This is a genomic window from Streptomyces sp. NPDC002884 (assembly GCF_040295245.1).
GTDB lineage: Bacteria > Actinomycetota > Actinomycetes > Streptomycetales > Streptomycetaceae > Streptomyces.
In genome coordinates this window covers 342578-398903 of record NZ_JBEOVB010000006.1, presented here as the reverse complement: position 1 = coordinate 398903, position 56326 = coordinate 342578, and the positions used below count along the sequence as shown (strand labels likewise).

Annotated in this window: 50 protein-coding genes and 1 riboswitch (1 of these 51 only partly in view); of the genes, 12 read left to right on the top strand and 38 right to left on the bottom strand. The window is 72.0% G+C overall.

Annotated elements, in window-relative coordinates; translation table 11 throughout:
- Positions 1 to 344 carry the 3' portion of a TetR/AcrR family transcriptional regulator gene (locus ABT070_RS16390; RefSeq protein ID WP_351760483.1) on the top strand. The gene continues 277 nt to the left of window position 1, outside the view, so 344 of the gene's 621 nt are visible here — the last part of the coding sequence; its start codon lies beyond the left edge, outside the window; its stop codon occupies positions 342 to 344.
- A gap of 476 nt (positions 345 to 820) precedes the next feature.
- On the opposite strand, the gene ABT070_RS16385 is transcribed toward ABT070_RS16390, so the two are convergent.
- The 6 genes from ABT070_RS16385 to ABT070_RS16360 form a co-directional block, all read right to left on the bottom strand.
- Positions 821 to 1606 carry an SIMPL domain-containing protein gene (locus tag ABT070_RS16385; RefSeq protein ID WP_351760480.1) on the bottom strand — a complete coding sequence of 262 codons (786 nt, stop codon included), beginning with the start codon at positions 1604 to 1606 and terminating at the stop codon, positions 821 to 823.
- A 165-nt stretch (positions 1607 to 1771) separates the two neighbouring features.
- Positions 1772 to 2557, bottom strand: a complete 786-nt coding sequence (locus tag ABT070_RS16380; RefSeq protein ID WP_351760588.1) for an SGNH/GDSL hydrolase family protein — start codon at positions 2555 to 2557, stop codon at positions 1772 to 1774.
- A 126-nt stretch (positions 2558 to 2683) separates the two neighbouring features.
- Positions 2684 to 3391: a DUF6250 domain-containing protein gene (locus ABT070_RS16375; protein ID WP_351760477.1), complete on the bottom strand. Its 708-nt coding sequence runs from the start codon at positions 3389 to 3391 to the stop codon at positions 2684 to 2686.
- Between the two features lie 14 nt (positions 3392 to 3405).
- Positions 3406 to 5301 carry a rhamnogalacturonan lyase family protein gene (locus tag ABT070_RS16370; RefSeq protein ID WP_351760475.1) on the bottom strand — a complete coding sequence of 632 codons (1896 nt, stop codon included), beginning with the start codon at positions 5299 to 5301 and terminating at the stop codon, positions 3406 to 3408.
- Between the two features lie 234 nt (positions 5302 to 5535).
- Positions 5536 to 6501 (bottom strand): M23 family metallopeptidase, encoded by a 966-nt coding sequence (locus ABT070_RS16365; protein ID WP_351760472.1) that lies wholly within the window; start codon positions 6499 to 6501, stop codon positions 5536 to 5538.
- 4 nt (positions 6502 to 6505) lie between these two features.
- Positions 6506 to 6673: riboswitch (cyclic di-AMP (ydaO/yuaA leader) on the bottom strand.
- Positions 6674 to 6969: 296 nt separating this feature from the next.
- Entirely contained in the window at positions 6970 to 9045 is a 2076-nt protein-coding gene (locus ABT070_RS16360; protein ID WP_351760470.1) for an alpha-galactosidase, read from the bottom strand.
- 223 nt (positions 9046 to 9268) lie between these two features.
- Here ABT070_RS16360 and ABT070_RS16355 point away from each other — a divergent pair, with 223 nt between their 5' ends.
- Positions 9269 to 10066, top strand: a complete 798-nt coding sequence (locus tag ABT070_RS16355; protein WP_351760467.1) for a tyrosine-protein phosphatase — start codon at positions 9269 to 9271, stop codon at positions 10064 to 10066.
- 97 nt (positions 10067 to 10163) lie between these two features.
- Here ABT070_RS16355 and ABT070_RS16350 read toward each other — a convergent pair whose 3' ends face one another.
- The 20 genes from ABT070_RS16350 to ABT070_RS16255 all read right to left on the bottom strand — a co-directional run bounded on the left by ABT070_RS16350 (position 10164) and on the right by ABT070_RS16255 (position 31381).
- Positions 10164 to 10286: a DUF6126 family protein gene (locus ABT070_RS16350; RefSeq protein WP_351760465.1), complete on the bottom strand. Its 123-nt coding sequence runs from the start codon at positions 10284 to 10286 to the stop codon at positions 10164 to 10166.
- Positions 10283 to 10915, bottom strand: coding sequence for a helix-turn-helix domain-containing protein (locus ABT070_RS16345; protein WP_351760462.1), 633 nt, complete (start codon positions 10913 to 10915; stop codon positions 10283 to 10285). The genes ABT070_RS16350 and ABT070_RS16345 overlap by 4 nt, the downstream gene beginning before the upstream one ends.
- Before the next feature lie 151 nt (positions 10916 to 11066).
- Positions 11067 to 12452: an aspartate aminotransferase family protein gene (locus tag ABT070_RS16340; protein WP_351760460.1), complete on the bottom strand. Its 1386-nt coding sequence runs from the start codon at positions 12450 to 12452 to the stop codon at positions 11067 to 11069.
- The gene (dxs, locus tag ABT070_RS16335) at positions 12449 to 14371 is read right to left on the bottom strand and encodes a 1-deoxy-D-xylulose-5-phosphate synthase (RefSeq protein WP_351760457.1); all 1923 of its coding nucleotides are present in this window, start codon (positions 14369 to 14371) and stop codon (positions 12449 to 12451) included. The genes ABT070_RS16340 and dxs overlap by 4 nt, the downstream gene beginning before the upstream one ends.
- 26 nt (positions 14372 to 14397) lie before the next feature.
- On the bottom strand, positions 14398 to 15555 hold the full coding sequence (gene ispG, locus ABT070_RS16330) for a flavodoxin-dependent (E)-4-hydroxy-3-methylbut-2-enyl-diphosphate synthase (RefSeq protein WP_351760454.1): 1158 nt from the start codon (positions 15553 to 15555) through the stop codon (positions 14398 to 14400).
- Positions 15556 to 15559: 4 nt separating this feature from the next.
- Entirely contained in the window at positions 15560 to 16582 is a 1023-nt protein-coding gene (gene hpnH / locus ABT070_RS16325; protein WP_351760451.1) for an adenosyl-hopene transferase HpnH, read from the bottom strand.
- Positions 16583 to 16587: 5 nt separating this feature from the next.
- A complete protein-coding gene (locus ABT070_RS16320) occupies positions 16588 to 17229 on the bottom strand; it encodes a phosphorylase family protein (protein WP_351760448.1) in 642 nt (213 codons plus the stop codon).
- Positions 17229 to 19250: a squalene--hopene cyclase gene (gene shc, locus ABT070_RS16315; protein WP_351760446.1), complete on the bottom strand. Its 2022-nt coding sequence runs from the start codon at positions 19248 to 19250 to the stop codon at positions 17229 to 17231. The genes ABT070_RS16320 and shc overlap by 1 nt, the downstream gene beginning before the upstream one ends.
- Positions 19251 to 19367: 117 nt before the next feature.
- Positions 19368 to 20396 (bottom strand): polyprenyl synthetase family protein, encoded by a 1029-nt coding sequence (locus ABT070_RS16310; RefSeq protein WP_351760586.1) that lies wholly within the window; start codon positions 20394 to 20396, stop codon positions 19368 to 19370.
- A 110-nt stretch (positions 20397 to 20506) separates the two neighbouring features.
- Complete coding sequence (gene hpnE / locus ABT070_RS16305; RefSeq protein WP_351760443.1) at positions 20507 to 21928, bottom strand: hydroxysqualene dehydroxylase HpnE; 1422 nt, start codon at positions 21926 to 21928, stop codon at positions 20507 to 20509.
- On the bottom strand, positions 21925 to 22077 hold the full coding sequence (locus ABT070_RS16300; RefSeq protein ID WP_351760440.1) for a DUF6380 family protein: 153 nt from the start codon (positions 22075 to 22077) through the stop codon (positions 21925 to 21927). Before ABT070_RS16300 ends, hpnE begins: the two co-directional genes overlap by 4 nt.
- Positions 22077 to 23027 (bottom strand): presqualene diphosphate synthase HpnD, encoded by a 951-nt coding sequence (gene hpnD / locus ABT070_RS16295; RefSeq protein WP_351760438.1) that lies wholly within the window; start codon positions 23025 to 23027, stop codon positions 22077 to 22079. The genes ABT070_RS16300 and hpnD overlap by 1 nt, the downstream gene beginning before the upstream one ends.
- Complete coding sequence (hpnC, locus tag ABT070_RS16290) at positions 23024 to 23926, bottom strand: squalene synthase HpnC (protein ID WP_351760435.1); 903 nt, start codon at positions 23924 to 23926, stop codon at positions 23024 to 23026. Before hpnC ends, hpnD begins: the two co-directional genes overlap by 4 nt.
- A 360-nt stretch (positions 23927 to 24286) precedes the next feature.
- Positions 24287 to 25075, bottom strand: a complete 789-nt coding sequence (locus tag ABT070_RS16285; RefSeq protein ID WP_351760432.1) for an ABC transporter ATP-binding protein — start codon at positions 25073 to 25075, stop codon at positions 24287 to 24289.
- On the bottom strand, positions 25068 to 25997 hold the full coding sequence (locus tag ABT070_RS16280; RefSeq protein WP_351760430.1) for an ABC transporter permease: 930 nt from the start codon (positions 25995 to 25997) through the stop codon (positions 25068 to 25070). The genes ABT070_RS16285 and ABT070_RS16280 overlap by 8 nt, the downstream gene beginning before the upstream one ends.
- Before the next feature lie 100 nt (positions 25998 to 26097).
- Positions 26098 to 26982: a glycosyltransferase family 2 protein gene (locus ABT070_RS16275; RefSeq protein WP_351760427.1), complete on the bottom strand. Its 885-nt coding sequence runs from the start codon at positions 26980 to 26982 to the stop codon at positions 26098 to 26100.
- Positions 26979 to 27758, bottom strand: coding sequence for a CDP-alcohol phosphatidyltransferase family protein (locus ABT070_RS16270; RefSeq protein WP_351760424.1), 780 nt, complete (start codon positions 27756 to 27758; stop codon positions 26979 to 26981). Before ABT070_RS16270 ends, ABT070_RS16275 begins: the two co-directional genes overlap by 4 nt.
- Positions 27736 to 28797: an iron-containing alcohol dehydrogenase family protein gene (locus tag ABT070_RS16265; protein ID WP_351760421.1), complete on the bottom strand. Its 1062-nt coding sequence runs from the start codon at positions 28795 to 28797 to the stop codon at positions 27736 to 27738. The genes ABT070_RS16270 and ABT070_RS16265 overlap by 23 nt, the downstream gene beginning before the upstream one ends.
- Positions 28785 to 29537: a phosphocholine cytidylyltransferase family protein gene (locus ABT070_RS16260; RefSeq protein WP_351760418.1), complete on the bottom strand. Its 753-nt coding sequence runs from the start codon at positions 29535 to 29537 to the stop codon at positions 28785 to 28787. The genes ABT070_RS16265 and ABT070_RS16260 overlap by 13 nt, the downstream gene beginning before the upstream one ends.
- Complete coding sequence (locus ABT070_RS16255) at positions 29534 to 31381, bottom strand: DUF5941 domain-containing protein (RefSeq protein WP_351760415.1); 1848 nt, start codon at positions 31379 to 31381, stop codon at positions 29534 to 29536. The genes ABT070_RS16260 and ABT070_RS16255 overlap by 4 nt, the downstream gene beginning before the upstream one ends.
- A gap of 533 nt (positions 31382 to 31914) precedes the next feature.
- On the opposite strand from ABT070_RS16255, the gene ABT070_RS16250 reads away from it, so the two are divergent.
- Together ABT070_RS16250 and idi are read left to right on the top strand one after the other, a co-directional pair.
- Positions 31915 to 32856 (top strand): cation diffusion facilitator family transporter, encoded by a 942-nt coding sequence (locus ABT070_RS16250; RefSeq protein ID WP_351760412.1) that lies wholly within the window; start codon positions 31915 to 31917, stop codon positions 32854 to 32856.
- A 187-nt stretch (positions 32857 to 33043) separates the two neighbouring features.
- Positions 33044 to 33637, top strand: coding sequence for an isopentenyl-diphosphate Delta-isomerase (idi, locus tag ABT070_RS16245; RefSeq protein ID WP_351760409.1), 594 nt, complete (start codon positions 33044 to 33046; stop codon positions 33635 to 33637).
- Between the two features lie 3 nt (positions 33638 to 33640).
- Here the strand turns inward: idi and ABT070_RS16240 are convergent, their stop codons facing one another.
- Positions 33641 to 34159, bottom strand: coding sequence for an ATP-binding protein (locus ABT070_RS16240; protein ID WP_351760583.1), 519 nt, complete (start codon positions 34157 to 34159; stop codon positions 33641 to 33643).
- Positions 34160 to 34497: 338 nt separating this feature from the next.
- Here ABT070_RS16240 and ABT070_RS16235 point away from each other — a divergent pair, with 338 nt between their 5' ends.
- On the top strand, positions 34498 to 35247 hold the full coding sequence (locus ABT070_RS16235; protein ID WP_351760406.1) for an enoyl-CoA hydratase/isomerase family protein: 750 nt from the start codon (positions 34498 to 34500) through the stop codon (positions 35245 to 35247).
- Here ABT070_RS16235 and ABT070_RS16230 read toward each other — a convergent pair.
- Positions 35234 to 35869 carry a DJ-1/PfpI family protein gene (locus tag ABT070_RS16230; protein ID WP_351760403.1) on the bottom strand — a complete coding sequence of 212 codons (636 nt, stop codon included), beginning with the start codon at positions 35867 to 35869 and terminating at the stop codon, positions 35234 to 35236. The genes ABT070_RS16235 and ABT070_RS16230 overlap by 14 nt on opposite strands.
- A 28-nt stretch (positions 35870 to 35897) precedes the next feature.
- The gene (locus tag ABT070_RS16225; RefSeq protein WP_351760401.1) at positions 35898 to 36869 is read right to left on the bottom strand and encodes a GlxA family transcriptional regulator; all 972 of its coding nucleotides are present in this window, start codon (positions 36867 to 36869) and stop codon (positions 35898 to 35900) included.
- A gap of 154 nt (positions 36870 to 37023) precedes the next feature.
- Here ABT070_RS16225 and ABT070_RS16220 point away from each other — a divergent pair, with 154 nt between their 5' ends.
- Together ABT070_RS16220 and ABT070_RS16215 are read left to right on the top strand one after the other, a co-directional pair.
- A complete protein-coding gene (locus ABT070_RS16220; RefSeq protein WP_330347479.1) occupies positions 37024 to 37155 on the top strand; it encodes an LPFR motif small protein in 132 nt (43 codons plus the stop codon).
- A 96-nt stretch (positions 37156 to 37251) separates the two neighbouring features.
- Positions 37252 to 39663 (top strand): Tex family protein, encoded by a 2412-nt coding sequence (locus ABT070_RS16215; protein ID WP_351760398.1) that lies wholly within the window; start codon positions 37252 to 37254, stop codon positions 39661 to 39663.
- 76 nt (positions 39664 to 39739) lie between these two features.
- Here ABT070_RS16215 and ABT070_RS16210 read toward each other — a convergent pair whose 3' ends face one another.
- Positions 39740 to 41380 (bottom strand): ABC-F family ATP-binding cassette domain-containing protein, encoded by a 1641-nt coding sequence (locus ABT070_RS16210; protein WP_351760395.1) that lies wholly within the window; start codon positions 41378 to 41380, stop codon positions 39740 to 39742.
- 95 nt (positions 41381 to 41475) lie between these two features.
- Here ABT070_RS16210 and ABT070_RS16205 point away from each other — a divergent pair, with 95 nt between their 5' ends.
- Positions 41476 to 42438 carry an NAD(P)/FAD-dependent oxidoreductase gene (locus ABT070_RS16205; protein WP_351760392.1) on the top strand — a complete coding sequence of 321 codons (963 nt, stop codon included), beginning with the start codon at positions 41476 to 41478 and terminating at the stop codon, positions 42436 to 42438.
- A gap of 42 nt (positions 42439 to 42480) precedes the next feature.
- On the opposite strand, the gene ABT070_RS16200 is transcribed toward ABT070_RS16205, so the two are convergent.
- Positions 42481 to 44424, bottom strand: coding sequence for a Xaa-Pro dipeptidyl-peptidase (locus ABT070_RS16200; protein ID WP_351760391.1), 1944 nt, complete (start codon positions 44422 to 44424; stop codon positions 42481 to 42483).
- 201 nt (positions 44425 to 44625) lie between these two features.
- On the opposite strand from ABT070_RS16200, the gene ABT070_RS16195 reads away from it, so the two are divergent.
- On the top strand, positions 44626 to 46119 hold the full coding sequence (locus ABT070_RS16195) for a M1 family metallopeptidase (protein WP_351760388.1): 1494 nt from the start codon (positions 44626 to 44628) through the stop codon (positions 46117 to 46119).
- A gap of 96 nt (positions 46120 to 46215) precedes the next feature.
- On the opposite strand, the gene ABT070_RS16190 is transcribed toward ABT070_RS16195, so the two are convergent.
- Positions 46216 to 47205, bottom strand: a complete 990-nt coding sequence (locus ABT070_RS16190; RefSeq protein WP_351760385.1) for an adenosine kinase — start codon at positions 47203 to 47205, stop codon at positions 46216 to 46218.
- A 5-nt stretch (positions 47206 to 47210) separates the two neighbouring features.
- Positions 47211 to 47693, bottom strand: a complete 483-nt coding sequence (locus tag ABT070_RS16185) for a macro domain-containing protein (protein ID WP_351760382.1) — start codon at positions 47691 to 47693, stop codon at positions 47211 to 47213.
- Positions 47694 to 47992: 299 nt separating this feature from the next.
- On the opposite strand from ABT070_RS16185, the gene ABT070_RS16180 reads away from it, so the two are divergent.
- Entirely contained in the window at positions 47993 to 48724 is a 732-nt protein-coding gene (locus tag ABT070_RS16180; protein ID WP_351760379.1) for a MerR family transcriptional regulator, read from the top strand.
- A 12-nt stretch (positions 48725 to 48736) separates the two neighbouring features.
- On the opposite strand, the gene ABT070_RS16175 is transcribed toward ABT070_RS16180, so the two are convergent.
- From ABT070_RS16175 to ABT070_RS16165, 3 genes are read right to left on the bottom strand one after another with little or no spacing between them, the layout of a single operon-like run.
- Entirely contained in the window at positions 48737 to 50932 is a 2196-nt protein-coding gene (locus tag ABT070_RS16175) for a 3-hydroxyacyl-CoA dehydrogenase NAD-binding domain-containing protein (protein ID WP_351760376.1), read from the bottom strand.
- A 41-nt stretch (positions 50933 to 50973) separates the two neighbouring features.
- Positions 50974 to 52188 (bottom strand): acetyl-CoA C-acetyltransferase, encoded by a 1215-nt coding sequence (locus ABT070_RS16170; protein ID WP_351760373.1) that lies wholly within the window; start codon positions 52186 to 52188, stop codon positions 50974 to 50976.
- Positions 52189 to 52231: 43 nt separating this feature from the next.
- Positions 52232 to 53518, bottom strand: coding sequence for a CaiB/BaiF CoA transferase family protein (locus tag ABT070_RS16165; protein WP_351760370.1), 1287 nt, complete (start codon positions 53516 to 53518; stop codon positions 52232 to 52234).
- Between the two features lie 186 nt (positions 53519 to 53704).
- Here ABT070_RS16165 and ABT070_RS16160 point away from each other — a divergent pair, with 186 nt between their 5' ends.
- Complete coding sequence (locus tag ABT070_RS16160) at positions 53705 to 54877, top strand: saccharopine dehydrogenase family protein (RefSeq protein ID WP_351760369.1); 1173 nt, start codon at positions 53705 to 53707, stop codon at positions 54875 to 54877.
- A 25-nt stretch (positions 54878 to 54902) separates the two neighbouring features.
- Here the strand turns inward: ABT070_RS16160 and mmpA are convergent, their stop codons facing one another.
- Positions 54903 to 55049 carry a morphogenic membrane protein MmpA gene (gene mmpA, locus ABT070_RS16155; RefSeq protein WP_351760366.1) on the bottom strand — a complete coding sequence of 49 codons (147 nt, stop codon included), beginning with the start codon at positions 55047 to 55049 and terminating at the stop codon, positions 54903 to 54905.
- Between the two features lie 241 nt (positions 55050 to 55290).
- Between mmpA and ABT070_RS16150 the strand changes: the two genes are divergently transcribed.
- Positions 55291 to 55479, top strand: coding sequence for a hypothetical protein (locus ABT070_RS16150; protein WP_351760364.1), 189 nt, complete (start codon positions 55291 to 55293; stop codon positions 55477 to 55479).
- On the opposite strand, the gene ABT070_RS16145 is transcribed toward ABT070_RS16150, so the two are convergent.
- The gene (locus tag ABT070_RS16145; protein ID WP_351760361.1) at positions 55455 to 56150 is read right to left on the bottom strand and encodes an endonuclease V; all 696 of its coding nucleotides are present in this window, start codon (positions 56148 to 56150) and stop codon (positions 55455 to 55457) included. The two genes, ABT070_RS16150 and ABT070_RS16145, sit on opposite strands and share 25 nt — an antisense overlap.
- Positions 56151 to 56326: the final 176 nt, after the last annotated feature.

Here is a 56326-nt window from a genome sequence, read left to right as displayed (position 1 = left end):
GGTACGCGCCCACGGGACAGGCCAAGGGCTGGCGGCTGTGGATCGAGGGCTGGGCGGTGTCGCTGCGCGAGCCCGCGCTGCGGGACGTCGCCCGGGATCTCGACAGGGAGTGGAAGGCGGCGCTCGCCGAAGTGATCGCGGAGGGGGTGGCCGCGGGCGAGTTCCGGTGCCCGGACCCGGCCGGCACGGCCCTGCGCCTGACGGCCCTGCTCGACGGACTCGCCGTACAGCTGACGTCCTACGCGGGAACGGTGTCCCGGGCCCGGGCCCAGGAGTGGGTCGACGAGGCGCTGGCCCGGGAACTCGGCCTGGGCCCCGAGACGTTGAGCGCCCAGGAGCCCTGAGGAACCGGCCGGCTCCCCGAACCCGAACCGGGTCCGGGTCCGGGTCCGAACCCGGATCCCACCATGTCGGCCGGCCTGCCCGCCTGCCGACCTGCCCGCCTCCGAGCCGGCCCGTCCGGTACCCACCCGGCCGGTGGCCCGCCCGGCCTCGCCCCGGCCCGAAACGCACCCCGGTCCGTGGGCAGCGCCGGGCGGTGGCCCGCCCCCGACCGAGGCCCATACCGACCCGAGGCCCACCCCGACCCGAGGCTCGACCCATGCTGACGGCTCGACCCATTCCGACGGCTCGACCCGCCGGTGGCCCGGTCCGGGTCGGGCACCGCCGAGGCGGGCACCCCGGTGTCCGCGGCCGACGGTGCCGGACCGGGTCTCGGCCGGACCCGCGGTCCGGGCCGGCGGCAGACCCGCGGTCCGGGCCGGTGCCAGACCCGCGGTCCGGGCCGGTGCCAGACCCGCGGTCCGGGCCGGCGGGCGGCTCAGTCCAGCTCGTACACCGCCGTCACGGTCGCCGTCGCGCGGATCTCGCCGGGCGCGACGGGCATACCGCCGAGGCCGGCCCCAGGGGTGTCCGCGGCCGGCTGCGCCGGGCGCGGGGAGCTGGAGGCGTCCTCGCTGAGCGAGACGAGACGGCCCAGGCGGCGGCCGCTGAGGCGGGCGTACTGCTCGGCCTTGGCGTGGGCGTCGGCGTGCGCGGCCTCCCGCGCGCCGGCCCGCAGCGGGGCGGGGTCGGCGACGTCGAAGGCCACGAAGCCGATCCGCCCGGCGTCACCGGCGGCATCGGTGACCGCCTGCACGACCGCGCCGACCCTCGTCACCTCACGCACCTTGACGGAGAAGGACTGCGCGGCCTGGTAGCCCGTCAGACGGGCGGTGCCGCCCGTGTGGTCGTAGACGGCATCGAGGGAGACGCTCTCCGTTCGGATGTCCCGGTCGGCGACGCCCTGGGCGCGGACGGCTGCCAGCAGCGCGACGGCCGCCCTGTTCTGCGCGTCCAGCGCGGACTGCGAGGTCTTGGCGGAGGCCTCGACACCGGCGCCGACGACCGCGAGGTCGGGCGGTGCGCTCGCGCTGCCCTCGCCGGTCACCGTGACGGTGGCGGGGCTGTCCGGGGCGAGCGGGCGGGCCGTCGCGGCGGGGTGAGCGGGCCGGGCGGGCAGCGCGGCCGCCGTGGGCGCGGCGAGTGCCGTGACGCCCAGGGCGAGCAGGGAGACGAGGGCCGCGGCGACGGGCGTACGGGGAAAGGGCGTACCGGGAGAGGGCATGCGGGACCGGTCCTTGGAGGTGTCGGGCGGTGCCAGGTGCGGGTGCGGTCATCCCAGCACCCGTGCCCGGCACCGCCCGGGCACCACTCCCGTGCGATCACCTCACTGGTGGAGCGGCCGAACGCGCGTCGTGCACGGCCGGCCGCGTCCCGCCCGCCCGGTGCCTCAGGCCACGGCCGCTATCCGCATCCTGATGTCGTCCGGCGACAGCGTGCCCTTGGCGGTCACGTGGTCGCCCGAGGACTCCCCGCGCAGCCGGCGTCCGATCCACGGCACCAGGTACTCGCGCGCCCAGTGGACGTCGTCGCGCCGCACGTCCAGGGTGCCGCGCGGCGGGAGCAGCGGCCACGGCTGCTCCGGGTCGGCCGGTACCTCGAGGCCGAGGGCCTGCCCACCGCGCAGCGCCACGCGCGTGTGCCCCTCCGGGGAGAGGTGGAGCCGGTCGCCGTCCCAGGCCCTGCGGTCCTGGATGGACTTCAGGGACCACAGGTCGAGCACCGGACAGCCGTAGCGGTCGGCCACGGCACGGACGTGCCCGTTGTAGGTGGCGATCTTGCCGCGCAGGTGCTTGAGCACGGGGATGCCACGGGTGTCGAAGCCGGTCGTCACCAGCACGGTGCCGGCTGCGGCGGTCAGGGCCGAGATCGCGCGCTCGAAACGCTCGGCGACCTCGTCCGGGTCGGTACCGGGACGGAGGATGTCGTTGCCGCCCGCGCAGAAGGAGACCAGGTCCGGGGCGAGTTCCACCGCCCTGGGGAGTTGGTCCTCCATGATCTGGTCGAGCAGCTTCCCGCGGACCGCGAGGTTGGTGTAGTTGAAGTCGCCCTCGGGGCGCCGGTCGGCGAGGAGTACCGCGAAGCGGTCCGCCCAGCCGACGAACGCCCCGTCGGGGCCTGGGTCGCCGACGCCCTCGGTGAAGCTGTCCCCCACCGCCACGTACGACCCGATCACTGATCTGTCGTCACTCTTCGAATCGTCTGCCACAGCAGTTCATCATTCACCTTCGAATGTGACCTACGCGATCGTAGGAAGGGGTTGACGTGCGGTGAGATAAGACACCCTTAAAGAGTTTGCCAATCAGGGAATAAGGGACCACGCCCGGAAGTCGTTGATCCGGAAATGGCTCCAGGTGGTCCGGAAGGCGAAGTGCCCGCCCGTGTAGGGCTCCGGGTCGGTGTGGTCGAAGACGAGCCGGCCGTTGTTCCACCAGCGGACGACCGACCCGTCGGAGACGATGCGGACGTGGTTCGGCTCGTTCGCGACGAGCAGCGGCTCGGTGTAGTCGTAGATCAGGGGACGCACCCCCGCCTCGCCGACGTAGCGGCGCAGCCGGGTCGTGGTGTTGGTGTTGGCGCCGTAGCCGACGTAATACGTCTTCAGGTAGTCGTATTCGGCGAGAGCGCCGCCGCGCGGGGTGGCGAAGAGATCCTCCGGGGAGCGGACGTCGACGGCGTTCCAGAAGTTGTTGAGGTCGGAGACGCGGTCGTTGACCCCGCCCGCGGAGACGGGCGTGGCGACGTACTCGAGGACGTACGGCCCTTCGAGCGGCCGCTTGAACCAGATCGTCGCCCCGGCGGGTACGTCGACCTCCAGGGTCCCGCGGGAGGCGGTGACCGTTCCGCCCTTCTCCAGTTCGACGGCCCACTGGCGCAGGCCGTGACGGAAGTCGTCGTGGGCGATCAGGCGGCGGTGCCGGGGGCGGGCGCTCGCGGTGGCCGCCGGGGCGAGGGCGGCCAGCGCGGCGCCGGCGGCGAGGGCTCCGAATGCCCTGCGGGTGGTCGTCATGTCGGTCGGCTCCTTCAGTGGGCGGGGGTGGTGAGGTGCGGCGCGGGGACCCGGCGGGTCTCGGTGCCGAGGTAGTAGTCGGTGTACGTGGACTGGAGGTAGCCGCGCACGGTCCAGCCGAGGCGGTACGCGGGGTTCTGCGCGAGCGTGTAGACGCGGGTGCCGGTCGGCGCGGTGGTGGTGTAGAGGCGCAGCGCGGTGTGGTCGGAGGTCTCGGCGAGGATCTCCTCGCGCCAGTCGCCGAGGAGGTCGCCGTAGAAGGGGGTGGCGTTGCGGGCCCCGGAGACGACGCCGGCCGGGTCGAAGACCGTGGCGCTGCTCTCGGTCGCCGGGTCCCACTTCTCGACGCGGGTGAAGTCGAGCAGTTCTGACGCCTTGTCACCGTCCCACCAGATACGGAAGTTGACGCTGGGGGTGGTGGTGGAGACCTTGCCGTCCTGGACGTTGAAGACGCCCGCGCCGGGCCGGGTCACGTCGGCGGTGGACGTCCAGTACTCGTAGCCGCGGTGGTCCGGGTCGATGTCCGCGGCGTTCCCGCGGCCGGTGTCGAGGTCGGCGTCGCTCACCGGGCTCGTCGGGTGCGAGCCGGTCACCAGCCGCTCGCCGGTGTCGGCGTCGTAGTAGTACCAGGGGAACGCGGAGACGACGCCCAGCTCGGACTGCTGGATGGCGAAGCCCTCCAGGCCGGGCCGGTCGGGGTCGAGGTCGGCGATGTCGAAGCGGTCGCCGTGGATGGCCCCGTCGACGACGTAGCGCAGCGTGCCGTCGCTGTTGACGACGTAGTTGCCGTCGGCGATCTCGTCCCTGCCGTCCCCGTCGACGTCGACGGTGCGGATCTGGTGGAAGCTGGTCGCGCCGGTCGTCGGGTCCACGACGTACTTCCAACGGCGGGTGAGGTCCGTGCCGTCGAAGTCCCAGGTCTGGAAGAGGACCCGGAACGCGCCGCGCTTGGCCCCGACCCGGGTGACCGACTTGGTGACCAGGCTGGGGTGTTCGCCGTCGAGGTAGGCGACGCCGAAGTGGCCGCCGGAGGGGCCGTCGGCCACGAAGTCGTCGGGGACGGGCTGCCGGGTCCGCTCGGTGCCGGTCGCCCCGTCGATGACCGACACGAACTGGTTCGCGGGCGAGTCGGCGGTGACCTGGGCGCCGTCGGCGAAGGTGGTCCCGGCGGCGGTGTGCGCCAGCACCTCGGCACGGCCGTCGGAGTCGAGGTCGTAGACGGTGACGTTGTCGTCGTTGCGGTAGCCGCCGATCGCCGTGGACCCGCTGATCGCGGCGGGCGCCGGGTCGTTGGCGCCGTTCCCGCCGACCTGGGTGTAGGAGCCGGGGCCGAGGTCGACGCGCCACAGGCGCTCGCCGGTGAGCGTGTACGCCTCCAGCAGGTCCGGCCGGTCGCGGGTCCCGGACAGCCGGCTGACGACGAGCTCGTAGCGTCCGTCGCCGTCGAGGTCACCCGGCCAGGCGTGCTGCACGGTGTAGCCGTCGGCGCCGGCCAGCGGGATCTCGGCGTAGCCGTCGGTGAGGAGCAGGGCTGCCGCACTCGGCTTCTGCACGTGCCCGTCGACGACGGCGCGGACGGTGTACGTCCCCGTCCCCCGGCTGTCGTCCTGGTAGGTCGTCGATTTCCTTATCGGCTCCCGGTTCAGGCGGCGGCCGTTCTTGTACACGTTGAAGGCGATGGCGTCGCCGTACCGCGCGTATTCGGTGCCGAGCAGCCGCCAGCTGAGGAAGGTCCCCTCTCCCGAGGGGGTGGCGACCAGGCCGCGGTCGAGGTTCTCGACGATCCGGCGCGGGGCCGCGGTGGCGTGCCCGGCGGGCGCGGAGACGAGCCCGGCCAGCAGGGCCGCGACGGTGACGGCGGCCGCGGTGGCGGCGCCCTTGATGACGATGCGTCGGTCGACGCCGGACACAGGACCTCCGAGGAGCGGTAGAAAGCGCTTGCTCACTGACGGGGATCACTGTGTCCCCACTCTGTCCCACCTGTCGACGGTGCACGAAGGGCTGCCACAAGAACGCAATGGAACGATCATGAACGCGCAAACTCCCCCACCGGCGCCGCCCGGACACGGCGAAGGCCGGACCCGGGGATCGGGGTCCGGCCTTCGGCCGCGTGTCAGGCGGGAGGTCGTCGAGGTCGGAGGGGGTCAGCCGACCGAGACGCCGTGCGAGCGGAGATAGGCGATCGGGTCCACGTCGGAGCCGTAGTCCGGCGTGGTGCGGATCTCGAAGTGCAGGTGCGGGCCGGTCACGTTGCCGGTCGCACCGGAGAGGCCGACCTGCTGGCCCCCGGTCACGGTCTGGCCGGCCGAGACGGAGAGCTGGGACAGGTGGGCGTACTGGGCGTAGTAGCCGTCGGCGAGCTTGATGACGACCTGGTTGCCGTACGCGCCGCCCCAGCCCGCGGAGACGACGGTGCCCGCGCCCACGGCCTTGAGGGAGGTGCCGGTCGGGACGACGAAGTCGGTGCCGGTGTGGTAGCCGCTCGACCACATGCTGCCGGCCGTGTGGTAGGCGGTGCCGACGGTGGCGCCCGCCACCGGCAGCGTGTAACCGCTGGACGTACCGGTGCCGCTCTCGGCGGCCTGGGTGACCGTCTTCGAGGAGGACGAACCGGACGAAGAGGACGACGACTTGGTTCCGGACGCCTTCGACTTCGAAGAGGAGGACGAAGAGGACGAGGAGGAACCGGACGACGAGCCGGTGCCGCCGGTCTCGGAGGTCGCGGCCTTCTTGCCGATGGAGAGCTTCAGCCCGGGGTGGATCAGCGACGGGTCGCCGCCGACGGCCTGCCGGTTGTCCTGGTACAGCTTCTGCCAGCCGCCGCTGACGTTCTGGTCGTCGGCGATCTTCGAGAGATAGTCGCCGGACCGCACCGTGTAGGTCTTCGCCGTCGTGGAGGTGACCGTCTTCTGCGCCACCGGCACGGACTGCACGGCCTTTTCCGGCACGGCCTGGGAAGCCGACTGGGCGACGGACTGCGCGGGGGCCGCGTGAGCGCCGGCGGCACCTATGAGCGGAAGGGCGAGCGCGGCGCCGCCGGTTCCGGCGACGGCGATGGAGCGAGTGAAGCGCTGGGTCTTCGGACGGCGGTGCTTACCCTTCGCGGGCATGGCGAATTCCTCTCCGGCGCCTGCGAGGTGAGCTGTCGGGTGCGGACTGGAGATGCCCGGCCGCGCCGAGGCGCGGCTTAACCCCGAAGCCTGTTCCGGAGACCGGAACAGGCGGTTGTGCCTGTGGGTCCCCCGCTCCTGCCATAGACGGGTGAGTGAGCGGACTCCGGGCGGTGGCAGGATTCGGCGTCCGTCCGGATTGGTGTGGAACGTAAGCGACCGGGACGCACAGGGACAAGCAGAGGTTGTGCGGTCAACGCCTTTCTCTTGATCCCCTGTGCGAATCCCCCGTCACACTCCGTGAGTCAGAGGGTGCTTTTACCGCCAAGCACCCTTGAAAAGCATGCGAATTACGTGAACATGACGGACGACGTACGGTCACGGATATGACGCTGCTCACGTGACAGCTCTCCAGGTTCCTTTATTCCAGAGCGAGTTGGAACGAAGGATCCAATTCGGACAGAAACCTCAGATGCGACGCAGTCGGATAACCGTCGCATCAAGGTCGCCCCGCAGTCCGGTGCGCAGCCCGTGGTGCAGCAGCACCGCCCCTCGGTGGACTTCGCCCGTTTCGCGGCATTCGTACGCCGCTGTCGGGTCGAGTCCACGCAGCCGCAGCGCCGGAACGGGCTCGCCGAACCGCTGCGCCTGGAGCCAGGCGAGGACGACGCTCTCGTCGCCGCGCACATACTGGACGGCGCTCAGGCCGCCCGTCGGGGGCCGCAGCCGGTAGAGGTCGCCCTGCTGCACGAGCGGCCGGATCTCCTTGTAGAGGTCCACCCACCGGCGCGCCTCGGCGAGCTCTTCCTCGCTCCACTCGGAGAGGTCCCCGCCGACGCCGAGCACACCGGCCATGGCACTGACGAACCGGAAGCGCAGCGAGCTGACCCGGCCGTTGAGCTGGGTGTTGGGACTGTCGGTGACCCAGGCCGCCATGACCCGGGCGGGGTGGATCTGGCTGAAGCCGTGCTGGATGTCGAGCCGGTCGAGCGGATCGGTGTTGTCGGAGGTCCACACCTGGTCGGTACGGCTCATGATCCCGAGGTCGATACGTCCGCCACCGCCGGAACAGGACTCGAAGGCGACCCCGGGGTGAGCCGCCCGCAGCCGGTCCAGGAGCGCGTACAGGGCCTGGACGTGGTCGACCCAGAGGCGCTGCGGATAGGGGTCCTCCGGCCAGCCGGCATCGGTGAAGCAGCGGTTGAAGTCCCACTTCACATAGTCGACGGGCGCGCTGGAGAGGAGCCCGTGGAGCTGCTCCCAGAGGTACTCCTGGACGTCCTCGCGCGCGAGGTTCAGTACGAGCTGATTGCGGAACTCCGTCCGCTTTCGTCCCGATTGGAACTGCACCCAGTCGGGGTGGGCCCGGTACAGCTCGCTGTCCGGGTTGACCATCTCGGGCTCGACCCAGATGCCGAACTGCATGCCGAGGCCGTGCACGTAGTCGGCGAGGGGCTTCAGCCCGCCGGGGAACCGGTCGGGGTTGGGCTGCCAGTCGCCGAGCCCGGCGTGGTCGCCGGTGCGCGCGCCGAACCAGCCGTCGTCGACGACGAAGAGCTCCACGCCCATCGCGGCGGCCCGCCGGGCGAGCGCGCCCTGCTGCTCCTCGGAGATGTCGAAGTAGGTGGCCTCCCAGGAGTTGAACAGCACCGGCCGGTCCTGTTCGGCGTCCGGGACGACGTACGCGCGCTGGTAGGCGTGCCAGGTGCGGCTCGCCCCGCCGAAGCCGGCGTCGCTCCACAGGCCGGCGAAGACGGGTGTGGTGAAGGACTCCCCCGCGGCCAGCCGCAGCAGACCCGAGTCGTCGTACCCGGCGCCCCCGGTGATCTGCACGCGCGCGTCCGGGAGTTGGGCGACGGCGATCCGCCAGGAACCCGACCAGCCGAGGGCGCAGCCGTAGACCTCGCCGCGCTCCTCGGTCGCGTCGGTGTCCAGGGCGACCCAGGGCAGGTGCTGGTGTCCGGTGTGGCCGCGGCGGCTGCCGATGACCTGCTCCCCGTAGGTGAGGGGGGACCGGGTGAGCCGGGACTCCGCGGCCCAGCGGCCGTGCAGCTGCGACAGCCGCCAGTCGTCGCGCTCGGGCAGGGTCCAGGTGGCGGAGTCGGCGCGCAGCAGCTCCAGCGGCAGCTCGCCGTCGTTGCGCAGGGTCGTCCAGCGCTCGACGACATCGCCCCGCATCCGGTAGTGCAGGGTGACGGTCAGCCCGGCGTCCCGGAACCGCAGCCGCAGTTCGTCGCCGTCGGACTCGAAGGCCTCGTAGGACCACTCGGTGCCGCGTCGCTCGTCGGTGCGCACGGACAGGGCGGGCCGGACGAAGCGGGGGCCGCCCTCGACCGGGTACTCCTCCCGGCCGTCGAGCGGGGACTCGAAGGACGCCCCGCGCTCCGACGGCGGCAGACCGGCGAGCGCCTCGGCGTCCGCGAGCGCGATGCCCGGGCCCCAGTGCAGGTGGACCAGCTCGTCGCCCTCGGTGAGATGGAGGGCGTAGCTGCTCGTCGGCCCGGAAAGGAGCCAGGTGCGGCCGTTGTCGGCGATCTCGGGCATCAAACCCCCACTAATTCGAACAGGTGCGATCAAGCACCAACATCATCGAATGCGGTCGGCCTGCCGGGCAACTTTCGGCGGACAACTCTTCACCTGGTCAGACGTCCGGAGTACCGCCCTGTGGACAACCCGTTGCCCGGGGAATCCATGTCGTATCGTCGGGGAGATGTCCCGTCGGCCACCACGAGCCGCGCCGACGGAGACCGACAGGGAGGGAGCCCCCGTGACGCAGCAGATCCCGTCGACCGAGCCCGAGCTGGCCGCTGTGCGCAACTTCCGGGATGTGGGCGGTCTGCCGACCGTCGACGGCCGGCGGGTGCGGCACGGCGTGCTGTTCCGCAGCGGCCATCTCGCGCACGCGACCGACGAGGACGCCGCGTTCCTCTCCGGCCTGGGCCTGCACACGGTCTTCGACTTCCGCAACGCCGCGGACCAGAAGCTGGAGGGCCCGGACGTCGAACTGCCGGGCGTGCGCAATGTGAACCTGCCGCTGTCGGACCCGGCGGACGGCTCCGAGTTCTGGAAGATGGTGCGCGACGGCGAGATCGACCAGCTGCGCGGGATCCTCGGCGACGGCAAGGCCGCCGGCCGGATGATCGCCTCCTACCGCTCGATCATCAAGGAGCGGACGGCCGAGCACGCCCAGGTGCTGCACTCGCTCGCCGAGGACAGCGTCCCGGCCCTGATGCACTGCGCGGCGGGCAAGGACCGCGCGGGCCTGTCCATCGCGGTGACGCTGCTGGCCCTGGGCGTGGAGCGCGAGGCGATCCTCGCCGACTACCTGGAGTCCAACGCCAAGCACCGCCGCTACCGGGTCCGCCGCAGCGCCACCTCCGCCGAGGCCTACTCCCCCGAGGTCATGGAACTGCTCGGCCCCCTCTTCGACGCGCGCGCGGAGTACCTCGCGGCGGCCCTGGAGACCATCGAGGAGACCTGGGGCGGCGTCGACGCCTACCTGGAGGAGGGTCTCGGGCTCTCCCCCGAGACCCGTGAGCGACTCCGGGACCGGCTGCTCGACTGACACCGCGTCGGACACCGCGCCCGGTACCGCGTCGGACACCGCGCCCGGTACCGCGGCGCGTACCGCGCCCCGGAGGCCGCGCCGGTCACCGGGGGCTCTACTGGTTGGCTCCCACCTCGAACAGCAGCCACAGGAACCCCGCGAAGACGTGTCCCACCGCGATGTAGATGATCAGCCGGATCCAGAGGGAGCGAGGGAACTTCTCCTCGATGTCCTTCATGGCGTTTCTCCGATGTCCGAAGGGGTCGGGCCCAGGCACAGCGTGGCCGTGGGGCTCTGCAGCAAGGTGTGGACGAAGAGCAGCTCGACCCCGTCGTCGTCCTGCGCCGCGATGCGGTGCGGGGTCAGCGAGTCGAAGTGCGCGCTGTCACCGGGCCCGAGCAGCTCGGTGGTGTCCCCGAGGCGCAGCCGCAGCCGCCCGCGCAGGACGTGCAGCCACTCCTCCCCGGGGTGCACGCGCACGACGTCCCCCTGGGAGCCGTACGGCACCTGGACGCGCAGGGCCTGCATCCCGCGCCCGGAGGCGCCAGCCTGCCAGTACGTCCAGCCACCCGCGCGGGTCGGCTCCATGCCGGCGGCGCGGACGACGGCGTCCCGGTCGGCGGACGTCTCGCCGAGCAGCTCCGAGACCGTCGTACCGTAGACACGGGCGAGCGCGAGCAGCATCGGCAGCGAGGGCTGGCGCTGCCCGGTCTCCAGGCGGGAGAGATGGGCCGGTGACAACCCGGCGGCGCGGGCCGCGGCCTCCAGGGTGAGGGCGGCCCGGCGGCGCAGGGCGCGCAGCTGGGGGGCGACGGCGGGAAGAGCCCCGGCTGGTTCCGCCGGGGCCTCCGACTCGGGCGGGCTCATGGATCCATTGGACGCCAAATTTGCCTCTGCGGCAAATTTCTTGCCTCAGAGGCAAAAGCGCTCGGCAGCCCGGACAGCTTTCCCGGCCGCGTCCGAACGGGGAGACCAAGACCGGCCCGCACGCGTCCGAGCCGCCGCTCTCCCGCGCCGTTCAGCGGTTGGCGACCGCCTGCTTCACCAGCGTCCTGCCGAAGTCCCACATCAGCCCGCCGCCGCTGTGCGCGTCGTCCATCACGGCGGTGAAGGCGTCGACGAACCGGTCCACCTCCCGCTCGCCGACGATCAACGGCGGGATCAGCTTGATCACCTCCAGGTGGTCACCGGAGACCTGGGTGAGGATCCGGTGCCGCTGGAGCAGCGGCACCACCACCATCTGCGCGAACAGTCCCTTGCGGGCCGCCTGGAGCATGGCCCACCGGCTGCGCAGCTTCAGCGACCTGGGCTTCCCGAACTCGATCCCGATCATCAGGCCCCGGCCGCGGACGTCGGCGAGCAGCTCGTACTTGTCGACCAGCGCCGCCAGCCGGGACCTGAGCAGGTCGCCCGTGACCCGCGCGCCGGCCACGATCCGGTCGTTCTCCAGGACGGACAGCACCGCGAGTCCGGCCGCCATGGCCTGCGCGTTGGACCCGAAGCTCGCCGAGTGCACGAGCACCCGGTCCATCGACGAGTAGACCTTCTTGAAGATCCAGTCCTTGCCGAGCGTGGCGCCGACCGGCACATAGCCCCCGGAGAGCGCCTTGGCCACGCACACCAGGTCCGGCTCGACGCCCTGCTCGTGCTGGTAGGCGTAGAAGTCGCCGGTCCGGCCGAGCCCCGTCTGCACCTCGTCCGCGATCAGCAGCGCCTTGTGCCGGTGCAGCAGCTCCTGCGCGGCGCGCAGATAGCCTGGCGGCGCCTCGTGCACCCCCTTGCCCTGGATCGGCTCGACGATCAGGGCGGCGACGTCTCCCTTCTTGAGCTCGCCGGCCAGTGCGGCAAGGTCGCCGAGCGGGACCGCCGTGTCGGCCAGCAGGGGCGCGAACCCGTCCCGGAACCCCGACTCGCCGTTCACCGACAGCGAGCCCGTGGTGAGCCCGTGGAAGGCGTGGTCGCAGTACAGGACCCTCGGCCTGCCGGTGGCGTACCGGGCGAACTTCAGGGCCGTCTCCACGGCCTCGGTGCCGCTGTTGCCGAAGAACACCCGGTCCAGGTGCGGGCTGTGGGCGAGCAGTTTCTCGGCCAGCAGCCCGGGCAGCGGCTGGCAGTCGAAGCGGGTCAGGTCGGCCAGCCCGGCGTCGAGGACGTCGTGCAGCGCCTTGCGGACGACGGGGTGGTGGCGGCCCAGCCCCATCACCCCGAACCCGGCAAGCATGTCCAGGTAGTCGTTCCCGTCCGCGTCCCAGAAGTACGCGCCCTCACCGCGCTCGTAGACCTTGTCGAAGCCGATGGTGTGCAGCATCCGCGGCAGTTGGTGGTTGAGGTATCTGCCGTGCAGCTCGTAGCGCTCGGCTCCGCGCTCGGCCAGGAGGGCGCCGAGGTCGAACTCCGTGGTCATTCAGCTTTCTCCTTGACTGGGCCGGTCGCCGCGGCGTCGGCGGACCTGGCGTCCCCGGCGGCCAGGCTCGCGCTGATCCGGCCGGCCACCTCGACGGGGGTGAGGCCGATGTCGGCGAGCACCTCGCCGCGTTTGGCGTGCGCGAGGAACTGCTCCGGGATCCCGAACCGCCGTACGGGCACGTCGACCTCGGCGTCGCCCAGGGCCAGCGCCACCGCCGATCCGACGCCGGCGGCCCGGCTGTTGTCCTCGACGACGGCCACCAGCCGGTGCTCGGCGGCGAGGCCGGGCAGGGCCGGGTCGACGGGCTTCACCCAACGGGGGTCGACGACCGTGCAGGCGACGCCCCGGGCCTCCAGCAGCTCGGCGGCCTGCAGACACACCGGCGCCATGACGCCGACGGCCACCAGGAGCACCTGCGCGCGGTCGCCGCGGTGCAGCACGTCCATGCCGCCCACCCGGCCGACGGCCGGCACCTCCGGTCCGACCGACTCCTTCGGGAAGCGGACCACGGTCGGCGCGTCGTCCACCGCGACCGCCTCCCGCAGCTGCGCGCGCAGCTGCTCGGCGTCACGGGGGGCCGCGATGCGCAGTCCCGGGACGACCTGGAGCACGGACATGTCCCACATGCCGTTGTGCGACGCCCCGTCCACGCCGGTGACGCCGGCCCGGTCCAGCACGAACGTGACCCCGCAGCGGTGCAGGGCCACGTCCATCAGCAGCTGGTCGAAGGCCCGGTTGAGGAAGGTGGCGTAGACGGCGACGACGGGATGCACGCCGCCGGTCGCGAGCCCCGCCGCGCTCACGGTCGCGTGCTGTTCGGCTATGCCGACGTCCCACACCCGGTCCGGGAAGCGTTCGGCGAACCCGCCGAGCCCCACCGGATGCAGCATCGCCGCGGTGATGGCCACCACGTCGTCGCGTTCCTCGCCGATCCGCACGATCTCTTCCCCGAAGACGGACGTCCAGGACGGCCCGCCGGCGGGCGCGAGCGGCACGCAGGTGAGGGGGTCCATCGCGCCGACGGTGTGGAAGTGGTCCTCCTCGTGCGCGAGGGCGGGCTCGTAGCCGCGGCCCTTCTCGGTCAGACAGTGCACCAGCACCGGCCCGTGGAAGCGCTTGGCCCGCCGCAGCGCGGACTCGACGGCCTTGATGTCGTGCCCGTCGATCGGGCCGACGTACTTCAGGCCGAGGTCCTCGAACATGCCCTGCGGCGCGAACGCGTCCTTGAAGCCCTTCTTCGCGCCGTGCAGCGACTCGTAGAGCGTGTGGCCGACGACCGGGGTGCGCAGCAGTACGTCCTTCCCCCAGGCCAGCACCTTCTCGTAGCCGTCGGTCGTGCGCAGGGTCGCCAGGTGGTTGGCGAGTCCGCCGATGGTCGGCGCGTACGAGCGCTCGTTGTCGTTGACGACGATGATCAGCGGCCGGTCCTTGGCGGCCGCGATGTTGTTCAGCGCCTCCCAGGCCATGCCGCCGGTGAGCGCGCCGTCGCCGATGACCGCGACCACGTGGCCCTTCTCGCCCTGCACCTGGCGGGCCTTGGCAAGGCCGTCGGCCCAGCCGAGGGCGGTGGAGGCGTGGCTGTTCTCGATGACGTCGTGCTCGGACTCCTCGCGGGAGGGGTAGCCGGACAGGCCGCCCTTGCCGCGCAGTTTGGAGAAGTCCTGACGCCCGGTCAGAAGCTTGTGCACATAGCTCTGGTGGCCGGTATCCCACAGGACGCGGTCGACCGGCGACTCGAAGACCCGGTGGAGCGCGACGGTCAGTTCGACCACGCCCAGGTTCGGCCCCAGGTGTCCACCGGTCCTGGCGACCGCGTGCACCAGGAACTCCCTGATCTCTTCGGACAGTTCGCCGAGTTCCGCCTCGGACAGCGCCTTCAGGTCGCGTGGTTGCCGGATGTTCTCCAGGATCGTCACGTCGGGCCCCCTTCGGTCCGTGCTGTTCAACTCACGGTGACGGCCGGCTCCCCCGCCGCGACGCCGTCCTGTTCCATCTGTTCGGCCAGCTTCATGGCCTCCTCGATGAGGGTCTCCACGATCTTCGACTCGGGGACGGTCTTGATGACCTCGCCCTTCACGAAGATCTGGCCCTTGCCGTTGCCGGAGGCGACACCGAGGTCGGCCTCGCGGGCCTCACCCGGACCGTTGACGACGCAGCCCATGACGGCGACACGCAACGGGACCTCCATGCCCGTGAGACCCGCCGTGACCTCTTCGGCCAGCTTGTAGACATCGACCTGGGCCCGCCCGCAGGACGGGCAGGAGACGATCTCCAGACCGCGCTGCCTGAGGTTGAGGGACTCCAGGATCTGGTTGCCGACCTTGACCTCCTCGACCGGCGGCGCCGACAGGGAGACCCTGATCGTGTCGCCGATGCCCTGGGCGAGGAGCGCGCCGAAGGCGACCGCCGACTTGATCGTGCCCTGGAAGGCGGGACCCGCCTCGGTGACACCGAGGTGCAGGGGATAGTCGCTCTGGGCGGCGAGCTGCCGGTACGCCTCGATCATGATCACCGGATCGTTGTGCTTGACCGAGATCTTGATGTCGTGGAAACCGTGCTCCTCGAACAGGGAGGCCTCCCAGAGCGCGGACTCCACGAGAGCCTCCGGGGTCGCCCTGCCGTACTTCTGGAGCAGACGGCGGTCCAGCGAACCGGCGTTGACCCCGATACGGATCGGGGTGCCGTGCTCCTTCGCCGCCTTGGCGATCTCCTTGACCTTGTCGTCGAACTGCTTGATGTTGCCCGGGTTCACCCGGACCGCCGCACAGCCCGCCTCGATCGCCGCGAAGACGTACTTCGGCTGGAAATGAATGTCCGCGATCACCGGGATCTGCGACTTCCGGGCGATCGTCGCCAGGGCGTCCGCGTCGTCCTGGGTGGGACAGGCCACCCGCACGATCTGGCAACCCGACGCCGTCAGCTCGGCGATCTGCTGAAGCGTGGCACCGATGTCGGACGTGCGGGTCGTCGTCATCGACTGCACCGACACCGGGGCCCCGCCCCCGACCGCCACCGGACCGACCTGGATCCGCCGCGACTCACGTCGCGACGCCACCGGCCGGACCGGCATCCCGGGGACGCCCAGGGAGACGGCGGTCATGCCGTCACTCCCGGTTTCCGTTGACGGTCTCACGCATGGCGCGCAGGGACTCCTTCAGCGAGCCCATGGTGGCGAGGACGGCGGTGGGCTCGTAGCCGCAGTGCGCCATGCAGTTGGCGCAGCGCGGGTCCTTGCCCCGGCCGTACTTGTCCCAGTCCGTCTCCTCGATCAGTTCGCGGTACGTCGGCACGTACCCGTCGCTCATCAGGTAGCAGGGCCGCTGCCAGCCGAAGAGCGAGTAGTTGGGGATCGCCCAGGCCGTGCACGGGAAGTCGGCCTTGCCCTCGAGGAAGTCGAGGAACAGCGGCGAGTGGTTGAGCCGCCAGCGGCGCCGGTTGCCGCCCGAGAAGGCCTTCTTGAACAGCTCCCGGGTCTGCTCCACACCCAGGAAGTGCTCCTGGTCGGGAGCCTTCTCGTAGGCGTAGGCGGGCGAGATCATCATCTCGTCGACCTTGAGGTCGTCGTTGAGGTAGTTGAGCACCTCGATGATGGTCTGCGGGGTGTCGGTGTTGAAGAAGGTCGAGTTGGTGGTCACCCGGAAGCCGCGCCGCTTGGCCTCCTTGATGGCCTCCACGGCCTCGTCGAACACACCCTCCTTGGCCACCGACTCGTCGTGCCGCTCCCGCAGCCCGTCGATGTGCACGGCGAAGGCGAAGTAGGGGGAGGGCGTGAACTTCTCGATCTTCTTGCGCAGCAGCATGGCGTTGGTGCAGAGGAAGACGTACTTCCTCTTCGCCACCAACTGCCGCACGATCTCGTCGATCTGAGGGTGCATCAGGGGCTCACCGCCCGCGATGGACACCATCGGCGCACCGGACTCCAGCACCGCGCCCACGGCCTGGGCGACCGGCATGCGCTGCTTGAGCACTCCCGCCGGATGCTGGATCTTGCCGCAGCCCTCGCACTTGAGGTTGCAGGCGAAGAGGGGTTCCAACTCGACGATGAGCGGGAACTTCTCCCGCTTGCGGAGCTTCTGTTCGACCAGGTATGTAGCGACCTTGATGGACTGGCGCAGCGGCATGGCCATGTGGCTCACCTCCGGGGGAGCAGAACATTACGGTGCCATTCGAAAAAAGCAGGCAGGACCGAGCGAAGGACGCGGAAGGCAGATATTCCCCCGCGTACCGTGCCGATCCGGACGAGTTCATGTTCAGGAGCGTCCACGACCACCCGGACGGCCGCAACCGGGCGCGGCTCCGCACGCACGGCGCTCAGAAGCGTGGCCGCCGACTCCATGTCGAGGGCGATCGCGCCGGTCGCCAGCAGGTCGGCCCGCTCATGACCGCGAACGACGTGGTCGGACCCGGTGAGGGGGCCGGTGTGGACGGTGCGCCCGGGCAGGGTGCGCGCGAGCTCCTTGACGAGCAGTTCGGTGCCGACGCACGGGACACTGCCGCGCGGGTCGCGGGTCTCCTCGGCGACGACGAGGTCACCGGGGTGCATACCGGGGGCGAGGCCGGCGCAGAAGCCCGTGGCCAGTACGGCCGCCCCCTCGAACATCGGGTCGGCGAGGACGCGGGTGACGGAGCGCTCCGCCGCCTTCGGTCCCATGCCCGTACGCAGGACGGTGACCGGCCCGTCGGCTCCGCCGCGGTCGCCCATGCGCAGGGCGAGGTGCTCGATGCCGAGGGCGCAGGCGATCAGCAGCGGGGACGGGACGGACTGCGTGCTCATCAGCCCCCCTTGGCCTCGGTGGAAGCCGCGTGCGGGGCGGGCTGGTTGCTGAACGGCTCTCCGTGGACGTACCGGCCGAGCGCGGTCAGCGGGAAGACCTGCCGGTAGAGGTGGTAGTTGATCGAGAAGTCCCAGGGGAAGCCGGTGCCGGTGAAGTAGGGCTCGTCCCAGGAGCCGTCCTCCCGCTGGGTCTGCGCCAGCCAGGCGACGCCCCGCTCGACGGCCTTGGAGTCCTTCTCCCCGGCCGCCAGCAGCGCCATCAGCGCCCAGGCCGTCTGCGAGGCCGTCGAGGCGCCCCGGGCGCTCCAGCGGGCGGCGTCCTGGTAGGAGCGCAGGTCCTCGCCCCAGCCGCCGTCGTCGTTCTGGACCCGCTCCAGCCAGGCGACCGCCCGCCGGATCGCGGGATGCCGGGCGGGCAGGCCGGCCGCGGTGAGGGCGGGCACCACCGACCCCGTGCCGTAGACGTAGTTGACACCCCAGCGCCCGAACCACGAGCCGTCCGGCTCCTGTTCGGCCAGCAGCCACTCGATGCCGCGTCGGGTGCGCGGGTCGTGCGAGAGCCCCTCGACCGCCAGCATCTCGACGACGTGCGCGGTGACGTCGGCGGACGGCGGGTCGATGACCTCGCCGAAGTCGCAGAAGGGCATCCGGTTGGGGAACGGGCTGGTGTTGTCGACGTCGAAGGCGCCCCAGCCGCCGTTCTTCGACTGCATCCCGAGGTTCCAGCGCACCCCGCGCGCGATGGCCCGGTCCATCCGCTCCGGGTCGTGGTGCTTGACCCGGCGCAGCGCGAGAACGACCTCTGCGGTGTCGTCGATGTCGGGGTAGTTGTCGTTGTGGAACTCGAACGCCCAGCCGCCCGGCGGTAGTTGGGGCCTGCTCACCGACCAGTCGCCCGGCCGGACGACCTGTTCGCCGAGCATCCAGTCGGCGGCCTTGACCAGTTGCGGATGGTCGGCGGGGAGCCCCGCGTCGGCGAGCGCGATGGCCGCCAGACAGGTGTCCCACACCGGCGACTGACAGGCCTCGATCATCCGCGCGCCGTCCTCGCGCCACACGGCGTAACGGTCCAGCGACTCGAGTCCCGCCCGCATCACCGGGTGCTGGAGGTCGTAACCGAGCAGGTGCAGGGCGATCACCGAGTACACGGCCGGCGGCTGGATGCCGCCCCAGGCGCCGTCGTTCTCCTGCCGCTCGATGATCCAGCGGGCGGCGGAGTGCAGGGCCGCCCTGCGCAGCCTGCGCACCGCGACCGACCGGTAGCCGCGCACGACCTTGTCGAGCCGCTGGAAGAGTCCGTCCCAGCTGTTGACCGGAGCGAGGGGCTTGGCCGGATTGGGGTTCGCGGGGTCGGCGTGCAGCTCGTCGAGGGGGAAGGGCGCCGGACGCACCGGGCGCTTCGCCGACACGACGGTGAGCGGCACGATCGTCTGCCGTGCCCAGCAGCCGAAGTTGTAGATGCTCAGGGGGAACCATTTGGGGAAGAACAAGAGCTCCGGCGGAAGTTCGGGCAGGTCCTCCCACTTCCACCAGCCGAACAGGGCCAGCCAGATCCGGGTGAAGACCCGGGCGGAGGCGATGCCTCCCTGCTCGCGGATCCAGCCGGAGGCCCGGCGCATGTGGGGCGCCTCCGGGGCGTCGCCCGCCAGCCGCAGGGCGACGTACGCCTCGACGGTGGCGGAGAGGTCGGGCGGACCGCCGTAGAAGGTGGCCCACGTGCCGTCCTCGCGCTGCTCGCCGCGGACGAAGAGCGCGGCGGCCCGGGTCGTGGCCTCGTCGCGGATGCCCAGGAACTGACGGAGCAGCAGGTCCTCGGCGTCCATCGTGACGTTCGTCTCGAGGTCGCCCTTCCACCAGCCCTCGGCGTCCTGCTGGGCGAGCAGGAAGTCGGTGGCGCGTTGCATGGCGCTCGCGGCGGCTTCTTGTACCCCGGCCGCCACGGGGATGGTGATGTCGGTTTCGCTGGCCGCGGCAGCGCGGGGCGGCAGGGCCCCGGGACTTCCGTCGGTCGTCGCTGTCATGGCTTCCCCTTCGTGCAGTGTGCATGGCGTTGCGTCTGCTGTGGGTCCGCCGTCGGCCGGTGCTCTCTCCTCGCACACCGGCCGGCGACTACGCGAGGGCTATTCGACCGATAGGGATCATCTCTTTCGTACGACGACGAAGTCGGCGAGCGCCGTGAACCGGTCCCGCACCTGCTCGGGCATGTCCACTGCGTTCAGGGCGTCCAGGGCGACGGCGTGCTGACGGCGTGCCTCCCCGGCGGTCCAGTCACGGCCGCCCGCTTCCTCGATCAGGGCGGCGCGGGCCGCGAACTCCCCTTCCGAGAAGGTCTCGAAGTCACTGCTCTTGGCGTCGGCGGCGAGGATCTCCCCGAGCCGCTCGGAGGCGGAGCCGTCCGCCGCGAGCGCGGCCACCACCGGCAGGGACTTCTTGCGCTGGCGCAGGTCGCTCCAGGTCTGCTTGCCGGTGGCCTCCGGGTCGCCCCAGATGCCGAGCAGGTCGTCCACGGCCTGGAAGGCCAGGCCGAGGTGGTAGCCGTACTTCTCCAGGGCGTCGGCGGTGTGCCGGTCCGCCCCGCCGAGCACGGCGCCGATGGAACTGGCGCAGGCCAGCAGGGCGCCGGTCTTGTTGCCCTCCATCTCCAGGCACTCCTCGACGCTGACCCGGTCGCGGTGCTCGTAGGAGATGTCCTGGGCCTGGCCGTCGATGAGGGCGCGGGTGGCGACGGTCATACGGTGGGTCGCCCGGGCCGCCTCGGCCGTGCCGAGTTCGAGGAGGATCTCGCCCGCGAGGGCGAACAGGGCGTCGCCGACCAGGATGGCCTGGGCGGGGCCGTGCACCTTCCAGACGGTGTCCCGGTGCCTGCGCTGCTCGTCGCCGTCCATCAGGTCGTCGTGCAGGAGCGAGAAGTTGTGGACCAGTTCGACGGCGACCGCGCCGGGCACGCCGACCTCGGGAGCCGCCCCGGTGACCTCGGCGGAGAGCACGGCGAGGGCGGGACGCACGGCCTTGCCGCCGTCGCCGTCGGTCGGGTTGCCCTGGGCGTCGATCCAGCCGAAGTGGTAGGCGGCGACCGTGTCCATGGGCGGTGCCAGACGGTCGACGGCCGCCCGCAGCACCGGGGTGGCCAGGGTGCGGCCGCGCTCCAGGAGCGCGGTCACGTCCACCGCGGTCCTCCGAGCGGCCGGCGTGGCCGGGGGCACTGTGGGCACTGTTTCTCCTCTTGTTGCGGTGCCGGAGAGGGTGCGGGGGTGTGCCGAGCCGGGCTGATCGAGCATCAGGCCGCCTCCTCGAACTCGAAGAGGCGGCGGGGGCGGGGCCGGCCCAGGGTGCGCAGCGCGGCGTCCGCCGCGCTCACACCGCTGCGGACCGCACTCTCCATGGTCGCGGGCCACCCTGTGGCGGTCCACGCTCCGGCCAGGTACAGGCCGGGGGTTCTGGTGCGGGCGCCGGGCCGAAGGCGCCCGACGCCGGGGGTGGGGGCGAACGTCGCCGTGCGCTCCCGGGTCACGAAGAAGTCCCTCACCTCGGCGCCGCGCGTGCCCGGCAGCAGCCGCTGGAGTTCGGGGAGATAGCGCTCGCGCAGCGCGGCGACAGGTGCGTCGATCTCGTTCTGCGCGGCGGACTGGGACAGGGCGAGGTACTGGCCCTCGCGCAGCCCGGAGGCGGCGGTGCGGTCGAAGACCCACTGCACGGGCGTGCCGAGCGCCGCGAAGAAGGGCTTGTCGAGCACCTTGCGGTCGTAGACGACGTGCACGTTGAGGATGGGCGCGGTGCCGATCTCCAGCAGCCGCCCGGCGTCGTCGAGCGCCCCGTCGGGGAGCAGGTCGTACGCCTCGCGCTGCGGGACGGCGAGGACGACCGTGTCCGCGCGCAGCGTCTCGCCGGGAACCTGGACGTTCCACGTCCCGTTCCCGTCAGGAGAGAGGGAGGTGACGCGTGTACGGACCTCGGTACGCACGCCCGCGGAGTCGAGCGCCTTGCGGGCCAGCCGGTCGTGCAGTTCGCCCAGCGGGACATGCGCCCAGCCGATGTCGGCGGCGCCCGGGTCGGACAGCAGGCCGGTCTTGAACACCATCGCGGCGAGCCCCAGCGAGCAGTCGCCCGCGACCGCGTTGAGGGTGGCGACCCCGACCAGGTCCCAGAGGGCCTCGACGGCGCGTGCCGACTGACCGTGCGCGGTCAGCCAGCTGCCGAAGTCGGTTGCGTCCAGGCGCGGATCGGCGAGGTCGAGCCCCTTGAGCGCGAGCGCGGCACGGCCCACCCCGGCGCGTTCGGCGAGCGAGAGATGCGGATACGTGGCGAGGCTGCGTCCCAGATGCAGGGGCACGGGCAGCGCGTCGCGCCGCAGTCTGCCGAGCCGCCGTCCCTCGGGCCGGGCCACATCGACGACGGGCACGTCGAGACGATCCTGCAAGGGCGCCAGCGCGCTGCCCTCGATGCGTTCGAGGAACCAGCGGTAGGCGGTGCAGCAGCGCAGGTACACGTGCTGTCCGTTGTCCACGGTCAGTTCGCCGCGCTGGAAGGAGAAGGCCAGGCCGCCGAGCCGGGGCCGGCCTTCGAGCAGGGTGACGCGTACGCCCGCGTCGGCGAGCGCGAGCGCGGCGGTCACCCCGGCGAGCCCTCCCCCGACGACGACGGCGGTGCGCCCCGAAGGGCCGGACGCTTCCGAGGCGTCCGCGAGTTGCTCGTCGTTCATCCTGCGCCCTCCCGTGCGGACCGGCCATGGTGTTTGAACTCTGCACCGCTGGCCGTCGCAGTCAGGGACGCCGCGCCGCACCGGAGGGTTGCGTGCCGCTTTTCGCCGGTGGAATCACCTTGGCCCACTTTGTCACCGATCGCATCCATCAGGGGTGCCTCCTGACGGTCCGCCGGGACACATGCCGGGCGTCCAGACCCGACAGCCCGCGTACGGCCACATAGGCCTTCTCCCGTCCGGGCAGCGAGACCCGGCCGCGCAGCACGGCCTCGGGGTCGCGCTCGATGCGGTCCAGGAGGCGGCGGTAGATGCCCGCCATGGCGGCGACACAGGCGCCGCTGCGCCGGTCGAGCAGGGGAAGCAGCCGGTAGCCCTCGGCGAAGAGGGCGCGGGCCCGCCGCACCTCGAAGTGCACGAGGCCCGCGAAGTCGGAGCCCTCCGGCGGCTTCGGTCCGTCGAACCCGGCCGAGCAGCCGAACTTCGCGAGGTCGTCGGCGGGCAGATAGGTGCGGCCGCCCTCGGCGTCCTCGCGGACGTCCCGGAGGATGTTGGTGAGCTGGAGCGCGAGCCCGAGCGTGTCGGCGTACTCCGGCGCGCGCTCGGCGCCGCGCGCCCCCGGTTCGGTGCCGAACACGCCGAGGGAGAGCCGCCCGATGGCGCCCGCCACACAGCGGCAGTACGCCTTCAGGTCGTCCCAGGTCTCGTAGGTCTCGCCGCGCACGTCCATCAGCACGCCGTCGATCAGCTCGTCCAGGCCGCGCAGCGGGACGGGGAAGGCCCGCGCCGTGTGCGCGAGGGCGACCGCGACGGGGTCGGTGTCGTCCTCCTCGACCTCGCCCGCGCGGACCCGGCCGAGCAGTGCCCGGGTCTCCTCGAGCCTGGCGGTCTTGACCTCGCCGTCCAGCGCGCCGTCGCCGATGTCGTCGACGCGGCGCGAGAAGGCGTACAGCGCCGACATCGCGCGGCGCTTGGACGTGGGCAGCAGCCGGATGCCGTACGCGAAGTTACGGGCCTGCTGTCCGGTGACGGTCTCGCAGTAGCTGTAGGCGGCGAGTACCGGCGCGGACACGTGCGGTGACGACTCCACGGCCCGGATCACCCCTCTCCTCGCAGGGTCACGCCCACCTCGCGCAGCAACCGGAGCCTGCCGGGCTTGGGCGGGCCGGGAAGTACGTCGTACCCGGCGGCGGCGATCGCCTTGATCGCCGCTCTTCCCCCCGCCACGAATCCCGCGAGCAGCAGCCTCAGCCTGCCGTGAACGCCACCCACCAGGGGGGCGCCTTCATTCAGCAGATCGCCGGCGCGTTCGGCTTCGTACGCGACCAGCGCGCGCACCGACGCGCCCGCGGTTCTCGTGGCCAGATCCGATTCCTTGACGTGAAAGCGCTGCATGTCCGCGGCGGGCAGATAGACACGGTCGCGGCCGAGGTCCTCGGCCACGTCCTGGAGATGCTCGACGATCTGCAGCGCGGTGCAGATCGCGTCGGAGCGGCGGATCCGCTCGGGGGTGGCGGCGCCGGTGACGGCGAGGACCAGCCGGCCCACGGGATTGGCGGACAGCTCGCAATAGGCGAGGAGGTCGTCGTAGGTCTCGTAGCGCGTGACGAGCTGGTCCTGACGGTTGGCGGCGATCAGGCCGAGGAAGGGCTCGGGGCCGAGCGAGCGGCGCCGGACGGTCGGCTGGAGGCGGCGCAGGAGGGGGTGGCGGGGCGTGTCGTCGAAGACCCGGCGCAGATCGGCCTCGAAGGCGTCCAGCAGCACGAGGCGGTCCTCGGCGGCGGTGGCCGACACGCCGAGCAGCCGGGCGTCCGCACCGCCCGGGGCGAGGTCGCCGTCACCGATGTCGTCGACGAGCCGGGCGAAGCCGTACACGGCCATCAGGTCGTCGCGCCAGGCCCGGGGCAGGAAGAAGGGCGCCACCGGGAAGTTCTCGTCCGCGGCCTTGTCCAGCGTGCCGCGCTCCGGGTCGCCGACACGTGGCGCGGCGGGTGCCGTCATCGTCGACCGCCCGGGGCGGGGACGGCACGGCTTGCCTCGATCTGGGGAGTTTCCGTGTCCATCGCCGTCACATCTCCCGTTCTACACTGCTGACCTAATACACACTATTTCGGACACGCCGCCCAGCCGCCCGCGCGGCGGCCCCGACGGCGGGTACTGAGCGTTTTCGCCCCACTTGGCGCGATTCGGGGGCCGGTCCAGCTTACGTTGTACAACGCGGCACGGTTCGCGGGGGTGTCCGGGACATCACAACAACACACCGATTGGCGTCAAGATTCCTAGGCCGAGCCGGAGTTGACGTTTCCTTTGCAGACGCAGGGCCCCGCCGGACAGTTCCGGCGGGGCCCTGGCCGAATCGCGCTACTTGCCCGAGAACTTCTCGTACTCGCGCATGACCTCTTCGGTCGGGCCGTCCAGCCGCAGTTCGCCGCGTTCGAGCCACAGCACGCGGTCGCAGGTGTCCCTGATCGACTTGTTGCTGTGGCTCACCAGGAACACCGTGCCGGCGTGCTCGCGCAGCTCCCGGATGCGTTCCTCGGAGCGTCCCCGGAACTTCGCGTCGCCGGTGGCCAGGGCCTCGTCGATCATCAGGACGTCGTGGTCCTTGGCGGCGGCGATGGAGAAGCGCAGCCGGGCCTGCATGCCGGAGGAGTAGGTGCGCATCGGCAGGGTGATGAAGTCGCCCTTCTCGTTGATGCCGGAGAAGTCGACGATCTCCTGGTAGCGCTCCTTGATCTGCTCGCGGGACATGCCCATGGCGAGCCCGCCGAGGGTGACGTTGCGCTCGCCGGTGAGGTCGTTCATCAGGGCCGCGTTGACGCCGAGCAGCGAGGGCTGGCCGTCGGTGTAGACCTTGCCGCTCTCCGGCGGCAGCAGACCGGCGATGGCGCGCAGCAGCGTCGACTTGCCGGAGCCGTTGGAGCCGATCAGGCCGACGGCCTCGCCGCGGTGGGCGACGAAGGAGACACCGCGCACGGCGTGCACCTTGCGCACCCCGCGTTCCGTGTCGGCGGAACCGCGCCTGACGATGCGGCTGAGCGCCGCGGTGGCACCGCCCTTGCCGGACTTGGCGCCGTTGACGCGGTAGACGATGTGGACCTCGTCGGCGATGACGGTCGGGATCCGTTGTCCCGGAAGCGGCTCAACCACGGCCGTACCTCTCCTCCGCCTGCCAGAAGTACACGAAGCCGCCGATGGCGACGAGGACGGCCCAGCCGCCCGCGACCGCCCAGACGTGCGCCGGGAGGTTCTCGGCGCTGTACTCCTCGATGAGCGCGAAACGCATCAGGTCCATGTAGATGGCGGCCGGGTTCCACTGCAGGATGTTGGCCACCCACTGCGGCTTGTCCGCGAGGAAGACGGGGATGGAGAACATCACGCCGGACGCGTACATCCACGTCCGCATCACGAACGGCATCAGCTGCGCCAGGTCCGGGGTCTTCGCGCCGGCCCGGGCGAAGATCAGCGCCAGACCGGAGTTGAAGCAGAACTGCAGGACGAGCACCGGGACGATCAGCGCCCAGGAGGCGTCCGGGTAGCTGCCGAAGCCGATCACGACCACGAAGAGCACCAGCATCGAGTACAGCAGTTGCTGGAGCTGCTGGAGGGCGAACGAGATCGGCAGCGAGGCGCGCGGGAAGTGCAGGGCGCGGACCAGGCCGAGGTTGCCCGAGATGGCCCGTACGCCGGTCATCACCGAGCTCTGCGTGAAGGTGAACACGAAGACGCCCGTGACGAGGAAGGGGATGTACACCTCCTTCGACATCCCCCGGCCGGCGTCGAGCAGCAGGCCGAAGATCATGAAGTACACGGCCGCGTTCAGCAGCGGCGTGGCCACCTGCCACAGCTGGCCGAGCTTGGCCTGGCTGTACTGGGAGGCCAGTTTCGCCCGGGAGAACGCCATGATGAAGTGCCGGCGCCCCCAGAGCTGCCGGACGTACTCCCGCAGCGCAGGCCGGGCGCCGCTCACGGCCAGCCCGTACTTGGCGGCCAGTTGTGCCGCCGTGAGGCCCTCGTCGGGCGACGGAGGCGCAGTCACCACGACTCCGACGTCATGCGTTGTCTCACTCACAGGTAGGAAACTTTCGTCTTCGGGATGCGCAGCCTTGACGAGGCCGGCATGAGCCGGGGGGCCCGCGGTACGGCCCGGGGTGCCCTCAGGGACGAGCTTGTCAGATCACCGGGGGCCGGCCCAGTCGGGTCAGCCGCCACACCGTACGCCACTTGATGGGCCTACGAGGTCCGCACGGAGTGCTCCAGCCTTCCCGGAAACCGCCGAACCACGCCTTGAGCGCGGACCCCGAGGGGCGGCGCGCCAGGGTGAGCAGCAGCCAGACCCCGAGATAGACGGGGACCAGCGGAGCGGGAAGGTTGCGCCGGGCCAGCCAGACCCGGTTGCGGGCGACCATGCGGTGGTACACCGCGTGCCGCGAGGGCGCGGTCGTCGGGTGGTACAGCACCATGTCGGACCGGTAGTCGATCATCCAGCCCGCGTCGAGGGCCCGCCATGCCAGGTCGGTCTCCTCGTGGGCGTAGAAGAACTCGTCCGGGAGTCCGCCCACCTCCGCGAAGACCTTCGTGCGCACGGCGTTGGCGCCCCCGAGGAACGTGGTGACCCGGGAGGAGCGCATCGGGTCGGAGGCGCGCAGCCGGGGTACGTGACGGCGCTGGGTGACACCGGTCTCCGGGTCGGCGATCCGGAAGCTGACGATGCCCAGTTCCGGATCCGCCTCGAAGGCCCGGCGGCACAGCTCGGCCGTGTCGTGGTGGGCCAGGAGGCCGTCGTCGTCCAGGAACAGCAGGACGTCGACGTCACGGCCGCTGGGGCCGAAGGCCTCGATGCCGACGTTGCGGCCGCCGGGTATGCCGAGGTTCTCGGGCAGCTCGACCGTCCTGACACCCTCGGGGACGTCCGGGACGGGTGAGCCGTTGCCCACCACGACCACCTCGACCCGGTCGCCGTCCTGCTTGGCGATCGAGTCGAGCAGCGCTCTCAGCTCGTCGGGGCGGTTGCCCATGGTGATGACGACCGCGCCGACCTTCCCGGGCGCGCTCACTTCAGCCTGCTCGACGCGAGGATGGACACCAGGTGCAGCACGGTCTGCAGCAGCGCGACACCGGCCAGCACGGCGACGCCGAGCCGGGAGAAGAAGAGGTCGCCGCGCACCTGGTCGACGACCGCCAGGACCAGGATCAGCAGGGACGCCTCGATGCCGAGGATCAGCCGGTGGAACTGGAGCGCCGAGGCGGCCCGGCGGGCCAGCGCCATGCCGGAGGAGCGCGGCTCGGACGCCGATTCCTTGACCGGCGGCAGACCGCCCTGGTGGCGGGCGACGCCGACGAGGTCGGTCTCGGCCTTGATCAGGATGGCGCCGAGCGCGGCCAGCGTGCCGAGGAAGGCCCAGAGCCAGTCGATCCGCCCGGTCCCCCACGGGTCGGCGGCGCGCAGGCCGAACCCGACCAGCACCGCGGCGTCGGTGAGATACGCCCCGACCCGGTCCAGGTAGACCCCGCCGAGCGAGTACTGCTTCTTCCAGCGGGCGATCTCGCCGTCGACGCAGTCCAGCAGCAGGTACATCTGGACGCACACCACGCCGAGCACGGCACCCGTGATCCCCGGCACCAGCAGGGCCGGCGCCGAGAGCACCCCGAAGACGGTCATCAGGTACGTGAGCTGGTTGGGCGTGACCCTGGTGTTGACCAGGTAGCGGTCGACCCGCAGGGACACCTCACGCATGTAGAGGCGTCCCATCCAGTGCTCACCGCTGCGCCGGTCCTTCACCCCCGGAGGGTGGACGACCGGTCTGAGTTCAGCTACCGATGGCCTTGACATAGTCGGCGTAGATGTCCTTGATCTGTTCGGTCTTGAGGTCGAGGTGTTCGAGGATCGTGTAGCGGCCGGGCCGGGTCTCGGGAGCGAACTGCACGGCACGGACGAACTCGTCCACCGTGAAGCCGATCTCCTCGGGCAGGACCGGAAGTCCGTGCCGGCGCAGCACCTGCGCCATGTACGCCGACTCCTCGTGGGCTCCCCGCAGGTACATCGCGAAGGTCGCGCCGAGTCCGCACTGCTCGCCGTGGGCGGCCGCCCGCTTGGGGAAGAGCAGGTCGAAGGCGTGGTTGATCTCGTGGCACGCGCCGGAGGACGGGCGGGAGTCGCCCGACACCGACATCGCGATGCCGCTGAGCACCAGCGCCTCGGCCAGTACCTGGAGGAAGGCGGTGTCCCCGATGCCGCCCGGGTGGCGCAGCACCGCCTCGCCGGCCTGCCGGGCGATGGCGGCGGCGAGGCCGTCGATCTTCTCGCCCTTGATCCGGTGGGCGAGCTCCCAGTCCGCGATGGCGGAGATGTTGGAGACGGCGTCACCGATGCCGGCCCGCACATAGCGGACCGGGGCCTCGCGGATGACGTCCAGGTCGATCACGACGGCGATCGGGTTCGGCACACCGTAGGAGCCGCGCCCCGCGTCGTTGTCGAGGGTGGCGACCGGCGAGCACAGACCGTCGTGCGCCAGGTTCGTGGGTACGGCGACCAGCGCGAGACCCACCCGTGCCGCGGCGAACTTGGCGCAGTCGATGATCTTGCCGCCGCCCAGCCCGACGACCGCGTCGAAGTGGCCGGCCTTTATGTCGGTGGCCAGCTGGACGGCGTCGTCGAGGGTGCCGCCGCCGACCTCGTACCAGGTGGCGCCGGGCAGGGCCGGGGTGAGGCGCTCGCGCAACCGGGCGCCCGAGCCGCCGCTGACGGCGATCGCGAGCTTGCCCGAGTGCGAGATGCGCTCGTCGGCGAGAACCCCGACCAGGTCGTCGAGGGCACCCGGGCGGATGTCGACGACGACCGGTGAGGGGATCAGCCGGGTCAGTACTGGCACGCGATCTCCCGTCCACGGGCGAGATCGTCGTGGTTGTCGATCTCGACCCACTTGATGTCGCCGATCGGCGCCACGTCGATACGGAAGCCCCGGTTCACCAGCTCCTGGTACCCGTGCTCGTAGAACTGCTGCGGGTCGGTCTCCCACACGGCCTTGAGCGCGTCGGCCAGCTCGGGGGCCGCGTCGCCCTCGATGAGGGTGACGCCGATGTACTCACCGGTGGCCTCGGCCGGGTCCATCAGCTTGGTGATCTTCGTCATGCCCTTCTCGGGGTCGACGACGACCTTCATCTCCTCGTCCGCGAGGGACTTCACCGTGTCAAGGGCGAGGATGATCCTCCGGCCCTCGCCGCGGGCGGCGAGCAGCGTCTTCTCGACGGAGACGGGGTGGACGGTGTCGCCGTTGGCGAGGATCACGCCGTCCTTGAGGGCGTCACGGCCGCACCACAGGGAGTAGGCGTTGTTCCACTCCTCGGCCTTGTCGTTGTCGATGAGGGTGAGCTTGAGGCCGTACTTCGCCTCCAGCGCCGCCTTGCGCTCGTACACGGCCTCCTTGCGGTAGCCGACGATGACCGCGACCTCGGTCAGACCGATCTCGGCGAAGTTGCCGAGCGTCAGGTCCAGCACCGTGGGCTCGCCCTCTATGCCCGCGGGCCCCACCGGCACCAGCGCCTTGGGCAGGCTGTCGGTGTAGGGGCGCAGACGCCGTCCGGCGCCGGCCGCCAGCACGAGGCCGATCATGCGGGTTCTCCTTCATCGTGTACGGACGGGGCGCCTGCCCGGTGGGCGGCGACCCAGAAGCGGATGCTCTCGGCGAGCACCACGACGGCGACGACCACGGCGAGGACCGTGAGCGCGACCGTGAACTGCGAGCCGGTGAGCAGCACGGCCAGCAGGGCGACGAGCAGCGTGCGCCCGTCCTGCCCCCCGATGGCGCGCACCAGCCAGGCCGGCGGCGCTCCGGCGTTGCCGCGGATGCGGTACACCGTGTCGTAGTGATGGTAGGCGACGGCGGCGACCAGCCCGAAAGCCGCGGGAAGCGCTCCGTCCACATCGACCCGGGCCGCGAGGATGAGGACCGTGCCGTACTCGCCCGCCCGGAACAAGGGGGGGATCAGCCAGTCGAGGGCGCCCTTGAGGGGGTGGTCGACGGCCTCGGCGGACAGCAGGACATAGGCGCCGGCCATCAGAACGACCCACCAGCTCGCTCCCCACAGCCAGGCCCCGAGGGTGACCATGACGGCGCCGACGGCGGCGCTGAGGGGGGCGGTGACGCGGGGCGCGGCCGGAAGGAAGCGGGCCAGTGCCTGCGCCGCCGGCCCGTTGTCCGCCAGGTCGGCCAGCGCCTGCGCCGCCCGGTCCGTGCGCCTGGCCTTGCGGGTCAGCGAGCGCAGGACCCGGCCGGCCGTGGTGTAGGTCGCCGCGAACGCGCAGCCGACGAGCAGCGCGTAGAAGGTGATGCGGGGGGTGGTGACAGCGGTGAGAACGGCGATCATGGCCCATCGTTCGCCGATGGGCAGGACTATCATCCGCCGCACCCAGACCGTCCAGCCGACGCTGTCGAGCTTGTCGGAGAGGGCGGCGGTGGGGCTGGTGTTGGCGGTGGCGTCGTGGTTCGCCTCGTTGAAGGAGAAGTCCACGACGTGCCGGCAGGTCTGCAGGACCATCGCGCCCAGCGCGAGGGCCCAGACGTCGTCACCGCCCCGGGCGGCGCCCAGTGCGAGACCCGCGTAGTAGGCGTACTCCTTGGCCCGGTCGAAGGTGGCGTCGAGCCAGGCGCCGAGCGTGGAGTACTGCAGGGAGTAGCGGGCGAGCTGACCGTCGGTGCAGTCCAGGACGAAGGAGGCGATCAGCAGGACGCCGGCCGCGACGAACCCGCCCCGGGTGCCGGTGGCCGCGCAGGCCGCCGCGATCAGCGCGGTGATCAGCGAGGCGGTGGTGACCTGGTTGGGGGTGAGGCCGCGGCGGGCGCACCAGCGGGCGATGTAACGCGAGTACGGGCTGATGCAGTACGTGGTGAAGAAGCCGTCGCGGGCCTTCACGGCCGACTTCAGACGGACCGCCTCGTCGTCGACGGCGGCGACGGCCTGCCGTGCCTCGTTGCGGGCCTGCGGGTCGGCGGGGACCTCCGCGACCAGACTGCCCAGCTCGGGGCGGTGCACGTCGACGCCGTCGGCGTCGAGGGCCGCGACGACCCGGTCGGCGAGGCTGTCGACGCTGTCGACGTTCCCCACACCCGACTTCGCTCGTGCGGGGGCGCCGCCGTGCGCGGTGCCGGCGCTCGCCGAGTTCTCCCGGGCCATCGCGCGGGTCAGGGCCTGGCGGCCGGCCGGTTGCGCGGTCACCGCGCCCGGGACCGCGCCGAGCGGGAAGCGGGGGTCGGTGAGGCCGAGGCGCAGCGCGTGCTCGTGACCCACGAAGCGGGCGTCCACGACGGCGACGCGCTGGTCACCGGGGACGGCGGCGAGGAGGGCCTCGGCGTCACCGGCGTCGGAGGCGGTCCGGACGTCGAAGCCGAGGGACCGCAGATCGCCCTCGATCGACGATCCGGGAACCGGCGAGCCGGTGAGGATGGCGGTCGACAACCGAACTCACTCCCTGGGTCCGGCGCGTTCACGCCGGTCATGTACACGATGGAGGCGCCCCTTGGCTGCACCGGCTGCTTCACCAGTGGCTGCGCCAGGCGGGCGGCATGTCGGCAGAGGCTATCGGATGCCGGGAACGCCGTGTTCACCGCCCGTTCAGGCACGATCGACGCGGTCCGGCAGCACGGCTCGACGCGGCTTGAACCGGCCTTTGCCGAGATCATCATCGGTGATCGGCGGCCCGGGCCACAAACCGTGCCCCCAAGAGCCGACATCCGGGACATTGTCCACCGCGCCGGGGCGGAACAGGGCGCATGCGGCACGGATCCCCGCCGGGCGCGGCCTGCCGGACCGACGGCCGCACCGCTGTCGAGCAGGAGTGAGGATGCCCTGACCTGCGATTCGTTTCCGCAGGTCAGGGCACATGACAACGGTGTTCAGTGCCGCGTTGCCGGATACCCCCCACCCGTAGTTCACTGTGATCGCGGGGCAGAACGCGACGGCCCACGACGGACCACAGAAGGGCTGCTTCCATGGGGGCTGGGCACGACCACGGCCATACGCACACGCACGGACCGACCACCGGTACGGCCGCGGCGGCGTACCGGGGCCGGCTGCGCGTCGCACTGTCGATCACGCTCGCCGTCATGGTCGTCGAGATCGTCGGCGGGGTGCTCGCGGACTCCCTCGCGCTGGTCGCGGACGCCGCGCACATGGCGACGGACGCGCTGGGCCTGGGCATGGCGCTGCTCGCCATCCACTTCGCCAACCGGCCGCCGAGCGCGAACCGCACCTTCGGACTGGCCCGGGCCGAGATCCTGGCCGCCCTCGCCAACTGTCTGCTGCTGCTCGGGGTGGGCGGTTACGTCCTGTACGAGGCGGTCCAGCGGTTCTTCACTCCCGCCGCCACCGAGGGCGGCCTGATGATCTGGTTCGGCGCGTTCGGTCTGGTCGCGAACATGATCTCGATGTCGCTGCTGATGCGCGGCCAGTCGGAGAGCCTGAACGTGCGCGGGGCGTTCCTGGAGGTGGCGGCGGACGCGCTGGGATCGGTGGCGGCGCTGATCTCGGCGGTGGTGATCCTGACCACCGGCTGGCAGCCCGCCGACCCGATCGCCTCGCTCGTCATCGGCCTGATGATCGTGCCGCGCACCGTGAAGCTGCTGCGCGAGACGCTCGACGTGCTGCTGGAGTCGGCCCCCAAGGACGTCGACATGGCGGAGGTGCGGGCCCACGTACTGGCCCTGGACGGGGTGCAGGACGTCCACGATCTGCACGCGTGGACCATCACCTCCGGGATGCCGGTGCTGTCGGCGCACGTGGTGGTGCGCTCGGACGTGCTGAACGCGATCGGCCACGAGAAGATGCTGCACGAGCTCCAGGGCTGCCTCGGCGACCACTTCGACGTGGAGCACTGCACCTTCCAGCTGGAGCCGAGCGGGCACGCGGAGCACGAGGCGCGACTCTGTCACTGAGCGGTCGGATCGCCCGGCGCCGGGCGATCCGCACAGACGTTCCGGACGGTTCCCCGCGCACGGCGCCGGGCAAGATCAGCTACCGGGTCCCCTGCCGCGCGGGACATGCGCGCTTTCGCGTGAAGTGCCGGGAGTGCCGGACGCGTACGGCAGACTGGGGACGCGAGGACCGATGCTAAGGATGGGTATGCCGATCACACCTGCCACCGCGACACACACGTCGTCGAACGGCACCGCGGACGCGATCTTGCTGGAGCTGGTCGACGAGAACGGCGTCACGATCGGCACCGCGGAGAAGCTGGCCGCCCATCAGCCGCCGGGGCAGCTGCACCGCGCGTTCTCCGTGTTCCTCTTCGACGAGCGGGGCCGGCTGCTGCTCCAGCAGCGGGCGCTCGGCAAGTACCACTCCCCCGGTGTGTGGTCCAACACCTGCTGCGGTCACCCCTACCCCGGTGAGGCGCCGTTCGCGGCGGCCGCGCGACGCACCTTCGAGGAGCTCGGGGTCTCCCCCACGCTGCTCGCCGAGGCCGGCACGGTCCGCTACAACCACCCGGACCCGGAGTCGGGTCTGGTGGAGCAGGAGTACAACCACCTGTTCGTCGGGCTGGTGCAGTCCCCGCTGCGGCCGGACCCGGAGGAGGTCGGCGACACGGCCTTCGTGACGCCCGCCGAGCTGGCGGAGCGGCACGCCGGGGACAGGTTCTCCTCCTGGTTCATGACCGTGCTGGACGCGGCGCGCCCGGCGGTCAGAGAGCTGACGGGGCCGTCGGCCGGCTGGTGACCCTCAGAGCACCCGCACGGGCTTGAGCGGCAGGGCGGCCCAGATCACCTTGCCGCCGCCCGCCGTGTGCTCGACGTCGCAGACCCCGCCCGCCTCCCTGGTGATCTCCCGCACCAGAAGGAGTCCCCGGCCGCCCGTGCGGCCGTGGTCGGCCTCCAGGGCGGTCGGGCGGTAGGGGTGGTTGTCCTCCACCGACACCCGCACCCACTCGGCCCCGACGGCCACCTCCACGGCGAGCACCGGCGACAGCACGGCGGCGTGCCGGACGGCGTTGGTCACCAGCTCGGAGACGATCAGCAGGAGTCCCTGGGCCAGATCGTCGGAGACCGGCACCCCCTGGCGGTACAGCAGGTCCCGCACGGCGTGCCGCGCCTGCGGGACCGAGGCGTCCACGGCGGACGCGGTGAACCGCCAGACGCCTTCGTAGGGCAGCGGCCGGGGCTCGGCTTCCGCCGAGGATGCGGAGGGTTCGCCCGAGGCGCCCTCCGGGCGTGGGTCCGGCCCGCACCCCTGATCGTCCATCGTCCGGTCGCCACCCTCGCGCTCGATTGTCACCACACGTGAAGTGTTGGTACCGCGACACTGCCCTCCGGATGACTGAACAGAAGTCAGCAGTTATCGAACGTTTCCGACCGGCCCCGGATGACGAAGTCGACCGCAGGACCGCTTCTGTCGTATCCGCGCCGACTTCGCGCACTCTTCGGGTTGTACGGGTTCGGCGGCGCCGCTCCTCCCCTTTGGCCGCCTTTGGCGCCCTTTGCTTTGCTCTGGTTCGCTCTGTTTCCCTTTGCCGCCGGTGTCGTGCCTCTCACACCGGCCGCTGCGATCATGGCAACGGGCTGGTGGTTAGCATCCGGAGCATGGAGCCCGATCTGCTGCACGGCGTCACCGACGCGGTCGCCACCGTCGTCCTGCACCACCCGGCGAAGCGCAACGCCATGACGGCCGCGATGTGGGCGGCGCTGCCCCCGCTGCTCGACACCCTGGCCGCCGACCCGGCGGTGCGGGCACTGGTGCTGACCGGGGCGGGCGGCACCTTCTGCGCGGGGGCCGACATCTCCACGCTCCAGGGGTCGTCGGAGGAGGCCCAGGAGCTGGCGGTGCGTGCCGAGGAGGCCTTGGCGGCCTTCCCGAAGCCGACCCTGGCGGCGATCCGGGGACACTGCGTCGGCGGCGGCGCCCAGCTCGCCGTGGCGTGCGATCTGCGGTTCGCCGAGGAGGGCGCGCAGTTCGGGGTGACGCCGGCCAAGCTCGGGATCGTCTACGCGTCCACCGCCACCCGGCGCCTGGTGTCCCTGGTGGGCCCGGCCGCCGCCAAGTACCTCCTGTTCTCGGGCGAGTTGATCGACACCGAGCGGGCGCTGCGCACGGGTCTGGTCGACGAGGTGCTGCCCGTCGACGGACTCGAGGAACGCGTCGCGGAGTTCACCCGCGTGCTGGTGTCCCGCTCGCAGCTGACGCAGGCCGCCGCGAAGGAGTTCGCGAACGGCCGCGGGGACCGGGACGCCCACTGGAGCGCGCAGGCGCGCGGCAGCGGCGACACCGCGGAGGGCGTCGCCGCGTTCCTGGAACGCCGCGAGCCGCGCTTCACCTGGACTACGTCAGGATGAAGCGGCTGCGGGCCCGCAGCTTCTCCACGAGGTGGGCGGGTGCCTTGTGCGGGGCGCCCGCGTCGTAGGGCGGCTGCGGGTCGTACTCCGTGCCCAGCTGGACGGCCCGGGCGTGGTCGTCGCCCGCGATCCGGCCGAGCAGGGCGAGTCCCATGTCGATGCCGGACGAGACGCCGGCCGCGGTGACGTACTTGCCGTCGAAGACGACGCGTTCGCCGGTCGGCTCGACGCCGAACACCTCGAGCTGCGGCAGGGCCAGCCAGTGGGAGGTGGCCCGGCGGCCTTCGAGGAGACCCGCGGCGGCGAGCAGCAGGGAGCCGGAGCACACGGACGTCGTCCAGGTGCTCGTGGCGTCGGCGGTCCGGAGCCAGTCGAGCAGGGGCGCGTGGTCCATCAGCGCGCTCTGGCCGGGTCCCCCGGAGACGATCACCACGTCGGGGGCGGGGACTTCGGACAGCGCCCGGTCGGCGGTGACGGCTAGGAATCCGCTCTCCGTGCGGACGGGCCCCCTCCCCTCGGCCACGAAGACGATCTCCGCGCCCGGGGCACGGGAGAGCATCTCGTACGGGCCCACGACGTCGAGGGCGGTGAAGCGGTCGTACACGACGACGGCGATCTGCATGGGTTCCTCTCGCTGGGCCGGCAGGGCTTCAGTGGGCGGGCGCGGGACGGAACCGGCGGCGGTACTCCGCCGGGGGTGTCCCGAGCGCCTTGACGAAGGCGCGCCGCATGGCCTCGGGGGTGCCGTAGCCGCTGGCGCGGGAGATCTCCTCGACGCCGTCGGCCGTGTCCTCCAACAGACGGCGGGCGTGTTCCAGGCGGACCCGGTCGACGTAGCGGCCGGGTGTCATGCCGGTCTCGTCGCGGAAGGCGCGGGCGAAGTGCCGCGGGGAGAGCAGGGCGCGGGCGGCGAGCGACTCGACGCTCAGGTCGGCGGCGGGATGCTCGGTGATCCAGTGCTGGACCTCCCGCAGGGGCGCGCGCTCGGCCGTCTGGGCGGCGAGCTGCGCGCTGAACTGGGCCTGGTTGCCGGGTCTGCGCAGAAAGACGACCAGGTGACGGGCGATCGTCAGCGCCGCGTCGCGGCCGAGGTCCTCCTCGACCAGGGCGAGGGCCAGGTCGATGCCGGCGGTGACACCGGCCGAGGTGTGGACGTGCCCGTCCCGGACGTAGATCGGGTCGGGGTCCACCCGCACCGCCGGGTGGTCGCGGGCGAGACGGTCGCAGTACGCCCAGTGGGTCGTCGCCCGGCGGCCGTCCAGCAGACCGGCGGCGGCGAGCAGGGTCGCGCCGGTGCAGACCGAGACGAGGCGCTCCGCGCGCGGGGCGTGGACGCGCAGCCAGTCCGTCAGCGGTGCGATGCCCGGGCGGCGGGTGCCCCGGCCGCCGGGGACGAGCAGCGTGTGCGGGTCGCACGCGCGCGTGAGGGCCTCGTCCGGTACCAGGGTCAGCCCGCTGGAGGTGCGCACGGATGCGCCGTCCAGGGAGGCCGTACGGATCCGGTAGGTGCCCGGGGTGTGCTGCTCGGCGCCCGCGAAGACCTCCAGCGGGCCGGTCACGTCGAGGCTCTGGACGCCGTCGAAGAGCACGAGGAGAACGGTTCGGGCGGTTCGCTGGGCCATGGGGCGATTCTTCGCGAGCGGGGCACAGGGCGGCAATGACGGGTTCCCCACCTTTCCTGCCGTCCTCCTGCCAGGACTCGTGGGCATGAACCGACGATCTCGAGGTACCGGTAAGTCCTCGGCCGGAGCGGCCGGGCCACGAAAGGGGAAGCTCGTGTTCCGTGCGATCGCAGACGTACTCCGGCAGATCGGTGGCGCCGTCGCCACCGTGGTGACGCTGCCCTTCCGGGCGCTGGCCCGGCTCTTCGGCGGAGCCTCGGGTTCCGCCAGGAGCCGCAGGGCCTGACGACCGCGCCCTGATCCCCGAGTGCCTGATCCCCGAGTGTCGGTGTCACCTGCCACAATTGCCGCGCAACCTCAGTGGAGAAGGCGGTACGGGATCGTGACGACACCCGGGTCCATCGAAGTAGGGTCCATCGAAGGCAGGATCGCCGAGGAACTCGGCGTACGGCAGCGGCAGGTGAAGGCTGCCGTGGAGCTGCTCGACGGCGGCTCGACGGTGCCTTTCATCGCCCGCTACCGCAAGGAAGCGACCGAGATGCTCGACGATGCGCAGCTGCGCACGCTCGAGGAGCGGCTGCGCTACCTGCGGGAGCTGGAGGAGCGGCGGTCGGCGATCCTGGAGTCGGTGGGCGAGCAGGGCAAGCTCACCGACGCGCTCAGGGCGCAGATCCTCGGCGCCGAGACCAAGGCGCGGCTGGAGGACATCTACCTCCCGTACAAGCCCAAGCGGCGCACCAAGGCGCAGATCGCGCGCGAGGCGGGTCTCGAACCGCTCGCCGACGGGCTGCTCGGCGACCCGACGGTCGATCCGCTCGCGGCGGCCGCCGCGTTCGTCGACGCCGACAAGGGCGTCGCCGATCCGCAGGCCGCGCTGGACGGCGCGCGGGCGATCCTCACCGAGCGGTTCTCGGAGGACGCCGACCTGATCGGCGCGCTGCGCGAGCGCATGTGGGGGCGCGGGCGGCTGGCCGCCAAGGTGCGCGACGGCAAGGAGGAGGCGGGCGCGAAGTTCGCCGACTACTTCGACTTCGCCGAGCCGTTCACCGCGCTGCCCTCGCACCGCGTCCTGGCGATGCTGCGCGGCGAGAAGGAGGAGGTCCTCGACCTCGTCCTGGAGCCGGAGGAGCCCTCCGAGCAGCCCGGTCCCTCGTCGTACGAGGGGATGGTGGCGGGCCGGTTCGACATCGCCGACCGCGGCCGGCCGGGCGACAAGTGGCTGACGGACACCGTCCGCTGGGCCTGGCGCACCCGCATCCTCGTCCACCTCGGCATCGATCTGCGGCTGCGGCTGCGCACGGCCGCCGAGGACGAGGCGGTCGACGTGTTCGCCGCGAACCTCCGTGACCTGCTGCTCGCCGCCCCGGCCGGCACGCGCGCGACGCTGGGCCTGGACCCCGGCTTCCGTACGGGCGTGAAGGTCGCCGTCGTCGACGCGACCGGCAAGGTCGTCGCCACGGACGTGATCTACCCGCACGTCCCGGCGAACAAGTGGGACGAGGCGATCGCCAAGCTCGCACGGCTGGCGAAGGAGCACACGGTCGACCTGGTCGCCATCGGCAACGGCACGGCGTCCCGCGAGACCGACAAGCTCGCCGGTGAACTGATCACCAGGCACCCGGAACTGAAGCTCACCAAGGTGATGGTGTCCGAGGCGGGCGCCTCCGTGTACTCGGCCTCCGCCTTCGCCTCCCAGGAGCTGCCCGACATGGACGTGTCGCTGCGCGGCGCCGTGTCGATCGCGCGCCGGCTCCAGGATCCGCTCGCCGAGCTGGTGAAGATCGACCCGAAGTCGATCGGCGTCGGCCAGTACCAGCACGACCTGTCCGAGGTGAAGCTGTCGCGTTCGCTGGACGCGGTGGTGGAGGACTGTGTGAACGGCGTGGGCGTGGACGTCAACACTGCCTCGGCGCGGCTCCTCTCACGGGTGTCGGGCATCTCCACCGGACTCGCCGAGAACATCGTGGCGCACCGGGACGCCAACGGGCCCTTCACCTCCCGTTCCGAGCTGAAGAAGGTGGCCCGGCTCGGCCCGAAGGCGTACGAGCAGTGCGCGGGCTTCCTGCGCATCCGCGGCGGCAGCGACCCGCTGGACTCCTCCAGCGTCCACCCGGAGGCGTACCCGGTGGTGCGGCGCATGGTGAAGACCTCCGGCCAGGAGGTGGCGTCCCTCATCGGCAACACGGGTGTTCTGCGCTCGCTGCGGCCGACGGAGTTCGTGGACGAGACGTTCGGTCTGCCGACCGTCACGGACATCCTCAAGGAGCTGGAGAAGCCCGGGCGCGACCCGCGGCCCGCCTTCAAGACGGCCACCTTCAAGGAGGGCGTGGAGAAGATCTCCGACCTGTCCTCCGGGATGGTCCTGGAAGGGGTCGTGACGAATGTGGCGGCCTTCGGGGCGTTCATCGACATCGGTGTCCACCAGGACGGTCTGGCGCACGTGTCCGCGCTGTCGAAGACGTTCGTCAAGGACCCCAGGGACGTCGTCAAGCCCGGTGACATCGTCAAGGTGAAGGTCCTCGACATCGACATCCCGCGCAAGCGGATCTCGCTGACGCTCCGGCTGGACGACGAGGCGGCCCCGCAGGGCGGTCAGGGTCAGCCCTCCGGCGGGGGCCGACCCCAGCGGGGCGGCGGGCGCCCGCCGCAGCAGCGGCAGCAGGGCGGCCAGCGCGGCGGAGGCGCCGGCGGAGGCGGAGGCGGTTCGCGCCAGGCTCCCCCTCCGGGCAACAGCGCGATGGCCGACGCACTGCGCCGAGCGGGCCTCGTCGACCCCAAGAAGGGCAAGCGCTGACAGGGACGCACGACGCCGGGGCCCGGCCCGCCGGGCCCCGGCAGCCCTCGTGGGACGGGAACCCGCGCCGGGTGTCCTAGCGCTCGGTCACCTTGCCGTCCGCGACCTCCAGGCGACGCGTGACATGGACGGCGTCCAGCATGCGCCGGTCGTGGGTGACCAGGAGCAGCGTGCCCTCGTAGGCGTCGAGGGCCGACTCCAGCTGCTCGATGGCCGGGAGGTCGAGGTGGTTCGTCGGCTCGTCGAGGACGAGGAGGTTGACGCCCCGCCCCTGGAGCAGCGCGAGGGCGGCGCGGGTGCGCTCGCCCGGTGACAGGGTGGCCGCCGAACGCGTGACATGGTCCGACTTCAGGCCGAACTTGGCCAGCAGGGTGCGCACCTCGGCCGGTTCGGTGTCGGGCACGGCCACGCGGAACGCGTCCAGCAGCGACTCGGAGCCGTAGAACAGCTGCCGTGCCTGGTCGACCTCGCCGACCAGGACGCCCGAGCCCAGGGCGGCCTGTCCGGCGTCCAGCGGGACCCGGCCCAGGAGCGCGCCGAGGAGGGTCGACTTGCCCGCGCCGTTCGCGCCGGTGACCGCGACCCGGTCGGCCCAGTCGATCTGCAGGGACACCGGTCCGAAGCGGAAGTCACCGCGCCGCACCTCGGCCTCGCGCAGGGTCGCGACCACCGCGCCGGAGCGCGGCGCGGAAGCGATCTCCATGCGCAGCTCCCACTCCTTGCGCGGCTCCTCGACGGTCTCCAGGCGCTCGATCATGCGCTGGGTCTGCCGGGCCTTCGCGGCCTGCTTCTCGCTGGCCTCGCTGCGGAACTTGCGGCCGATCTTGTCGTTGTCGTTGCTCGCCTTGCGGCGCGCGTTCTTCACGCCCTTGTCCATCCAGGAGCGCTGCGTCTGCGCGCGGTCCTGGAGGGCCGCCTTCTTGTCGGCGTACTCCTCGAAGTCCTCACGGGCGTGCCGGCGGGACACGTCCCGCTCCTCCAGGTAGGCGTCGTAGCCGCCGCCGTAGAGGTTGATCTGCTGCTGGGCGAGGTCGAGTTCGAGGACCTTGGTGACCGTGCGGGTGAGGAACTCGCGGTCGTGACTGACGACGACGGTCCCGGCGCGCAGCCCCTTCACGAAGCGTTCCAGGCGCTCCAGGCCGTCGAGGTCCAGGTCGTTGGTCGGCTCGTCGAGGAGGAAGACGTCGTAGCGCGAGAGGAGGAGGGAGGCGAGACCCGCGCGGGCGGCCTGGCCGCCGGACAGGGAGGTCATCGGCTGGTCGAGGCCGACTCCGAGACCGAGCGAGTCGGTGACCTCCGCGGCCCGCTCGTCGAGGTCGGCGCCGCCGAGGTCGAGCCAGCGCTCGAGACTCGTCGCATAGGCGTCGTCGGCGCCGGGCAACCCGTCGACCAGGGCCTGGGTGGCCTCGTCCATGGTGCGCTGGGCCTCGTCGACGCCGGTGCGGCGGGCGAGGAACTCCCGCACGCTCTCGCCGGGGCGGCGCTCCGGTTCCTGGGGCAGATGGCCGACGGTCGCGGTCGGCGGGGAGAGCCTGAGCTCGCCCTGCTCGGGCGCGGTGAGCCCGGCGAGCAGCTTCAGCAGGGTGGACTTGCCCGCGCCGTTGGCGCCGACCAGCCCGATCACGTCCCCGGGGGCGACGACGAGGTCGAGCCCGGAGAAGAGGGAGCGGTCGCCGTGGCCGGCGGCGAGGTTCTTGGCGACGAGGGTGGCAGTCATCAGGTCGTAGATCCTAGTGGCCGTTCCGGGGTGCGGTCGCGCCGGTCTCCTCCGCGATCTCGCTGTCCGGCGGTGCGGTCGGCTAACGTCCGGGCGTGGACACTCGGTGGAACGGCGATGTGGTCGTGGTCGGCGGCGGGGTCATCGGGCTGGCGACGGCCGTCGAGCTCGCCGAGCGCGGCCTGCGGGTCCGGGTCTGGACGCGCGATCCGGTCGAGCGGACCACCTCGGCCGTGGCCGGCGCGCTGTGGTGGCCGTACCACATCGAGCCGGTGGAGTCGGCGCGGGCGTGGGCGCTGCGCTCGCTGGAGATCTACGAGCGGCTCGCCGAGCGGCCCGGGGAGACAGGCGTGCGCCTGGTCGACGGGATACTGGGCGAGACGGACCTGGACGAGGTCGAGGACTGGGCGGCGGGCCGGCTGGCCGGACTGCGCCGGACGACGACGCGTGAGTACGGCGCCGGCACCGGCGTCCGGGCGCGGCTGCCACTGATCGACATGTCGACCTACCTGCCCTGGCTCCGGCAGCGGCTGCTGCGCGCGGGCGGCACGGTCGAGGAGCGCACGGTGAGCGACCTGGCGGAGGCCGAGGCGCCGGTGGTTGTCAACTGCACGGGGCTGGACGCCGGGCGGCTGGCGGCGGACCCGTCGGTGCGGCCGGTGCGCGGACAGCTCGTCGTCGTGGAGAACCCCGGCGTCGACACCTGGCTCGTCTCCACCGGCCCGGACGGCGAGATCGCCTATCTGTTCCCGCACGGCGGGCGGCTGCTGCTGGGCGGTACGGCGCAGGACGACGTGTGGTCGCTGGAGCCGGACCCGGAGGTGGCCGAGGCGATCGTGCGGCGCTGCGCGGCCCTGCGGCCCGAGGTGGCCGGGGCGCGGGTCCTGGAGCACCGGGTCGGGCTGCGGCCGGTCCGGGGCACGGTACGGCTGGAGCGGGCGCGGCTGCCGGACGGGCGGACGGTGGTGCACCACTACGGGCACGGCGGGGCGGGCGTGACGGTGGCGTGGGGCTGCGCGGAGGAGGCGGCCGGTCTGGTGCTCCCGGCCGCCTCCTGACCTCGCTCGCGGTGTTGCGGGACGGGTGTTACGGGACGGGTGTTACGGGACGCGGTACGGGCGGTGCGGTGTCCGTACGCCGTCCGGGGACCGTGCGTCGGGGGTGGCCGCCGCCGCTGCGGACGTGGCCCGGGCGAAGGCGTCCGCGCCTCCGACGAAGGGGACCCGGGCCGAGGTGCGGGACAGGTCCAGGGTGAGGGTGGGGGTGTCGGCGGGCGGGTCGATGAGGTCCCTGTCGGTGCCCGCGACGATCAGCGCGAGCCGGTGACCGGCCGGGACGACATGGTCGGTGGCCGCCAGGTCGAGGGTGAGGGTGTAGGCCCTGCCCGGGGTGAGCGGGACGCCCTTGCCCGGGTCCGCGTAGGTGCCGAGGTCGGCCCAGCCACGGCTGACGACCGTCCGGCCGACGTCCGCGGTCCTGGCGACGGTCTCCCTGAAGCAGGCGCTGTCGCCCGCGGTGCTCTCGCCCCAGCAGGTGCGGTCGGTGAGCGTGCTGATGCCCTCGCCGCTCGCCCCGTAGTCACGGATGGTGTCGGGGCCGACGTCGACGAGGACGGCGGTCAGGTGGGCCGTCGCCGTGGTGGGCGTGGCGGTGACGGTGACCTGGGAGGAGCCGGACAGGCGCAGGTCCCGGGTGAGGGCTCCGGTGACGAATCCGGCCTTGTCGGGGGTCGGGGTGTCGATCTGCGCGGCCCACTCGGTCTCGCTCAGCCTCGGGTCGTCGGTGAAGGCGGCGGTGCCTGTCCCCCTGCGCAGTCCGAGGGTGCCGACGCCGGGCTCGACGCCGGAGGAGGGGCGCAGGGTGGCGGTCCGGGTGCCGGGCGGCGGCCAGACGGTGGAGGTGACCCACTGGTCGGGGTGGCGTTCGATGTCGGCCACGGGTTCGCGGTCGATGCCGTTGTCGTAGCCGAGGAGTTCGTGGTCGAACCAGCGGTGCAGGGTGTCCACCCAGGCGGCGCGGCGGAAGTCGAAGGGGTCTACGTGGCCGGTCTGGGAGAGCCAGATCTTGCGCTCGACCCCGTTCTTCGCGAGGGCGTCCCACCACTGGCCGAGGTGCTTGGTGCGGACGTTGAGGTCCTGGAGTCCGTGGATCAGGAAGACGCTCGCCTTCACCTTGCGCGCGTCCGCGACGTAGTCGCGCTCGGTCCACAGCGATGTCAGGTCGCCGGTGCGCGGGGCCCCGTCGACGAGCTTCTGCTGGACGGCGGCGCACTCGGCGCGGGCATCGGGGCTGTCGACGTAGTCGGAGAGCCAGTCGGGTCCGGAGTCGTAGAGGGGGGCGCCCTGGGCGAAGTAGTAGTCGTACCAGGAGGAGATGGCGGCGATCGGGACGATGGTCTTGAGGCCCTTCACGCCGGTGGCGGCCACGCCGTTGGCTATGGTGCCGTCCCAGCTCTTGCCGATCATGCCGGTTCTGCCGTTGGTCCAGTTCGCCTCGGCGGTCGTGGTGCCGGTACGGGTGGTGTACCCCCTGGCGCGGCCGTTCAGCCAGTCGACGACGGCCTTGGCGGACTGGATGTCGGAGCGTCCTCCGACGTCCACGCAGCCGTCGGAGCGGTTGGTGCCGGCCAGGTCGACGCCGACGAAGGCGTAGCCGCGCGGCACGAAGTAGTTGTCGTAGAAGAGCGGCATCCGGACGACGTTTCCGGCCGCGTCGTACGTCTTGCGCTGGCTCTCGTTGCCGCGTCCGCAGCACGAGTAGTAGGGGCTGGCGTCCATGATGACGGGCACCTTGCGGCCCTGTGCGGCGGGTTCGCGGGGGCGGACGATGTCGACGGCGACGCGGTCCTTCTTTCCGTCGCCGTCGCCGTCGAGTCCGGTGTCCACCCAGACGGCCTCGCGGATGGCGTTCTCGTACGAGTGGACGGGCCGGCTCTCGCGCGGGGCGCCGTGGGCCGCGGCCGGGGTGAGGAAGGCGGCCACCAGAAGGGTGATGGTGGCGGTCGCGAGCGGTCTCCAGATCGTGAAGCGCATGCGTGTCGGCATGCGCGGGACGGTACCCGGGTCAACTCCCGTACAGAAGAGGGCAGCTGTGGGTCCGCTGTGGCCGGAACACGCCCCTGGGAATGGGCCGGCCGTGACGGCCGAATGGCGATCGTGTGACAGGGGCGGCGGTGGGCAGGCCCTGGGACACAGGGAGTCAATAGGCTCCGAACAGACAGCGTGACTCTACGACTTGGAGCTTTCGTGCACCGCAGAATCATCGCGCCGGGCGCACTCGCTGCCGCGTCCGTGTTGCTGGCGATCCCGGCATCGGCCGCGAGCGCCTCCCCCGGCGCCCCGGGCATCGGCGACCCCTATTACCCGGCGTACGGCAACGGCGGATACGACGTCTCCCACTACGACCTGCGGCTGAAGTACCAGCCGGCCACGGACGAGCTGGAGGGGACGGCGACGATCCTGGCGAAGACCACGCAGGACCTCTCGCGGTTCGACCTGGACTTCCTGCTGGACGTGAGCGAGGTGCGGGTCAACGGCGCCGTGGCGGCGTTCACGACCTCGGGCGAGCACGAGCTGGAGATCACGCCGAAGACGCCGCTGGCGAAGGGCGCGACGGTCACGGTCGTGGTGCGGTACAGCGGGATCCCGTCGTCGGAACAGGCGTACGGCTTCACCAGTTGGCACCGCACCGCGGACGGCGGGGTCGGCGCCAACGAGCCCGAGGCGGCCTGGTGGTGGTTCCCCAGCAACGACCACCCGCTCGACAAGGCCACCTACGACGTGTCGGTGCTGGTCCCCGACGGCTCGCAGGCCATCTCCAACGGCACGCTCCAGTCGACGAGTTCACGGCTGGGCTGGACCCGCTACAACTGGCGTTCCAACAAGCCCCAGGCCACCTATCTGGCCACCCTCGCCGTCGGGAAGTTCGACATCACCACGGGGACGACCGAGAGCGGCATCCCGGTCGTCAACGCCTACAGCAAGGACCTGGGCGACAACGCCGGCGCGGCGCGGGCGAGCGTCGAGCGGACCGGGGAGATCGCCGACTGGCTCAGCGGGTACTTCGGGCCGTACCCGTTCAACGCGCTCGGCGGGTACGTGCCGAACACGAACACCGGATACGCGCTGGAGACGCAGACCCGGCCCTTCTACAGCCCCCGGCAGTTCGCGAACGGCTCCAACGTCTCCGTGGTGGTGCACGAGTTGGCCCACCAGTGGTACGGCGACCACGTGTCCGTGGCGGGGTGGAAGGACATCTGGCTGAACGAGGGCTTCGCCCGGTACGCGCAGTGGCTGTGGTCCGAACACGAGGGCGAGGGCACCGCGCAGGAGCTCGCGGACTACGTGTACGCCGCGCACCCGGCCGACGACGCGTTCTGGACGGTGAAGCCCGGCGACCCGGGCGCGGCGAACCAGTTCGACATCGCCGTCTACGACCGGGGCGCGCTGGCGGTCCAGGCGCTGCGCAACGAGATCGGCGACGAGGCCTTCTTCGCCGTACTCAAGGGCTGGCCGCAGAAACACGCGTACGGCAACGCGAGCGTCGTGGACTTCCAGAAGTACGCCGAGCAGGTCTCCGGCAAACAACTGGGCGCCCTGTTCGACTCCTGGCTGTTCCAGCCGGCGAAGCCGGCCGCACCCACGGCGCGCACGGCGTCGATCGCGAAGGCGTCGGCCGCTCCCGTGCAGCCGAAGTCCTGGAAGAAGATCGCGGCGACGAACGACGTGCACGAGCACTGAGCCCGGTGTCCCGGCCCTCGTCGGGGTGATCGGACTGACCGGACTCACCGCTGCGAGGAACAGGCGGGGATGACCGCCCCCGGTGCCCGGTCCGGGTTACCGGGGGATCGCCGCAGCCCGGGCCAGGAGTGCGTCGCGCGACAGGGCGGCGCTCTCCGTGGCCGGCACCGTGCAGGCGTACGCCCCGGCCAGCGCGCCGTACTCGGCGCACCGGTGCGGTGGCTCGCCGCCCAGACGGCCGAAGAGGAAGGCGGACGCGAAGGCGTCCCCCGCGCCGTTGGAGTCGACCACCGGACCGGGCGGGACGGCGGCCGGGACGTGGGTCAGCTCGCCGTCGCTGAGCAGGTACGCGCCCTTGGCGCCTGCCGTGGCGACGACCACCTCGGCACGGCCCCGCTCGGCGATGCGGCGCACGGTGGTCTCCGGGTCGGTCAGGGCCGTCACGGAGACGAAGACGACGTCCGCCTCGTAGGCGAACGCCTCGTGGTAGGGATTCTCACCGTCCCAGTTGTGCAGGTCCGTGGAGATGCCGACGCCCGCCTCGCGCAGTACGGGCAGGGCCTCGGCGCAGGGGTGGGTGATGGACACGTGCGCGTGGCGGCTCGCGGCGGCCAGGGTCCGCAGGGTGTCCTCGGGGAAGCGGTCGTCGGGGCGCCCGCGGCTGTTGTCGTACAGCGACAGCCGCCGCCCGTCCGGGCCGACCAGGTTGACCGCCCGCTTGGTCCCGGCGGGCTGCGGGACGGCGGTGAGGGCGATGCCCTTGTCCCGGTGCAGGGCGCGGACCAGGTCTCCCTCGGGGTCGTCGCCCAGGAAGTCGAGATGGTGGGTGCGCAGCCCGAGGGCGGTGAGGCCCAGGGCGACGAAGTCGCCGGTCTGTCCGGCGCGGGCGCGGATCCCGCTGTCGATCATGTAGCTGTCGGCGTACGGGAGCGGCAGCTCCGGTACGTACACGATCGTGTCCACGCCCGCCCCGCCCAGGACCAGGACGTCGATGCCGTCGGCGTGCCCGACGTTCTCGGTGCCCGTGCTCCCGGTGCTCGTGTTCTCGGTGCCCGTGTTCTCGCTGGTCTCGTCGTCGGCGCGCATGTGCGCTACCCCTCCCCGTGGTCGTACACCGTCACCGCGACGCCCCGCTCGACCAGCCGCCCGGTGACGAGCGGTTCGACGCGGGACCACTTGCCGCCGGCCAGGCCGCAGCCTATCCGGGGCATGTGCACCGACGCGCCGAGTTCGATCGCGTGGTCGGCCAGGCGGGCCAGCGCCGTGTCGATGGCCGGGTAGCGCACGGGGACGCCCTTGCTGCCCGTGCGCATGCCGCGCTGGCCGATCATGTTGGCGACCCAGAGGTCGGGCCTGATCCGGACGAGCTGGAGCGCGCCCAGGCCGAAGTCGTTCGCGGCGCGCTCCCGGTGCCAGGCGCGGTAGGCGGCCTCCGGTTCCGGCCAGCGGCGGGACAGCGCCAGGACGAAGCCCTTCCCCCATCCCCCGAGGTCGTTGCAGACATGGGCGATCACCTTGACGCCCTTCACCGACGGGGCGGTGGCGTCACCCCGGACATAAGTGATCTCCGACATGACGCCACCGTAGGCGATGCCACTGACAGTGGCTCAGACCTGCTGCCTCGCCTGCTGCTTCGTGGGCCGGGACAGCTCCGTCGGACGAAGACCCTCTGGTGCGCCCGGGCGGGGTGGGCCCGGGTGGCCGTACGGTCGTGGCCGGCGGCTCCCGGGTCGGGGCACAGACCGAGGGAACACCTTTCCAGAGGCGCCGGCGATCATGCGGTGGTCCAGGTCACAGCGCGTCGCTTCTCACACGGTGGCCGCCGGGGGCCGACCGGTTTCACCGCACCGGTGTGACAGCGATACTGCTGCACATGACGATCGAGACCGAGGAGCCGGCCCTCACGGTCGACGAGCTGGCCGCCCGGGCGGGCGTCACGGTACGGACGGTGCGCTTCTACGGCACCAAGGGACTGCTGCCGCCGCCGGTCATCGGTCCGCGCCGGGTGGGGCACTACGGCCAGGGGCATCTCGCGCGCCTGGCGCTGATCGAGGAGCTGCGGCGGCAGGGCCTCACGCTGGCGGCGATCGAACGCTATCTGGACCGGCTGCCGCCCGGCCTCGACGCGCACGACCTCGCCGTGCACCGGGCCGTGGTGGCCTCGTGGGCGCCGGACGCCGTGGAGACGATGGAGCGGGAGGAGCTCCAGCGGCGGGCCGGGCGGGCGCTCAGCGAGGAGGACGTGGACCGGCTCGCCGCGATGGGCGTGCTGGGCGCCGGTGCCGGTGACCCGGCCGGCGAGGACGGGTACCGCGTCGACGCGGGGCTGCTGCGGCTGGGGGTGCGGCTCCTCGACGTGCCGCTGTCACCGGAGGCGATCCTCGCGGCCCGGACCGTCCTCCTCGACCACGCGCGCGCCGCGGCCCACGAGCTGTCGCGGCTGCTGCGCGAGGAGGTGCCGGCGCGCGACGCGCAGGCGGTGAGGTCGCTGTCGGCGCACATGCAGCCCCTGGTCGTCCAGGCGCTGCTGACGGCCTTCCAGCGGTCGCTGACGGAGGAGCTGAGGGAGTGGCTCGGGGAGCCGCCCGCGGACGGCTCCCCGTGAAGGCGCGGCGGCTCAGCGCCCGTCGGTGAAGGTCTCCCCCCGCTCCGCCTTCTCCACCAGCAGCGCCGGCGGGGTGAAGCGGTCGCCGTAGCGCTCGGCGAGCTCACGCGCGCGTGCCACGAATGCGGGGAGCCCGTGGCCCGCCTCGGGGCCGCCCTCGTAGCCGTTGATGTACTGCAGGACCCCGCCGGTCCAGCCGGGGAAGCCGATACCGAAGAGGGAGCCGATGTTGGCGTCCGCGACGGACGTCAGGACACCCTCTTCGAGGAGCTTGACGGTGTCGAGGGCCTCGGCGAAGAGCATGCGTTCCTGCATGTCCCGGAAGGGGATCTCGGCGCCCGCGCGCGTGAAGTGCTCGCGCAGGCCCGGCCACAGCCCGGCCCGCCCGCCGTCCTCGCCGTACTCGTAGAAGCCGGCTCCCCCGCTGCGGCCGGTGCGGCCGAACTCGTCGACCATGCGGTCGATGACGGCCTCGGCGGGGTGGCCGGGCCAGACACCGCCCGCTTCCTCCACGGCCCGCCTGGATTCGTTGCGGATCTTGCGCGGGAGGGTGAGCGTGAGTTCGTCCATGAGGGACAGGACCTTGGCCGGGTAGCCCGCCTGGGCCGCCGCCTGCTCCACGGACGCGGGCTCGATGCCCTCGCCGACCATGGCGACGCCCTCGTTGATGAAGTGCCCGATCACCCGTGAGGTGAAGAAGCCGCGCGAGTCGTTGACGACGATCGGCGTCTTCTTGATCTGCCGGACCAGGTCGAAGGCGCGCGCGAGCGCTTCGTCGCCGGTGCGCTCGCCCTTGATGATCTCGACGAGCGGCATCTTGTCCACGGGCGAGAAGAAGTGCAGCCCGACGAAGTCGTCCTGGCGCTCGACGCCTTCGGCGAGGGCGGTGATCGGCAGGGTGGAGGTGTTGGAGCACAGCAGGGCGTCGGCGTCGACGACCTGCTCGATCTCCTGGAACACCTTGTGCTTGAGGGAGGTGTCCTCGAAGACGGCCTCGATCACCGCGTCGCAGCCGGCCAGGTCCTGGGGGTCGGCGGTGGGCGTGATGCGGGCGAGCAGCGCGTCCGCCTTCTCCTGGGTCGTACGGCCCCGGGAGACGGCCTTGGCGCACAGCTTCTCGGAGTAGGCCCTGCCCTTGAGGGCGGCCTCCAGGGAGACGTCCTTCAGGACGACGTCGATGCCCGCGCGGGCGCACGAGTAGGCGATGCCCGCGCCCATCATCCCGGCGCCCAGTACGGCCACCTTGCGGACCTGGCGGGGTGCGACGCCCTGGGGGCGGCTGACGCCGGCGTTGACGGCCTGGAGGTCGAAGAAGAACGCCTGGATCATGTTCTTCGACGTCTGTCCGGCGGCCAGTTCGACGAAGTAGCGGGCCTCGATGACCTGCGCGGTCTCGAAGTCGACCTGGGCGCCCTCGACGGCAGCGGCGAGGATGTTGCGCGGGGCCGGGTAGGGGGCGCCGTTGGTCTCCTTGCGCAGGCTGGCCGGGAACGCGGGCAGGTTGGCGGCGAACCGGGGGTTCGACGGGGTGCCGCCCGGGATGCGGTAGCCCGGCCTGTCCCAGGGCTGCTGCGACTCGGGGTTCGCGTCGATGAAGGCGCGGGCCTTGGCGAGCAGTTCGTCGGGCGAGGCGGCGACCTCGTCGACCAGGCCGTTCTCCAGGGCTCGCCGCGGGCTGTACTGGGTGCCCTTGAGCAGGACCTTGAGGAGGGCGTCGGTGATGCCCAGCAGCCGGACCGTGCGCACGACACCGCCGCCGCCGGGGAGCAGGCCGAGGGTGACCTCGGGGCAGCCGATCTTCGAGCCGGGCGCGTCCAGGGCGACGCGGTGGTGGCAGGCGAGGGCGAGCTCGTAGCCGCCGCCGAGGGCCGCGCCGTTCAGGGCGGCGACGACCGGCTTGCCGAGGGTCTCGATACGGCGGAGGTTGCGCTTGATCTCCAGTCCGCCGTCCAGCAGCTCCTGGGCCGTCCCGGGCGTGACGCGGATGAGGTCGCGCAGGTCGCCGCCGGCGAAGAACGTCTTCTTCGCGGAGGTGAGGATGATGCCCCGGATGGAGTCCTTCTCGGCCTCCAGACGGTCGGTGACCGCGGCGAGGGAGGCGCGGAAGGCCGCGTTCATGGTGTTCGCGGACTGGTCGGGGTCGTCGAGGACGAGGGTGACGAGGCCGGTGCGGTCCTGTTCCCAGCGGATGGTGGTGCTCTGTGTCATGACGGGGTCTCCGTTGAAGTCTGTGGGTTCCGCTGGGGTGGTCAGACGCGCTCGACGATGGTGGCGATGCCCATACCGCCGCCGACGCAGAGGGTGGCGAGGCCGTAGCGCTTGTCCTGGCGCTCCAGTTCGTCGACGAGCGAGCCGAGGATCATCGCGCCGGTGGCGCCGAGCGGGTGGCCGAGGGCGATGGCGCCGCCGTTGACGTTGACCTTGTCCAGCGACAGGCCCATGTCCTTGACGAAGCGCAGGACGACCGCCGCGAAGGCCTCGTTGATCTCGACGAGGTCGATGTCGTCGATGGTCAGGCCGGCCTTGGCGAGGGCCTTTCGGGTGGCGGGCGCGGGGCCGGTGAGCATGATCGTCGGCTCGGAGCCGGAGACCGCCGCGGAGACGATCCGCGCGCGCGGGGTGAGTCCGTGGCGCTCGCCGACCTCCCTGGAGCCGATCGCGACCAGGGAGGCGCCGTCGACGATGCCGGAGGAGTTGCCCGCGTGGTGGACGTGGTCGATCTTCTCCACCCAGTGGTACTTCTGGAGCGCCACCGCGTCGAAGCCGCCCAGCTCGCCGATGTCGGCGAAGGACGGCTTGAGCTTGCCGAGCGAGTCCGCGGTGGTGCCGGGTCGCGGGTGTTCGTCGTGGTCGAGGACGACGAGGCCGCTGCGGTCCTTCACCGGCACCACGGAGCGGTCGAAGCGGCCCTCCTTCCAGGCCGTCGCCGCCCGCTCCTGCGAGAGGGCCGCGTACTCGTCGACGTCGCGGCGGGAGAAGCCCTCGATGGTGGCGATGAGGTCGGCGCCGATGCCCTGCGGCACGAAGTTGACGGTCAGGTTGGTCATCGGGTCGTTGAACCAGGCGCCGCCGTCCGAGGCCATCGGCACCCGGGACATCGATTCCACCCCGCCCGCCAGGACGAGGTCCTCCCAGCCCGAACGGACCTTCATGGCGGCCAGGTTGACGGCCTCCAGGCCCGAGGCGCAGAAGCGGTTCTCCTGCACGCCCGCCACGGTGTCCGGCAGCCCGGCCGCGATCGCCGCGATGCGCGCGATGTCGGAGCCCTGGTCGCCCACGGGGCCGACGACGCCGAGCACGATGTCGTCGATGGCGGCCGGGTCGAGGCCGGGGAAGCGGCTGCGGAGCTCGTGGATGAGGCCGACGACGAGATCGATGGGCTTCGTGCCGTGCAGGGCGCCGTTCGCCTTGCCGCGCCCGCGCGGGGTGCGGATCGCGTCGTACACGTACGCTTCGGTGCTCACTGGTAAGCCTTTCGGGAGGGTGGGCGGGTCGTGCGGGGCGGGGTCAGTCGCCCTGGTGCGGGAAGTCCTTCACAGGGGTCGTCGCCGTGGTCTTCGCGGAGGGCGTCGCGGTGGTCGTCGCCGGGGCCCTCGCGTCCGCCGCCGCCTCCGTCTCCGCCAGGGGAGGGATTCCCGCCGCGGTCTCGGCGGGCGTGTTCACGAGGTCTGTCGCGAGTCCCGGCACGTCCCAGTCACGGGCCACCCCGTGGGTGTCGGCGCCGGGTCGCGCGGGCCCGGTGCGGACGGTCGTGGGCGTCGCGGAGAAACGGGGCGCGGGGGCCGGCTGGGTGATGCCCCCGTGCTCGGTGAAGGTGCCGCGGGCCGCGAGATGCGGGTGGCGCGGGGCCTCACGCAGCGACAGCACGGGCGCCACGCACGCGTCGGAACCGTCGAAGACGGCCGTCCACTCGTCCCGGGTGCGGGACCTGAAGCGGGCGGCGACGGCCTCGCGCAGCTCTCCCCAGCGCGTCCAGTCCTTGCGCGCCTCGCGGAGGTCCTCGACGCCGAGGAGGTCCACGAAAGCGTCGTAGAACTGCGGCTCCAGGGCGCCGACGGCCATGTACCCGCCGTCGGCGGTCTCGTAGGTGCCGTAGTACGGGCAGCCACCGTCGAGCAGGTTGGCGCCCCGTCGGTCCTGCCAGCCGCCGGCCGAGAGCATGCCGTGGATCATCGCGGAGAGGTGCGCGGTGCCGTCGACGATGGCCGCGTCGACGACCTGGCCGGTGCCGCTCACACGCGCGTGGTGCAGGGCGGCGAGGACGCCGACGACCAGGTAGAGGGAGCCTCCCGCGTAGTCCCCCAGCAGGTTGGCCGGGACGGGCGGCGGCCGGTCCGGGGCGCCGATCATGCCGAGCGCGCCGGTGACGGCGATGTAGGACACGTCGTGACCTGCGCGGTCGGCGAGCGGGCCGTCCTGGCCCCAGCCGGTCATCCGGCCGTAGACCAGACGGGGGTTGCGGGCGTGGCAGTCCCCGGGGCCGACGCCGAGGCGCTCGGCGACACCCGGCCGGTTGCCCTCGATGAGCACGTCGGCGCGGGCGGCGAGGTCGAGCACGCGCGCGGGGCCGTCCGGCGCCTTGAGGTCGACGATCACCGAGCGCTTGTTGCGGTTGGTGATGTCGTGGGCGGGGTCGATGGCCAGGGCGGAGCCGCCCGGGCGGTCCACGCGGACGACGTCGGCGCCCAGGTCGGCCAGCAGCATGCCGGCGAAGGGGCCGGGGCCGATCCCGGCGAGTTCCACCACGCGCACGCCCGCCAGCGGGCCGTGCCCGGCCGTCCGTCCCGTTGTCATCCAGCCCCCTTGCTGTGACACAACCGATGTAACACCAGTGATGCTAAGAACGTGTTCCAGTGGGCACAAGAGGTGGGCGAGCAAGCGCTTAGACACTTTAGGGGCACCTGCCGTCGGCCTCCGCACCGCTCACGCTAGCCTCAGCCACCGACAGCGGCGCGGGCTGCGGGACGACGAAGGGATGTCATGAGCAGGCTGAAAAGGGCGGACCGCCCGTACGACATCGTGCTCTTCGGGGCCACCGGCTTCGTGGGCGCGCTCACCGCGGAGTACCTGGCCGCCCACGCGCCCGCCGATCTGCGCTGGGCGATCGCCGGCCGGAGCGAGCGGAAGCTGGAACGGCTGCGCGAGCGGCTCGGCGGCGACGTCGGTGTGCTGCGGGCCGACGTCTCGGACCCGGCGTCCCTGCGTGCCCTCGCGGAGCACGCGCGCGTGGTGGCCACGACGGTGGGGCCGTACGTGTCGTACGGCGAGGAACTCGTGGCGGCCTGCGCGGACACCGGCGCCGACTACCTCGACCTCACCGGTGAGCCGGAGTTCGTGGACCTGATGTACGTCCGGCACGACGCACGCGCGCGTGAGACGGGTGCGCGACTGCTCCATGCGTGCGGCTTCGACTCCGTCCCGCACGACCTGGGCGCGTACTTCACCGTCCGACAGCTTCCGGAGGGCATGCCCCTGACCGTGGACGGCTTCGTGAGCGTCGACGCCACCTTCTCGGGCGGCACCCTCGCCTCCGCGCTGGGCCAGTTCGCGCGCGGCCGGCACGTGCTGGCCGCCGCACGGGAGCGCGGCCGGCACGAACCACGGCTGATGGGCCGTCGGGCCGCCGCGCCGGTGGGCGCGCCCCGGTTCGCCCCCGAGGTCGGCGCCTGGGCGCTGCCGCTGCCGACCATCGACCCGCAGATCGTGCTGCGGTCGGCGAGGGCCTTGCCGCGCTACGGGCCCGACTTCCGCTACCGGCACTACGCGGCCGTACGACGGCTGCCCGTCGCCCTGGGCGGGGTCGCGGCGGTCGGCACGCTCGCCGCGGCGGCCCAGCTGCCGCCCGCACGGCGCTGGCTGTCGGACCGGCTCAAGCCCGGAGAGGGGCCCAGCGCGCAGAAGCGGGCGCGCAGCTGGTTCTCGGTGCGGTTCGTCGGCGAGGGCGGCGGGCGGCGGGTGTGCACCGAGGTGTCCGGCGGCGACCCCGGCTACGACGAGACGGCGAAGATGTTCGCCGAGGCGGCGCTGGCCCTGGCCTGCGACGACCTCCCGCCGACCGCGGGGCAGGTGACGACGGCGGTGGCGATGGGCGACGCACTGACCGGGCGGTTGACCCGGGCGGGTGTCCGGTTCCGCGTCGCGGCGCGCCGCTGACCGTGCCGGTGCCGTGTCCGCGGCCTCAGACCGGCCACTGCACCAGCGTGTAGATCATGCCGGCGATCCAGCCGACACCCGCCAGGACGGCGATGATCAGCGCGGCGTTCACGGCACGCTCGACGGGCCGGTTCGGGTCGGCGAGGGGTTTCGGGGCACGGTGCGTGGTCATGGACCCAGCCTGCCGAGCGGAGAAGGACCGCACATCCGTACGGGTACTCAGACGAGGTACTCAGCAGGCTTGCCCGGGCGGCCCGTTCGTACGTCCGCGCGGGCTCCGCCCTCGCTCGCACCCCGATTGGGGACTTGTCGCGCCGCTCCCCCGGTGGCGCATGGACGCGTCGGCCGCAAAGTGCCAACCAGCACTTCAATGAAACGATTGAAGTGCCTGATCGGCACGAAAGGGGAGCAGCATGAAGTTCGTTCTCGAAGTCACCGTGGACGAGGGCGCGTTGGCCCAGGACCCGGTGGGTGAGCTGGGCCGCATCCTGCGCTACTGGGGCGGCAACCTGAAGCACTACGCCCTGGAGGCCGGGGACGGGTCGGCGGTCTACGACTCCGCCTACCGGGAGGTCGGTCAGTGGCGGGTGGTCGCCTCCTGAAGGGCCCGCCGGCACAGCGCGTCCGCCCTCCGGGTCGTCTCCGGGAGACGGAACCGCGGGGTGAGCGCGAGGGTGTGGGCGCAGGCGTCGTCCAGGGTGACGCGGTGGCCGACGGACACGAAGACCGGTTTCACACCCGCCCGGGTGCGTAGCGCACGCCCCACCTCGTCCTCGCCCGCCAGCAGCGGGGACGCCGATCCGCGCGGGGCGTCGGGGTCGTCGTACGTGAAGGTGAACGGGTTCTTGGCGACGCCGATCGTGGGCAGTCCGGTGAGGACGCCCAGGTGGCTGGCGAGACCGAAGCGGCGCGGGTGGGCCAGGCCGTAGCCGTCGCAGACGACCAGGCCGGGCGGCCGGGGCAGGGCGTCCAGGGCGGCGAGCACGGTGGGGATCTCGCGGAAGGCCAGCAGCCCGGGCACGTACGGGAAGGAGATCCGCCCGACGGCGGTGGCCTCGGCGACGACCTCCAGGCCCGCCGCGTCCAGCACGACGGCCGCCGCCGCGACGACGTCCCGCTCGTCGTCGTAGGCGACGTCGACGCCCGTCACGTACCCCGTCCCGGGCGGCGGCCCGGACTCGTCGAGCACCACCCGGGCCCGCAGTTCGTCCTGGACGGCGCGGGCCGCTTCCTCGGTCGCGGGCCAGCCCGCCGGAATGTCTACGGTCGTCATCGTGGGGACGAGCGTACGGCTGCCGGGCGCGGGCCCGCGACGGTGTTCCGGCGCGGACGCGTCAGCTCTCGTGGTCCCGGGAGCGCGTGCCGGACCGCCGGCCGGCCCGCTCGCCGGCCGTCCCGCTCGCCGTACGCCGTGTCCCGGGGGACGTCGCCCACGTCGCCGCTCCTGTC

Bases quoted from the DNA above. Each gene is read 5' to 3' on its own strand.
- ABT070_RS16385 (WP_351760480.1), bottom strand. From the start codon at position 1,606: ATGCCCTCTCCCGGTACGCCCTTTCCCCGTACGCCCGTCGCCGCGGCC.
- ABT070_RS16375 (WP_351760477.1), bottom strand. From the start codon at position 3,391: ATGACGACCACCCGCAGGGCATTCGGAGCCCTCGCCGCCGGCGCCGCG.
- ABT070_RS16365 (WP_351760472.1), bottom strand. From the start codon at position 6,501: ATGCCCGCGAAGGGTAAGCACCGCCGTCCGAAGACCCAGCGCTTCACT.
- ABT070_RS16360 (WP_351760470.1), bottom strand. From the start codon at position 9,045: ATGCCCGAGATCGCCGACAACGGCCGCACCTGGCTCCTTTCCGGGCCG.
- ABT070_RS16350 (WP_351760465.1), bottom strand. From the start codon at position 10,286: ATGAAGGACATCGAGGAGAAGTTCCCTCGCTCCCTCTGGATCCGGCTG.
- ABT070_RS16345 (WP_351760462.1), bottom strand. From the start codon at position 10,915: ATGAGCCCGCCCGAGTCGGAGGCCCCGGCGGAACCAGCCGGGGCTCTT.
- ABT070_RS16340 (WP_351760460.1), bottom strand. From the start codon at position 12,452: ATGACCACGGAGTTCGACCTCGGCGCCCTCCTGGCCGAGCGCGGAGCC.
- ispG (WP_351760454.1), bottom strand. From the start codon at position 15,555: ATGACCGCCGTCTCCCTGGGCGTCCCCGGGATGCCGGTCCGGCCGGTG.
- hpnH (WP_351760451.1), bottom strand. From the start codon at position 16,582: ATGGCCATGCCGCTGCGCCAGTCCATCAAGGTCGCTACATACCTGGTC.
- ABT070_RS16320 (WP_351760448.1), bottom strand. From the start codon at position 17,229: ATGAGCACGCAGTCCGTCCCGTCCCCGCTGCTGATCGCCTGCGCCCTC.
- shc (WP_351760446.1), bottom strand. From the start codon at position 19,250: ATGACAGCGACGACCGACGGAAGTCCCGGGGCCCTGCCGCCCCGCGCT.
- hpnE (WP_351760443.1), bottom strand. From the start codon at position 21,928: ATGAACGACGAGCAACTCGCGGACGCCTCGGAAGCGTCCGGCCCTTCG.
- ABT070_RS16300 (WP_351760440.1), bottom strand. From the start codon at position 22,077: ATGGATGCGATCGGTGACAAAGTGGGCCAAGGTGATTCCACCGGCGAA.
- hpnC (WP_351760435.1), bottom strand. From the start codon at position 23,926: ATGACGGCACCCGCCGCGCCACGTGTCGGCGACCCGGAGCGCGGCACG.
- ABT070_RS16270 (WP_351760424.1), bottom strand. From the start codon at position 27,758: ATGTCAAGGCCATCGGTAGCTGAACTCAGACCGGTCGTCCACCCTCCG.
- ABT070_RS16260 (WP_351760418.1), bottom strand. From the start codon at position 29,537: ATGATCGGCCTCGTGCTGGCGGCCGGCGCCGGACGGCGTCTGCGCCCC.
- ABT070_RS16250 (WP_351760412.1), top strand. From the start codon at position 31,915: ATGGGGGCTGGGCACGACCACGGCCATACGCACACGCACGGACCGACC.
- idi (WP_351760409.1), top strand. From the start codon at position 33,044: ATGCCGATCACACCTGCCACCGCGACACACACGTCGTCGAACGGCACC.
- ABT070_RS16240 (WP_351760583.1), bottom strand. From the start codon at position 34,159: ATGGACGATCAGGGGTGCGGGCCGGACCCACGCCCGGAGGGCGCCTCG.
- ABT070_RS16235 (WP_351760406.1), top strand. From the start codon at position 34,498: ATGGAGCCCGATCTGCTGCACGGCGTCACCGACGCGGTCGCCACCGTC.
- ABT070_RS16230 (WP_351760403.1), bottom strand. From the start codon at position 35,869: ATGCAGATCGCCGTCGTCGTGTACGACCGCTTCACCGCCCTCGACGTC.
- ABT070_RS16225 (WP_351760401.1), bottom strand. From the start codon at position 36,869: ATGGCCCAGCGAACCGCCCGAACCGTTCTCCTCGTGCTCTTCGACGGC.
- ABT070_RS16210 (WP_351760395.1), bottom strand. From the start codon at position 41,380: ATGACTGCCACCCTCGTCGCCAAGAACCTCGCCGCCGGCCACGGCGAC.
- ABT070_RS16200 (WP_351760391.1), bottom strand. From the start codon at position 44,424: ATGCCGACACGCATGCGCTTCACGATCTGGAGACCGCTCGCGACCGCC.
- ABT070_RS16190 (WP_351760385.1), bottom strand. From the start codon at position 47,205: ATGCGCGCCGACGACGAGACCAGCGAGAACACGGGCACCGAGAACACG.
- ABT070_RS16185 (WP_351760382.1), bottom strand. From the start codon at position 47,693: ATGTCGGAGATCACTTATGTCCGGGGTGACGCCACCGCCCCGTCGGTG.
- ABT070_RS16180 (WP_351760379.1), top strand. From the start codon at position 47,993: ATGACGATCGAGACCGAGGAGCCGGCCCTCACGGTCGACGAGCTGGCC.
- ABT070_RS16175 (WP_351760376.1), bottom strand. From the start codon at position 50,932: ATGACACAGAGCACCACCATCCGCTGGGAACAGGACCGCACCGGCCTC.
- ABT070_RS16165 (WP_351760370.1), bottom strand. From the start codon at position 53,518: ATGACAACGGGACGGACGGCCGGGCACGGCCCGCTGGCGGGCGTGCGC.
- ABT070_RS16160 (WP_351760369.1), top strand. From the start codon at position 53,705: ATGAGCAGGCTGAAAAGGGCGGACCGCCCGTACGACATCGTGCTCTTC.
- mmpA (WP_351760366.1), bottom strand. From the start codon at position 55,049: ATGACCACGCACCGTGCCCCGAAACCCCTCGCCGACCCGAACCGGCCC.
- ABT070_RS16150 (WP_351760364.1), top strand. From the start codon at position 55,291: ATGAAGTTCGTTCTCGAAGTCACCGTGGACGAGGGCGCGTTGGCCCAG.
- ABT070_RS16145 (WP_351760361.1), bottom strand. From the start codon at position 56,150: ATGACGACCGTAGACATTCCGGCGGGCTGGCCCGCGACCGAGGAAGCG.